Raw genomic sequence first — 55,796 nt, forward strand, 5'->3', positions numbered from 1 at the left:
GATTGGTATCGCGACCGGCTTGCGCACCGCAAGCAAGGCCGATGCGGCGGATTCATGGCGAACCGGGCCGTTCATGCAGATGCGATCGCGCTGGGCTTTGCCGGCCGCGCGAGCGATAATGCCCGCATGAACGCCTAACCCAGTCGCCGCCCTCGTGGCCGCGACGCGCCAACGGAAGTACCGCATGGCCGAAGCCGTCCGCCACGACAAGACCGCACGCCAGCTGCGACTGCTATCCGATGCGCTGGACAGCGGCCGCCTGGGTCCGGTCCGGCGCCTGGTCAACACCCTGTCCCCGGCCGAAATCGGCAACCTGCTCGAGTCGCTGCCCCCGGGCAAGCGCGTGGTGGTGTGGGGCCTGGTCGACCCTGAAGACGACGGCGAGGTGCTGGTCCACGTCGGCGACGAGGTGCGCGAGAGCCTGCTCGCGGACATGGACACCGACGAGATCGTCGCCGCGGTCGAAGACCTGGACATCGACGACCTGGCCGATCTGGTCGAGGATCTGCCCGACACGGTCATCGACGAAGTGCTCAAGTCGATGGACCGCGAGAACCGCGAGCGGCTGGAGCAGGTGCTGTCCTACCCCGAGGACACCGCCGGCCGCTTGATGAACCCCGACGTGGTGACGGTGCGCGCCGACACCACCATCGACGTGGTGCTGCGCTACCTGCGCCTGCGCGGCGAGCTGCCCGAGCACACCGACCACCTGTACGTGGTCAGCCGCCGCCACCAGTACCTGGGCCGGATCGCCCTGGCCGCGCTGCTCACCCACGAGCCCGGCACCGCGATCAACAAGCTCATGGACGACGAGCAGCCGGCGATCGACATGACCGAGACCGCGGCCGAGGTCGCGCGCCAGTTCTCCGACCACGACTGGATCAGCGCGCCGGTGGTGGACGACAACAACATCCTGCTCGGCCGCATCACCATCGACGACGTGGTCGACATCATCCGCGACCAGGCCGAGCACCAGGCCCTGAGCGCGGCCGGCCTGGACGAGGACGAGGATCTGTTCAGCCCGGTTCGGCGCGCGTTCCGCCGCCGCCTGATCTGGCTCAGCGTGAACCTGTGCACGGCGTTCCTGGCCGCCAGCGTGGTCGGCCAGTTCGAGGATTCCATCGCCAAGCTGGTGGCGCTGGCGGCGCTGATGCCGATCGTGGCCGGCATGGGCGGCAACGCCGGCACCCAGGTGCTGGCGCTGATGATCCGCGGCCTGGCCCTGGGCCAGATCGGCGCCTCCAACGTGGGCGTGCTGCTGCGCAAGGAGCTGTCGGTGGCGCTGATCAACGGCCTGGTGCTGGGCATCGGCCTGGGCCTGATCGTGCTGCTGTGGTTCCGTCAGCCGGGCCTGTCGCTGGTGATCGGCACCGCGCTGACCATCAACCTGCTCACCGCCGCGGCCGGCGGCGTGCTGGTGCCCATCACGCTCAAGCGCCTGGGCTTCGACCCGGCCCTGGCCGGCGGCGTGATCCTGACCACGCTCACCGACGTGATGGGCTTCCTGAGCTTCCTCGGCCTGGCCACGCTGATCCTGTTGCGTTGACCTGCTGGGTCGAGCGACAGCGGTCGTGCGCGCTGCGTGAACGCCGCACGGTTCCGCGACCGCCGACTTTTCCGGATGTGGCGACGACGCCATTTTGCCCAGTTACGCATGGACAGCGCCGAAATCGCGCGGAATGATGCGGAAACGACGATGCCTAGGATGGCGCCATGCTCCGCCCCCTTACCGCCCGCCTGTTGGCGATCTTCCTGCTGCTCGCGCTGATGGCGGTGGCCTGCACGCACACGCCCGCATCGCGCCAGCACGGCGCCTTCGTCGCCCGCAGCCTCAGCGTGGACGGGCGCGAGTATCGCTACCAGGTGTTCGTGCCCTCGCGCGCGGCCGGCGGCGCGCATCCGCCGGTGGTGCTGTTCCTGCACGGCTCGGGCGAACGCGGCGACGACAACCAGCGCCAGGTCGCGGTCGGGCTGGGGCCGTGGATCGGCCGTCACGTCGACGAATTCCCGGCCATCGCGGTATTTCCGCAGTCGCCGGCCGACCGATCCTGGACCGACAGCACCGCGCGCATGGCCCTGGCCGCGCTGGACGCGGCCATCGGCGAGTTCGGCGGCGACCCCGAGCGGGTGGCGCTGACCGGCCTGTCGCGCGGCGGCTACGGCGTGTACGAGCTGGCGATGATGCAGCCCGACCGCTTCGCCGCGCTGGTGCCGATCTGCGGCGGCATCACCGCCCCCGAGCAGATCGCCGACCTGTACGTGCACGAGGTCGCCACCGCCGAAGTCCCGTTCGCGATCGCCGCGCAGCGGCTGCAGCGCATTCCGGTGTGGATCTTCCACGGCGCGCTGGACGAGGCGGTGCCGGTGCAGCAGTCGCGGCTGATGGCGCAGGCCCTGCGGCAGGCGGGCGGCGACGTGCGTTACACCGAGTTCGCCGAGGCCGGGCATAACGCCTGGGACCCGGCGTATGCGACGGCGGAGCTGTGGCCTTGGTTGTGGCGACAGCGGCGGCGCTGAGTTGGTGCGGGAAAGCAAATCGCCCTAGGCCCCCTTTTTCAAAGGGGGAACAGAGTCATCGTCTTTGCTTTTCGCCTCCCCCTTTGGAAAAGGGGGATTGAGGGGGATTTGCTCTACCCCATGAAGAAGCGATCAAGCCTTCTTCACGAACTCCGTCCGCAATACCAGGCCCTTGACCTTGTCGACGTTGCACTCGATCAGCGCCTCGTCGTCGGTCAGGCGGATGTGCTTGCACAAGGTGCCGCGCTTGAGCGTCACCGAGGTGCCCTTCACCTTCAGGTCTTTAATGACCAGCACCGAATCGCCGTCGGCGAGCGCGGTGCCGTTGCTGTCTTTCACGATCATCTTGCGTAGTTCCTAAACGCCGCGCGCATCGGCGCGGCCGGGGATTCAGCCCTTGAGCAGGGCTTCGAGTACCGCCATGCGCGCGGCCACGCCATTGGCGACTTGGGTCAGGATCAGCGACTGCGGACCGTCGGCGACCTCGTCGGTGATCTCCACGCCGCGGTTGATCGGGCCCGGGTGCATGACCGCCGCATCGGCGGCGGCGCGGCGCAGGCGCGCGGCGGTCAGGCCGTAATCGCGGTGGTAGTCGTCCAGCGAGGCGACCAGCCCCTCCTCCATGCGCTCGCGCTGCAGGCGCAGCATCATCACCGCGTCCACGCCGTCCAGCGCCGCGTCCAGGTCCTGCGACACCGTGCAGCCGTGCAGGGTGCCGTCGTCGGGCAGCAGCGCGGCCGGGCCGCAGACGCGGATCTCGCCGGTGCCCAGGGTGCGCAGCGCCTGCAGGTCGGAGCGGGCCACGCGCGAATGGCGCACGTCGCCGACGATCAGCACGCGCAGGCCGGAGAAGTCGATGCCCTTGGCCTGGCGCAGGGTCAGCATGTCCAGCAGGCCCTGGGTGGGGTGCGCGCTGCGGCCGTCGCCGGCGTTGATCAGCACCGTGCCCGGCCGCGCGTGTTCGGCCAACGCGGCGACCGCGCCGTCCTCGCGGTGACGCACCACGAAACCGCGCACGCCCATCGCCTCCAGGTTCTTGAAGGTGTCCAGCGCGGTCTCGCCCTTGCTGGTCGAGGACGTGGAGGCGTCGAAATTCAGCGCCTGCGCGCCCAGGCGCTGGGTCGCGAGCTGGAAGCTCATGCGCGTGCGCGTGGACGGCTCGAAGAACAGGGTGCACACCGCCAGCCCGTCCAGCGCGCGGCGGTCGTAGTGGCCCTCGGCGAACGCCTGGGCGCGGATCAGCAGCGCTTCCAGCGCCTCGCGCGGCAGGCCGTCCAGGGTCAGCAGGTGGCGCGGCGCGGCGGCCGCGGCGGAATGCGGAGAAGTCATGCGGTGGGAATCGGATTGGGGGTCAGGCGGAAGACAAGCGGGAAAGATCGGTCGCGTCGTCGGGCGCGGCCAGGTAGCGTTCGACGATCACCGCAGCGGCCACCGCGTCCAAAGCCTCGGCGTCGCGGCGGCGCTTGCGGCCCTCGGCGCGGTCGGCGGCGAAACGCTGCGCGGCCTCGATCGAGCTGGCGCGCTCGTCCACCAGCACCACCGGCAGCTTGTAGCGCGCCTGCAGTTCGCGCGCGAACGCATGCGCGCGCACCCGCGCGGGCTGATCGCCGCCTTCCAGGGTCATGGGGTCGCCGACGATCAGGCCGTCCGGGCGCCATTCGTTGCGCAAGCGGTCGATCGCGTTCCAGTCCGGGCCGTGGCCGTGCACGTCCACCACCGCCAGCGCGCGCGCGCCGTGGCCGAAGGCGCTGCCTACGGCCACGCCGATGCGGCGCGCGCCCACGTCGAAGCCCAGCACGGTACCGTCGCGACGGATGCCTGCCTGCGGGGCGGCGTCGGCGCTCATGCGTGCCCGGCGTAGTCGGCCAGGTGGGCGAAGTCGACGCCGATGCGGCCCGCGGCGGCGTGCCAGCGCGCGTCCAGCGGCAGGTCGAACAGCAGCTCGGCGTCGGAGGGCGCGGTGAGCCAGTCGTTTTCGGTGAGTTCGTGCTCCAGCTGACCCGAACCCCAGCCGGCGCAGCCCAGGGCGACGATGGCGTTGTCGGGGCCTTCGCCGCGCGCCATCGCTTCCAGGATGTCGCGCGAGGTGGTCAGGAACAGCGCGTCGGCGATGGCCAGGGTCGAGTCCCACTGCATGCCGCCGTCGTGCAGCACGAAGCCGCGCTCGGGGTGCACCGGGCCGCCGGCCAGGACGATCTGCGAACGCAGGTCGTCGCCACCGCCGTCCACCCCCATCTGCCCGAACACTTCGCCCAGGGTGTACTCGGAGGCGCGGTTGACCACGATGCCCATCGCGCCGTCGCCGTCGTGCTGGCAGATCAGCGCGACGCTGCGCGAGAAGTTGGTGTCCGACAGCGCGGGCAGCGCGATCAGGAGCTGGCTGGCCAGGGGTGTGGGTGTGGCGGACATGGGCCCATTCTAGCGTGCGCGCCGCGCTCGCGGGTCCGGCCGGGGCGTCGTAGCATGGGGGTTGGCCTCCTCCGCAGCCGACCATGCCCGCTCCCGTTTTCCGACCGGCGCCCCGCCCGCAGGCGGCCTGAACCATGTCCGGTTACTGCGATATCGCCCCCGGCCATCCCCTGCACGGCCCCTACCACGACCGCGAGTACGGTTTTCCGCAGCGCGGCGAGGCCGAACTGTTCGAGCGCCTGATCCTGGAAATCAACCAGGCCGGCCTGAGCTGGGAGACCATCCTGCGCAAGCGCGAGGGCTTCCGCCGCGCCTACGACGGCTTCGACGTGGACACCGTGGCCGCTTACGGCGAGGCCGAACGCGAACGCCTGCTCGCCGATGCCGGCATCATCCGCAACCGGCTCAAGGTGGACGCGGCGATCCACAACGCCCAGGTGGTGCAGCGCCTGCGCGCCAGCCACGGCGGTTTCGCCCAATGGCTGGACGCGCATGTGCTGCTGGACGGCCGCGCGCGCGACAAGGCGGCCTGGATCAAGCTGTTCAAGCAGACCTTCCGCTTCACCGGCGGCGAGATCACCAACGAATTCCTGATGAGCCTGGGCTATCTGCCCGGCAGCCACCACGAAAGCTGCCCGGTGTACGCCAAGCTGGCCAAGCGGCGGCCGGCGCCGCCGTGGATGCGCGCCGCCGCCAAGTAAGGTGCCGCGCGCTTGAGGCAAATGCGGTGGCGTCGAATATGGCCGTCGCTCGCGCGGAGGCGGGAACCCAGGGCTTTGTCCAGGCATGACTCTGAAGTCTCTGGATCCCCGCTTTCGCGGGGATGACAGCCGGATAGCACTTCGCATCCGCCCCACCGTCGTTCCCGCGAAGGCGGGAACCCAGGGCTTATCGAGGCATGACTCTAAAGTTACTGCTCTGGGCCATCGGGCATAGCCCGATGGCGCTCAGCGCCGCGCGAGCCAATGGCTCGCAAGCAGCGGCGCTTCGCCCCCGCTTTCGCGGGGATGACGCGCAAAAAGCCTGCCATCGCACCATAACGTTATGGCGTGCCCCGTTGCGCGCTGGTCGCGTTCGGCAGCCATAGCTCGATCACGCGTTCGTTAGGCTTGAAGGCGCCGGGCAGTTTGCGCAGTTCGATCTCGGGCGTGGACGCGTACCAACCGGCCAGCTGCGGCGCCAACCAGTCCTTCAGCGCGCTCGCGCACAGGCCCTGGTCGTCCATGCGGTGCACGATCAGGGTGGGTGCGGCATAGCTTTGCGGCGCGTCGGCGTTGCGCGCGCGCGCCGAACGCACCACATTCTCGACGCCGGGCATGCTCGCGCCGGGCTGCAGCTGCGACCACGGCAGCGCTTGCACGCGGCGGCGGGTGTCGTCGTTGTAGACCTGCACGTAGACGGTCACAGGCTGGGCGGCGCAGTCCTCGCGCACGGCTTGCGCCGGCGTACGCAGCGCGAGCTTCTTCGCTTGCGGCGCGGTCACCTGCGGCAGACTCGGCGACGGCAGGCTTGCAGCCGGCAGCGACGAGGTCGACGTACGCAACAGGGTGCCGCTTCGCGCCGGTTCGGGCGATTCGAGCACCGCCGATACCAGCGGCGCCGCGTCGCTGCTGCGCTGCCAGTAAGGATTGGCCGCGGCCGGATCGCAGACCGCGCTGCACAAGTTGCGGTGCGCGCTCTGCACCGGCGGACAGGCCTGGGTCAGGCTCGCCGCGGGCGGCAGGCCGCAGCTGGCCTGCACGTGGCTCACCAGGCGGCCGGCGTCGCTGAGCGTGTCGCGCTCGTGGCGGACCTGGGCGTAGACCCGGCTCAGCAACGCCTGCAAGTCTTCGTCCAGGTCCCAGGTCGCTTGCGCGGCGGGTGCGGCTTGCCCGGCGCGCGCCCAGGCCGGCAACTGCTTGCGCAGCTCGCCCAGGCTGCGCCGGGTTTCGTTGCGCTGCTGCTGGCGCTGCTCGGAGAGTTTGTCGAACACCTGCCAAGCCGGCACCGCCAAGGTCGCGATCAGGCCCGCGCCCAGGCCGGCGCTGATCGCCGCGGCCTTGGTGTCGGGGCGCCAGAACGGCCGCGCCGCCACCTCATCGCCCTTGGCCTGGATGGGCCGCAGCCGGCGCAGCGAAGGCAGCGTGTCCTGCGCCTCCACCGGCGCGGCCCAGCCCGGCAACTGCTCCAGCCAGCCCGGCAGCAGCGCGCGGCCGAAGTCCTCGCCCAGGCGGTGGTAGCTCTCCCACTGCGCCTCGTCGAAGAACTGGTCGGAGGTCGGCTGCTGCGGGAACTTGGGATTGCGCCGCGCGTAGGCCAGCACGTCGCTGTCCAGGGCGAAGTGCAGGTTCGGCTTCACCACCAGCAAGGTGCCCTGCTTGCTGCGGCCGTGTTCGTCGGGCCGGTAGCGGATGCGCGCCAGCATGACCCCGCGCGCGGTGTAGTTGTCGTGCAGCTTCTCCGGCGCCAGCACGCAGATCTGCTCTTCCTGCAGCAGCGGCAGGTGGCAGACGCTGTCTTCGGTGTAGAACTCGATCTCGGCGCCGTAGTCGATGCGCGCCTTGCGGATCAGGTTCTCCAGATCGGCGAACTGGTAGTCGGGATCGGCACCGCAGTCGGCCAGGACGATGAAATCCAGTTGCCGCCGCAGCAACGGATGCACACCGGTGTTGTCGAAGTGCCCGCCGTCGGACAAGTACCAGGCGCGCGCGGAGGGCCCGTCGAACGAGGCGGTGGCCTCGCCGATCAGGCGGCCGAATTTGGAGTTGCGGTAGACGCGCGCGAGCGCGGCGAACCCGCGCCCCAGCAGCGTCGGCCGCGCGGGCCCGATGCCCAACGCCGGCTGGTCCATCTGCGCATCGGCGCGGCCGGCGTCGAACCAGTAGCCCAGGCGCGCGCCGACCAGGAACAGCAGCATGGCCCAGCCCGGCGTGGTGTTGGACCCGGCGCCCGGCGAAGCGGCCGCGCCCGACACCGCGATCCAGCGGCCGAGCTTGTCCAGGCGCTGCGCCGGCAACTGCGGCTGCTGGGCGTCGCGGCCGATCTCCAGGCCGAAGGCAGTGGCCACCAGCGGCAGGCCCTTGCGGTCGGCGTTGTAGAGCTTGCTGCTGGCGCCGCGGGTCTGGTTGAGGCAGGTGTTGATCAGATGCAGCGGGCCGCCCTGCAAGTCGGGGCGGTAAGCGGCCAGGTCGACGTCGTCGCCGTCGACGGTGTCGACCACGTTCGACACCTGCTCGGGGCTGGCGCGGCGCAGGCCGAGCATGCCTTCGCCGGCGAAGCGGCGGCGATTGCCCACACCCAGGTAGGCGCGGGTCAGGCGCGAGCGATAGAACCCGTGCAGCGAGGTGCTGTTGACGGTTTCGGTGTGCAGGCCGGTGCCCAGGAACCAGACCAGCAGGCCGATGGTCAGCCACAGCAGCCGCAGCAGCGTCGGCTGCGCCACGGTCCATTGCAGCCAGGCCCACAGCGGCAGGTCGGCCAGCCCGTTCCATATGGGCAGCGAGGCGCGCCCGATCCAATGGCTGAGCAGCTGGTTGGGGTCGGCGACATGGCGGCCGAACACCCACCACTGCACTACGGTCACCCACAGCACCAGCAGCACGGCGGCTGCGCCCAGGCCGAGCACGTTGATCAGCAGCGGCATCAGGCCGGGCCGCGGACCTTCTTCGTTCGAGAGCAGGCGTTGGATCGGCTCGCCGAAGGCGCGCACCACCACCACCAACAGGCCGCCCAAGCCAAGGCTGCCGTAGACCCAGGGCGCGCCGGACTCCAGCGTCTGCAGCAGCCACCAGCTGGCCAAGTCGATCGCGCCCAGAGCGGCCAGCGCCACGGCCAGCAGGTTGATCCGGCGCAGATGCGCGGTCAGGCGATCGCGTTCGCGCGCGTTGAACGTATCGCGGTCGTCACGCGCCTTGGCCACGCGCACCCACAGCCACAGGCCGTAGCCGACGGTGCTGAGCAGCATGAGCAGGGCGACGAACTGCGCGCTGAAACCGGGCAGCGGCACGCTGGCGTCGGACAAGCGCCGGGCCAGCGCGAACGCGATCGCCGCCGCGCCCAGCACCATGCCGATGTCCCAGGGCGAGAAGCGCGGCCGCGACGTGCTGGCCGCGCCGCCCAGCGGCGGCGCATCGCGCAGCGCCCAGTAGGCCATCAGGTTGCCCGGTGCCAGCAGCAGCCAGGTCAGCACCGCCAGCGGCCACCAGGCGCTGCGCCAGCCGCTCCAGTCCTGGGGCGACAGCACCGAGGTCACGCTCTGCAGCAGGTGCGGCAGCACCACCAGCACGCCCACGGCGATGGCCAGCAGGGCGAACTCCAGATGCACGGCCAAGCCCGCGCGCAGGTAGGTGGCGATGGCGATGCCGTAGTCGCGCGCGCCGCGCGGCGCCAGGTAGCGGCCATAGCGGCGCAGCCAGGCCAGCAGCAGGGTGTCGCTGCGCTTGAGCAGGTCCTGCGCGGGGGCGATGCCCAACGAGGCGATCAAGCGACCCAACGCGGCGCCGGCATAGCCGCCGCCGGATACGGTGGACAGGTAGTCGAAGCGCGGCAGCAGGCCGTTCTGCGCCAGCCCTCGGATCAGGCCCAGGCAGAAGGTCGCGCTGCGCACCCCGCCGCCGGACAGGGCCAGGCCGATGGTGCTGGGCGCCTGGCCTGCGCGCGGCTCGGTGCCGGCCAGACGCCGGCGTTCGGCGAGGGCGGCGCGTTCGGCCGCACCGATGGCGGGCGCAGCGGCGTCGCGCCCGACGGCGTCCGCAGGCTGCGCGTCGCGCGGGGATGGGTTATCGCTGGGCGGCATGCGACCGGCTCCGTGTCGTTGGGGCTTCCCTGTTGGCGGCTAACGATACGCAGGCGCGGTGCAGGCCATATGGCCGGCTGTCGGACAAGGGTGGGCGGTCGGGCGGAGGGGGGGCAGCGGCGCGAGTGGGGAGCTGCGTGCGCCCTCACCCCAACCCCTCTCCCGCAAGCGGGAGAGGGGCTAAAAGCAGCAGATAGGGATTAGCAGGTAAAGGGTAGCGGTCGGATGCGTACCCTCTCCCGCCTGCGGGAGAGGGCTAGGGTGAGGGGATGAGCGCAGCGAATGCCTTTGATCCTCGCTCGGGCCCCGAGCTCGCAGCACCAGTAGAAGACCCGGAGGGCGGCGCACAGGATGTGCGCCGTTTTTCGCTAGGCCAGGGATGGCCTATCGAAAAATCCCCGCGCACGCATCGCTCTCGCAAGGGAGCTCTGGCGAAGCGTTTTTCTTTGGTTACTTTCTTTTGACGCTTATCAAAAGAAAGTGACCCGGCCGCTTGCGGACGGAAGCTGTTGCTGTTGCTGCTGAGCAAGAGCCAAAGAGCAAATCCCCCTCAATCCCCCTTTTTCAAAGGGGGAAGACAAGCAAAGGTGGAAGCAGGGGAACGAGGCTTGCGGCGCAGGTGCAAATTCGCGGTCGCAGCTTGCGCAGCTCCTACAGGGGCAATCGCGGCTTTCGCGGAAGTTGCGGATTCGCGGTCGCGGCTTACGCCGCTCCTACCCCGGGGCCAGCACGGTTAGGGGCCAAAAGCGAAGGGCCCGCCGTGGCGGGCCCTTGCATGGGCGGATCGGAATGGGCGCAGTGGCGCCTTAGCGCACTTCCGCCACTTCCACGCCGTCCAGGCCTTGCGCCAGCGTGCGCGCGTCGCCGCCCTGGGCCAGCTTGATGCGCAGACGCACTTCGTTCTGCGAGTCGGCGTAGCGCAGCGCGTCCTCGTAGCTGATCTCGCCGGCCTGATAGAGCTCGAACAGGGCCTGATCGAAGGTCTTCATGCCCAGCTGCACGGATTCCTTCATCACTTCCTTCAGCTTGTGGATCTCGCCGTCGCGGATGTAGTCCTGCACCAGCGGCGTGCCGAGCAGGATTTCCATCGCCACCCGGCGCGCCTTGCCGTCCGGGGTCGGGATCAGCTGCTGCGCGACCACGCCCTTGAGGTTCAGCGACAGGTCCATCAGCAACTGTTGACGACGGTCCTCAGGGAAGAAGTTGATGATGCGGTCCATCGCCTGGTTGGCGTTGTTGGCGTGCAGGGTGCACAGCACCAGGTGACCGGTTTCGGCGAAGGCGATCGCGTGGTCCATGCCCTCGCGGGTGCGCACCTCGCCGATCATGATCACGTCCGGCGCCTGGCGCAGCGTGTTCTTCAGCGCCGCCTCCCAGCTGTCGGTGTCGATGCCGACCTCGCGCTGGGTGATGATGCAGCCCTCGTGCTTGTGCACGAATTCGATCGGATCCTCGATGGTGATGATGTGACCGGTCGAATTCTGGTTGCGGTAGCCGATCATCGCCGCCAGCGAGGTCGACTTACCGGTACCGGTGGCGCCGACGAAGATGATGATGCCGCGCTTGGTCATCGCCAGCGTCTTGATGATCGGCGGCAGGTTCAGCTCTTCCACCGTCGGGATCTTGGTCTCGATGCGGCGCAGCACCATGCCGACCTGGTTGCGCTGGTAGAAGCAGCTCACGCGGAAGCGGCCCACGCCGGTCACGCCGATGGCGAAGTTGCACTCGTGGGTCTTCTCGAACTCCTCGCGCTGCTGAGGGTTCATCACGTTGAGCACGAGGTCGCGGCTCTGCTGCGGGGTCAGCGGGTTCTGGGTGATCGGCGAGATCTTGCCGTGGACCTTCATCGACGGCGGCATGCCGGCGGTGATGAACAAGTCCGAGGCCTTCTGGTGCGCCATCAGCTTGAGGAACGAGGTGAAGTCGATGGTGCTCATGCGGGGCTCCTGCGGCGCCGGAATGGGGGATCGGGAATGCGGGGTCCGAAAACCCCGCTCCTTCGCCGAAATCCCGACTTGAACTGAATACTGCTTTTAACCAATCCCGAATTCCGAATCTCGAATCCCGGTCTCAATCGAACAGGCGCTTGTCTTTGGCGTATTCGCGGGCCTGCGGGCGCAGGATCATGCCGCGCTTCACCAGGTCCTGCAGGTGCTGGTCCAGCGTCATCATGCCGAAGTTCTGGCCGGTCTGGATGGCCGAGTACATCTGCGCGACCTTGTCCTCGCGGATCAGGTTACGGATCGCGGGGATGCCGACCATGATTTCCCAGGCCGCGGTACGGCCGCCGCCGACCTTTTTCAGCAGGGCCTGCGAGATCACCGCGCGCAGCGACTCGGACAGCATCGAGCGCACCATCGGCTTCTCGCCGGCGGGGAACACGTCGATGATGCGGTCCACGGTCTTGGCCGCCGAGGAGGTGTGCAGGGTGCCGAACACCAGGTGGCCGGTTTCCGCCGCGGTCAGCGCCAGGCGGATGGTTTCCAGGTCGCGCAACTCGCCGACCAGGATGTAGTCGGGGTCTTCGCGCAGCGCCGAACGCAGGGCCTCGTTGAAGCCGTGGGTGTCGCGGTGCACTTCGCGCTGGTTGATCAGGCACTTCTGCGAGGTGTGCACGAACTCGATCGGGTCTTCCACCGACAGGATGTGCGCGTACTCGTTCTTGTTGATGTGGTCGATCATCGCCGCCAGCGTGGTCGACTTGCCCGAACCGGTCGGGCCGGTCACCAGGATCAGGCCCTGCGGCTGCTCGATCAGCTCGCGGAAGATCGGCGGGCAACCCAGGTCTTCGAGGCTCAGCACCTCGGAGGGAATGGTACGGAACACGGCGCCGGCGCCGCGGTTCTGGTTGAAGGCGTTGACGCGGAAGCGCGCCAGGCCGGGAATCTCGAACGAGAAGTCGACTTCCAGGAATTCTTCGAAGTCGCGGCGCTGCTTGTCCGACATGATGTCGTACACCAGCGCGTGGACCTGCTTGTGGTCCAGGGCCGGGATGTTGATGCGGCGCACGTCGCCGTCGACGCGGATCATCGGCGGCAGGCCGGCCGACAGGTGCAGGTCGGATGCTTTGTTCTTGACCGAAAACGCCAACAGTTCGGCGATATCCATGCGTGCTCCCCCGCACTGCAACAGAACTTCAGAAGGAATGGACCACAACTACCGCGGCAACGCCACAACGCGATCGCGCGACGATACCGGCCAGTCGCGGGTAGGCAACGGCGTCCCCTGCGAGGCAGTATAGCCCCGTACCCGCATCGCCGAACCAGCCCTCTTTCACAGGATTCCCCACGTGCGCGCGCACGCCCTGCACGGCATCTTGCACCAGTTGGATAACGCCGCGCGCCATTCGCAGCGGCCAGTACCGCAGCTGCTGGCGGTGAGCAAGACCCAGGATGCGACCGCCGTCGCGGAACTGGCGGCGGCCGGGCAGCGGGCCTTCGGCGAGAACTATGTTCAGGAAGCCGCGGGCAAAACCGCGGCGCTGGCCGGCCTGGGACTGGAATGGCACCTGATCGGCCACCTGCAATCGAACAAGGCCGCGCAGGCCGCACAGCTGTTCGACTGGGTGCAGACCGTGGACCGGCCCAAGCTGGTCGCGGCGCTGGCCCGCCACCGCGATCCGCAGACCGCGCCGCTGCAGGTGCTGATCCAGGCCAATATCGACGACGAGGCCAGCAAGCACGGCTGCCGCCCCGAGGACGCGCCGGCGCTGGCCGCGGCCATCGCCGCGCAGCCGCGGCTGCGCCTGCGCGGGCTGATGGTGATACCGGCCCCGCACGCCGAACCCGAACGGCGGCGGCCGGCGTTCCGGCGCAGCCGCGAGCTGTTCGAAGCGCTGCGCGCGGCGCATCCGCAGGTCGATACCTTGTCGATGGGCATGAGCGACGACTACGCCATCGCCATCGAGGAAGGCGCGACCATGGTCCGCATCGGCACCGCCCTGTTCGGCGCGCGCCCGCCCAAAACCAGCCCCTGAGCCCCGCGCCATGAGCGATCCGGCCGACCGCATCGTCTTCCCCGGCAATCCCTGGCCCGAGGGCCATGCCATCGCCGAGTTCGAATGGACCGCGCGCGCCGAAGGCGACGAGCTGTGGTTCGACCTGCACCTGGTCAGCGCCGACTACTACGCGCAGCGCGACATCGAGGACGACGGACGCGACGACACCGGCGATTGGGAAGCGCCGATCGTGTGGGGCAACTACCACCGCTGCACCCTGTCGTCGACCTATTGGGGCGGGCACGAGCGCGGCGGCCTGCGCGTGGGGCCGCTGTCGGCGTTTTCGCCTCAGGCGCTGGATGGCGCCGAGCTCCTGGCCGACCCGCACGAAGGCGTCGACGACCTGGCCGGCGACGAGGAACCGGCGTTCGGCCTGTACCTGCTCGGTCACGACAGCGCCGCGGACCACCGCGTGCGCTTCGTCCGCCGCGGCGACAGCGACCGCTACGACCTGATCTGGACCGGCCGCATCGCCCTGAGCTATGCCGGCGACTACCAACCGCGCTACCGCTTCGAGGCGCGCCTGCACGACGTCGCCCTGCCCGCGCTGCCCACGCGCTAGCCAGGGCGCGGCAAGCGCGGCCGCGGCCGCCTGGGTATGCTGAGGGCCCCGCTTGCGCACCCGCCCCCATGTCCGATTCCAGCACCGACACCGCCGTTTCCGTGATCAGCCCGGTCGCCTTCATCGGCGGCGGCAACATGGCGCGCAGCCTGATCGGCGGCCTGATCGCGCGCGGCGGCGCCGCCGACGCGGTGCGCGTGGCCGAGCCGGTGGACACCTTGCGCGAGGCGCTGCAGAGCGACTTCGGCGTGCGCAGCTACGCCAGCGCGGCCGAGGCCGTGCCCGGCGCCAGCGTCTGGCTGCTGGCGGTCAAACCGCAGGTCATGCGCAGCGTGTGCGCGGCGTTGGCCGAACAGGCGCAGGCGCAGCGGCCGCTGGTGATCTCGATCGCCGCCGGCATCACCGCCGAGCAGTTGGACCGCTGGCTGGGCGGCGGCCTGGCCGTGGTGCGCGCCATGCCCAACACGCCGGCGCTGCTGGGCGTGGGCATCACCGGTCTGTACGCCAACGCGGCCGTCACCGCGCCGCTGCGCGAGCGCGCGTCGGCGTTGCTGGACGCCGTGGGCGCCACGGTGTGGATCGAACAGGAAGCGCAGATGGACGCGGTCACCGCGGTGTCCGGCAGCGGCCCGGCCTATGTGTTCCTGCTGGCCGAGGCCATGCAGGCCGCCGGCGAGGCCCAGGGCCTGGCGCCCGAGGCCGCGCGCGCGCTGGTCAACCAGACCCTGCTGGGTGCGGCGACCATGCTCGCGCGCTCGGACGACACCGCGGCCACGCTGCGCGCGCGGGTGACCTCGCCCGGCGGCACCACCCAGGCGGCGATCGAGATCTTCGAGGCCGGCGGCTTACGCGCCCTGGTCGACCGTGCCATCGCCGGCGCCACCCTGCGCGGCCGCGAGTTGTCGGCCGCCAACGATTGAGCCCCACCGCCATGCGCCCTTATGCCCTGCCCTGCGCCGTCCTGCTGCTGTTACTGCTCGGTGGCTGCGGCGGCAAGCCGGCCGCGCCGGCCACCGCCGGCGCCGCGCCGCAGGAAGCGGTGGCGCGCCGCGGCGACGTGACCGTGCGCGCGAGCGCGCTGCAGACCTCGGCCTTGTCGCCGGCGGTGGCCGCGCAGTACGGACTGAACCGCGACGACGGTACGGTGATGCTGCTGGTCGCGGTGCGGCGCGGACCGGACGGCCAGGAAGTGGCGATGCCCGCGCAAGTCAGCGCCACCGTCAGCGATCTGCGCGGCCAGCGCCACAACGTGGAGTTCCGCGAGCTGCGCACCGGCGATGCCGCCAGCGGCGGCGAGCTGCTGGACTACGTGGGCACGGTCGAGATCGATCCGCCCGACACCCTGCGCTTCGAGATCAGCGCGGTCGGCGAAGGCGGCGCCAGCGCGACGCTGGAATTCAGCCGCGAGTTCTATCCGCGCTGAGCCGCGCTCAAGGCGGCGCGGCGCGGCGGGTCTGGGCCAGCAAACGGCGGCGCTCCGCCTCGTCGAACGGCGCCAGCAACGCATCCAATCGCGCCTGCCGCTGCGCCGCATCCAACGCGGTGTCGGCGAGCACGCGCTGGCGCTGCGCGCGGTAGTCGGCCAGGCGCGCGTTCCAGCGCTCGCGCCGCGCATCCAGTTCGGCCAGGCGCTGCGCCGCGGCCGCGCCGAACGCGGCCTCGCGCTGTGCGTAGCGCTGCTGCGGCGCCACGCCCTGGGCTTCGAACTGCGCGCTTTGTTGCATCGCCAGTGCCACCGCCTGGCTTTCGTCGCGGGTGGGATCGGGCGGCAGGCCGGACGCGGCCTGCAACTCGGCCAGCCGCTGCTCGCGCTGCGCGGGCGTGAGGCCGGCTTCGCGCGCCAGCGCCTGCTTCGCCAGCGCCAGCTGCAGCCGGCGCTCGTCCTCGCCGTACCAGGCCTGGGCGATGGCCTCGCCCAGGCGCCGGCGGCGCAGTTCGCGGCGTTGTCGCAGGTCGGCGGCCAGGTCTTGGCTCACGCCTAGCGCCGCGCTCTCGCGCTCCAGCGCCACATAGGCGTCGAACCAGGCCAGCACCTGGGCCAGCGCGGCCGCGCTCAGTTGCGGCTGCAGGTGCAGGCGCAGCGCGTCGCGGATCTGCGCGGGCGTGCGTTCGCCCAGGCGGGTGAGGAAGTAGTCGAACAGGCGCCGCATGGCCCGGTCCGGACGCGGTTTGCCGGCGGCGTCCAGCGCGATGGCGCCGTCGACGGCGGTGTCGCGCAGCGAGTCGCGCGCGGCCGCTGCGGGCGCGGCGCGAGTGCCGGCCGCGGGCGGAACGGACGCCACGGGCACGTCCGCCGGTTCCGCCGCGACCGGCAGCGACAGCGCGCGCCGGCCGACCACGCCGCCGACCGTCAAGGCCAGCGCCGCGAGAACGGCCAGCGCGATCCAACCACGCCGCACCTCAGAGCCCGGCGTTCTTCAGCCGGTTCAGATGCGCGCGGTACACGCTGGGCGGGCTGGACGCGAACAGGCCGCGCAGGCCGGCGACCTGGTTCACTTCGTCCAGGTGGTTCCAGGCGTAGTCGTCGCGGATCACGCTTCCCAGGTGCGAGCTGCAACGCCCGACCAGGCCGTCGTTGGCCTCGAAGCCGAAGAACAGCGCGCCGGCGCCCATCAGCAGGTCGCTGGGGTCGAACACGTTGGTCAGCGGCGTGGTGCCGCCCATGGAGTAGTAGCGCACGCCGCGCACGCTGGACGCGCCCTGACCGCAGGCGCTGGCCGGCATGCCTTCGGGATAGCGCGCGTTGAACGCGGCCGCGCCGGCGCCGTTCAACGAGGTCAGCGCGGCCAAAGCGTCCTGCGGGTCGTCGTCGCCCGACAGGAACTCCAGGAACGAACCCAGCGCGTCGGCCAGGCCGGCGACCAGGGCGCGGCCCGGCGAACCCGGCGGGAACGCGGTGCCCAGGCCGTCGGCGACCCTGCTGCCGGTGTGCGGGCTGCCCATCGAGGTCACCGAGGCGACCAGGTCCGGACGCACCGAAGCCACGTAGCGCGCGGTGGGCCCGCCGTGGCTGTGGCCGACCAGGTTGAAGCGGCCGTAGCCGTAGGTGGCCTGCAGGGTTTCCAGGTAGTCGATCAGCTGCTCGCCGCGCAGTTCGCTGGAATTGGCCGAGGACACGTTGGCCACGTAGACCTTGGCCCCGCCCGCGCGCAGCTGCGAGGGAATGTCGTACCAGTAGTCGTAGATGCCGCCCAGTTCGTCGAAGCCGAACAGGCCGTGCACCAGCACCACCGGGTTCTTGGTCTTGGTGTAGTCGTCGGCGCTGGCCGGAACGGCCAGGCCCAGCAGCAGCAGGACCGCGAGCGCGCGCATTAAGAGGCCGCGGCCCCAAGCGCGCGGAAGCAGGATCGATCGCGACATGTTCCCTCCCAGAAACCGTGCCGTACCGTTGGCGAGGCCGGCGGCGCCGGCCCGTCGACTGTACGAATGCGTATGGCCGCTGCACGCCGCAGCGCACCATACGGGAGCGAACTGTGACCCCGATCCACAGCGGAATACCACCGCGGCGCCCGCGCCGCGCGCGTTTGCTGCACCGCGTCGATACACGCGGCGGCGCCCGCGTCCGCTAGCGCCGCGCCCAGGCCTGGATGATGCGCGCGATCTCGGCCACGCCGTCGCTGAGCGCGGCCGGGCCCGGCTGCAGGATCAACGGCGATTTGATCTCGTGCAGTTCGCCGTCGCGCACCGCCGGAATCGCGTCCCAGCCCGGGCGCGCGGCCACGCGTTCGGGGCGGAATTTCTTGCCGCACCAGGAGCCGAACACGATGTCCGGCGCCAGCGGGATCACCTGGGCCGGATCGGCCAGGATGCGGTGCTTGGCCAGCGGCTCGGCCGCCTGCCGCGGGAACACGTCGTCGCCGCCGGCGATGCGCACCAGCTCGGCGACCCAGCGGATGCCGGTGATCAGCGGCTCGTCCCACTCTTCGAAATAGACCTTGGGCCGCCGTTGCAGGCGCTGGCTGTCGCGCTCGATCGCGTCCAGGCCGCGGCGCAGGCCATCGGCGTAGTCGCGCGCGCGCTGCGCCGCGCCGACCAGCGCGCCCAGGCGCTGGATGTAGTCCAGGATGCCATCCACGCTGCGGTGGTTGCTGATCCACACCTCCACGCCGCGCTTGATCAGCTCGGCCGCGATCTCGGACTGGATGTCGGAGAAGCCGACCACGAAATCCGGCTGCAGCTTGAGGATATCGTCGATCTTGGCGCTGGTGAAGGCGCTGACCTTGGGCTTTTCCTTGCGCGCGATGGCCGGGCGCACGGTGAAGCCGCTGATGCCGACGATGCGGTGCTGCTCGCCCAGCGCGTACAGGGTCTCGGTGGGTTCTTCGGTGAGGCAGACGATGCGTTGCGGTCCCATGGCGCGCATTGTCGCATCCCCGCCGCCGAACGCGTTGCCAAGCGCGGCGGCCGGTGCGATCTTCGCCCGCATGAGCGCCGCTATCGTCTACGCCCGCGAACCGGCCCTGGCGGCCGGCGAATTCCGCCAGGTGCTGGTCGACTCCGGGCTGGGCGCGATCCGCCCGGTCGACGACGGGGAGCGTCTGCAGCGCATGCTCGACCAGGCCGACCTGATCGTGACCGCGCGCCGCGACGGCGAACTGCTGGGCGTGGCCCGCTGCGTGACCGATTTTTCCTGGTGCTGCTATCTGTCGGAACTGGCGGTGGCCAAATCCACCCAGGGTCTGGGCGTGGGCAAGGGCCTGCTGGACGAGACCCGGCGCCTGCTCGGGCCCACGGTCAGCCTGATCCTGGCCTCGGTGCCCGAAGCGGTGGGCTTCTACGAACGCGCCGGCATGGCGGCGATGCCCAATGCGTTTTGGTACAAGCGCGATTACTGAGCGCCGCTCGATAGCCAGGCGGCACACCACGGATCGCCGGCGTTCACTTGCGTCCCACGCTGGGAGCGGCTCAGCCTTTGCCGAAACTCCAACATCGTCATTCCCGCGAAGGCGGGAATCCATGGAGTGGAGCGACGAGGTATAGGATCGGGCGATGGTGCTGAAGCCGCTGGATTTTCGGCTACACCGAAGCAAAGCGGAGCCCGCCTGCGCGGGAATGACGGAACGATGGATGCACCGCGCCTTAGGCCTCGCGCAGCGCCTTGCGGAAATACACCACGCGTTCGGTTTCCTCGAAGCCGCAAGCCGTATGCGCATCGTGGCTGCCGGTGTTTTCCAGCAGCGCATCGGACGCCAGTTCGCTGCAGCCTTGCGCCCGGGTCCACTGCTCGACCTGCGCGATCAGCGCGCGGCCCACGCCGCGGCCGCGCCACTCCGGCGCCACGTACCAGCCTTCCAGAAAACCCACCGGCGAACTCTCGGTGCCGTTGACGTAATCGCGGCGCAGGCTGGCCTCGGCGAAGCCGCAGGCGCGGCCGTCGTCGGCGAAGGCCAACACGGTGTGCAGGCCCGGCGCGGCCAATTGCTCGCGTGCTTCGTCCTCGTGCTCGGCGACCTCGTCCACCGGCCACAGCGCGTTGCGCAGCTGCGCCCAGACGGCGATGTCCGCCGCCGACGCCACGCGCACGCTCCAGCCCTGACTCACGGATACAGCATCCGCTTGGACCAGTCGCCGGCGCGGTCGCATTCGTACAGCCAGCGCTCGTGCAGACGGAAATCGGCGCCGTACCAGAATTCGATTTTTTCCGGACGCACGCGCAAGCCGGTCCAGCGCTCGGGCCGCGGCACGTCGCGGCCGGCGAAGCGCTGCTCGGCCTGTTCCAGACGCTGCTCGAAAGTCTCGCGCGACTCCAGGGTCTCCGACTGCCGCGAGGCCCAGGCGCCGAGCTGGCTCACCCGTGCGCGGCTGGCGAAATAGGCATCGGCCTCGGCCTCGGCGACGATCTCCACCGAGCCTTCCACCCGCACCTGCACGCCGTTGCGCACGCGCGGCCAATGGAACAGCAGAGCCGCGTGCGGATTGGCCTGCAGTTCGCGGCCCTTGCGCCCGTCCAGATGGGTGTAAAACACGAAACCGCGCGCGTCGTGCGCCTTCAGCAACACGGTGCGCGCCGACGGCCGCGCGTCCAGGCTGGCGGTGGCCACCGTCATCGCGGTGGGATCGGGTTCGCCGGCCAGCCGCGCCTGTTCGAACAGGTCGGCGAAGGTGGCGATGGCTTCTGCGAGCAAGGGGTGCGGGTTCATTGCGCTATTGTGGCCCGATGCCGCCCCGCCTGCATCCGCCCGCCGCCGGCGCCTACCCCGCCGCCTTGGCGCAGCGCGTGCTCGACGACGCGCTGGCGCACGGCTGCCGCGTCTACGCCATCGCCGGCTTGCAGGGCAGCGGCAAGTCCACGCTGGCCGCGCAGGTGGCCGCTGCAGGCGCTGCGCGCGGCCTGCGCGTGGCGGTGCTGTCGATCGACGACTGCTATCTGGGCCGGCGCGAGCGCCTGCGCCTGGGCCGCCAGGTGCATCCGCTGCTGGCCACGCGCGGGCCGCCGGGCACGCACGAGGTCGCGCTGGCCTGCGACACGCTGGATGCCTTGCGCACGCACGGCGTCGCGCGGCTGCCGCGCTTCGACAAACTCGCCGACACCCGCCTGCCGCCCTCGCGCTGGCCGCAAGCGCGCGGCATCGACCTGACCCTGTTCGAAGGCTGGTTCCTGAAAACGCCGGCGCAGACCGCGGCCGAACTGGCCGCGCCGGTCAATGCGCTGGAGCGCGAAGAAGACCGCGACGGCCGCTGGCGCGGCTACTGCAATCAGGCGCTGGCCGAGCGCTACCCCACGCTATGGCAGCGCCTGGACCGGCTGTTGTTCCTGCAGCCGCCGGGCTTCGACACCGTGCCGGACTGGCGTTGGCAGCAGGAACGCCAGGCCCAGGCGCGCGCGCCCGGCCGCGGCGGCATGGACCGGGCCCAGGTCGAACGCTTCGTGCGCCTGTTCGAACGGGTGAGCCGGCAGGCGCTGGCGCGGCTGCCGGCCATCGCCGAGCTCAGCCTGCGCCTGGACGCGCAGCGCCGCGTGCTCGACTGAGCGCGCCGCGCGTCACTCCACTACGAAGGTCACGCGCAGGTTCACCCGCCACTCGTTGACGGTGCCGTCGTCGTCGGTCACCACCTTGATTTCGTTGACCCAGGCGCCCTTGATGTTCTTCACCGATTCGGCGCACTTTTTCAGCCCGGACTTGACCGCGTCCTCCATGCTGGTCTTGGACGAGGCATTGAGTTCGATGATCTTGGCGACCGCCATTGACCTGCTCCCATGAGGCCGGCGCACGGGCTTGCGCACCGGGGAGTCCGAGCCTAGGCGGGCTGGCGTTAAGGACGCGCAACAGCCGGCAGCGGCGCGACTGCCCGCGGCCCGGACTAGCTACAATCGGCGCATGAATCCCGCAAGCAACCTGATCCTGGTCGGGCCGATGGGCGCCGGCAAGAGCTGCATCGGCCGCCGCCTGGCCGAGCGCTACGGCCTGCGCCTGGCCGATGCCGACCGCGAGATCGAGCAGCGCACCGGCACCAGCGTGGCCACCATCTTCGAGTGCGAGGGCGAGGCCGGTTTCCGCGCGCGCGAACGCGCGACCCTGGCCGAGTTGCTGGCCGGCGAAGGCCTGCTGCTGGCCACCGGCGGCGGCGCGGTGCTCGACCCCGACAACCGCGCCCTGCTGCGCGAGCGCGGCTACGTGGTGCACCTGCACGTGAGCGTGGACCAGCAACTCGAACGCCTGGCCCGCGACCGTACCCGCCCCTTGCTGGCGCGCGGCGACCGCGAGCAGGTGCTGCGCGAGCTGTCCGAACAACGCGCGCCGCTGTACGCGCAGGTCGCCGACCTGCGCTTCGACACCGGCAGCATGACCGCCGCCGACGCCGCCGCACACCTGGCCGACGAACTCGACCGCAGCTGGCAGCGCACCGCGCCGACGCTGGGAGCCCCCGCATGAGCGACACCCATTCCGCCCTGCAACGCGTCAAGGTCTCCGGCGACGCGCCCTATGCCATCGACATCGGCCCCGGCCTGCTCGCCGACGGCGCGCGCCTGGCCGCCTCGCTGCGCGGCCGCCACGCCCTGATCGTCAGCGACGGCAACGTCGCGCCGCTGTACGCCGACGCGCTGGAACAGGCGCTGCGCGCCGCGCGCCCAGAACTGGCGCTGGCGCGTTACGTGCTGCCTCCGGGCGAACACGAAAAGACCCTGGCCCGCTTCGGCGAATGTCTGGATGCCCTGGCCCGGCTGGGCGCCACCCGCGACGCCAGCGTGCTCGCGCTGGGCGGCGGCGTGGTCGGCGATCTGGCCGGTTTCGCCGCCGCGTGCTGGATGCGCGGCATCGACGTGGTGCAGCTGCCGACCACGCTGCTGGCCATGGTCGATTCCTCGGTGGGCGGCAAGACCGCGGTGGACCTGCCCAGCGGCAAGAACCTGGTCGGCGCCTTCCACGTGCCGCGCGCGGTCTACGCCGACACCGCCACCCTGTGCACGCTGCCGCCGCGCGAGTTGCGCGCGGGGCTGGCCGAGGTGGTGAAGTACGGCGCGATCTTCGACGAGACCTTCCTGGACTGGCTGGAAGCGCACGCCGATGCGCTGCTGTCCGGCGACGATGCGGTGCTGGCGCAGGCGATCGCACGCAGTTGCGCGTACAAGGCCGACGTGGTCGCGCGCGATCCCTACGAACGCGGCGACCGCGCCCTGCTCAACTTCGGCCACACCTTCGGCCACGCGATCGAAACCGAACAGGGCTACGCCGGCGCCACCGGCGACGGCCTCAACCACGGCGAAGCGGTGGCGGTGGGCATGGTCCTGGCGGCACGGCTGTCGGCCGCGCTGGGCATGGCCGACGAGGCGCATACGCGGCGCCTGCGCACATTGCTGGAGCGTTTCGGTTTGCCGACCACGATTCCGGCGGGCTTGTCGCCCGAGGCGCTGTTGGCGCGGATGCGGCTGGACAAGAAGGCCGATGCGAGCGGGCTGCGCTTCATCCTGTGGGATCGCGCGGGTTTGGCGCGGATCGTGCCGGGGGTGGCGGATGCGGCGGTGCTGGAGGTTTTGGCGGAGGGGTGAGCAAGAGCAAATCCCCCTCAATCCCCCTTTTTCAAAGGGGGAAGACAAGCGGAACCTTGCATAAGGATTCCTCCCTTTGAAAAAGGGGGCTAAGGGGGGGGTTTTCTCTTAGGCGCTTAAGCCGCCGCGCGCCGCCGAGCCAGCGCCCGCTGATTCGACGCATATGGATTGTCTAAGTACGGCGCCGCCTCTTCGCCCAGCGCCGCGATCCACTCGTCCGTGCCCAGCACCGCCGCGAAGCGGCTCTGGAACACCACCGAGAACACGCGGTGGATCTCCTCGGCGCTGGCTGCGCCGGCGCTGTTTTCGTACGACAGCGAACCGCTGGCGTCGTGCAGGAATTCGACGTTGAGCTGCAGGTGCGCGGCTTCCAGCACCGTGGACGCATCGCAGTTGTGGGTCATGTAGCCGACGATGGTCAGGGTGTCGATGCCGTTGCGCGCGATCCAGTCCTTGAGGTCGGTTCCGGTGAACACGCTGGGCAGGTTCTTTTCGATGTAGTGCTCGCGCGGGCGGGCGCCGACGGTGGGCTCCAGCTCCCAACCCGGCGTGCCTTTGACGAACACCGGCGCGTCCGCCGGCGCGGTGTTCTGCACCACCACTACCGGCACCCCGGCGGCGCGCGCCGCGTCCATGGCGCGGCCGATGTTGGGCAGGGTCTGGCTCACCGGCGGGTGCTCGATGAGCAGGCCGCCGCTGAAGTACTCGTTCTGGACGTCGACGACGATCAAGGCGCGCTTGCGGGACATGGCGGAACTCCTGGCTGAGGGGGTGGAGGAACGGGGCTCATGCTCCGCTTCGGCCCCTGCCGCCGACAGTGGCCCGATTGCCAATATTCGATAGAATCGGGCCACACCCGCGAACGGCCCCCGCCATGCACCCCGACACCATCGCCGTGGTCGCCTTCGACCGCATCAGCCCCTTCCACCTGTCGGTGCCCTGCATCGTGTTCGAGGACCGCGGTTTCGGCGATCAGCCGCGCTTCGAGTTGCGCGTGTGCGCGGCCGAAGCCGGGCCGCTGCGCACCCAGGCCGGTTTCAGCATCCACGCGCCGTACGGGCTGGAGGGGCTGGACGAGGCCGGCGTGGTCATCGTGCCGTCCTGGCGCGACGGCGACGAACGCCCACCGGAGGCCCTGCTGCAGGCGCTGCGCGCGGCGCATGCGCGCGGCGCGGCGATCGTGGGCCTGTGCCTGGGCGCCTACGTGCTGGCCGAGGCCGGCCTGCTCGACGGCCGCCGCGCCACCACCCACTGGCATTGGAGCGAGCACTTCGCCGCGCGCTACCCGAACGTGCAGTTGCAGTGGGACGTGCTGTACGTGGACGACGGCGAGCTGACCACCTCGGCCGGCACCGCCGCCGGCATCGACTGCTGCCTGCACCTGCTGCGCCGGCGCTGCGGCGCCGAACTGGCGGCCAAGGTCGCGCGCCGGCTGGTGGTGGCGCCGCACCGCCAGGGCGGGCAGGCCCAGTACATCGACCGGCCGGTGCCGGACTCGGCCCAGGACCAGCGCCTGTCCGGGGTGCTGAGCTGGGCCCTGGCCCACCTGGACCGGCCGCACAGCCTGGACGCGCTGGCCGAGCGCGCGCTGATGAGCCGGCGCAGCTTCACCCGCCGCTTCCGCCAGACCACCGGCACCACCGTCGCGCAGTGGCTGCTGAACCAGCGCCTGGCGCGGGCCCAGCGGCTGCTGGAAACCACCGACCGGCCGATCGAGGCGATCGCCGCCGACACCGGCTTCGGCTCGGCGGTGTCGCTGCGCCAGCGCTTCGCCGCGCAGCTCAAGACCTCGCCCACGGCCTACCGGCGCGAGTTCCGCGGCGCCTGAGCCCCGCGCCCCGGCTGCCGCTACAATCCGGACGTGCGCCTGCTCCTACAACAACGCCCCGACGGCCGCGAAGCCCCGCGCTTCGTGCAACTGATGCTGCAGCCCGACCTGCTGGGCGGCTGGACCCTGGTGCGCGAAAGCGGCCAGATCGGCGGGCGCAGCACCCTGCGCCGCGAACAGTTCCTGGACCACGACAGCGCCCTGGCCGCGCTGGAACAGGCGCGCGACCAGCAGCTCAAGCGCGGCTTCCAGCTGATGTTCGCCCAGGGCAACGAAGCCCCGCGCTGAGCGCGCGCCCCGCGCCTAGCCCCGTCCGCGCAACGCTGCGGCCCCCTGCGCGACTCGCGCCGGCCGCGCCGCGCCGCGATAATGCCGCCCCCACACCGGCGCCCCACGCGCCCGAGGACGCCACCGTATGACCGCCGACGCCACCCCGACCGCCAACGACCGCTTCCTGCGCGCGCTGCGCCGCGAGCCGGTCGACCGCACCCCGGTGTGGCTGATGCGCCAGGCCGGCCGCTACCTGCCCGAGTACCGCGCCACCCGCGCCCAGGCCGGCAGCTTCCTCAACCTGGCCAAGAACCCGGAACTGGCCTGCGAGGTCACCCTGCAGCCGCTGCGCCGCTTCCCGCTGGACGCGGCGATCCTGTTCTCCGACATCCTCACCGTGCCCGACGCGATGGGCCTGGGCCTGTACTTCGCCGACGGCGAAGGCCCCAAGTTCGAGCGCCCGATCCGCAGCGCCGCCGATATCGACCGCCTGGGCGTGCCGGACATGGAAACCGACCTGCGCTACGTGATGGACGCGGTGCGCACCATCCGCCGCGAGCTCAACGGCGCGGTGCCGCTGATCGGCTTCTCCGGCAGCCCCTGGACCATCGCCTGCTACATGGTCGAAGGCGGCGGCAGCGACAACTACGCCAAGGTCAAATCGCTGGCGCTCAACGATCCGGCGGCGATGCACAAGCTGCTGGGCGTGGTCACCGACGCGGTGATCGCGTATCTGCAGGCCCAGCACGCGGCCGGCGCGCAGGCGCTGCAGGTGTTCGACACCTGGGGCGGCGTGCTGTCGCCGGCGATGTACCGCGAGTTCTCGCTGCGCTACCTGCAGCGCATCGCCGCCGAACTGCCGCGCGGCGACGGCGCGCAGCGCGCGCCGCTGATCCTGTTCGGCAAGGGCAACGATCCCTACCTGGAAGACCTGGCCGCCAGCGGCGCCGAGGCGGTGGGCGTGGACTGGACCATCGGCCTGGGCGACGCCGCGCGCCGCGTCGGCGGCCGCGTCGCCCTGCAGGGCAACCTGGACCCGGTCACGCTGTACGCCACGCCGCAGGCGATCCGCAGCGAAGTGGGCCGCGCGCTGGACGAGTACCGCGACGGCAACGGCGGCTCGCGCGAAGGCCACGTGTTCAACCTGGGCCACGGCCTGTCGCCGGACATGAGCCCCGACCACGTCGCGGCGATGGTGGCGGCGGTGCATGAGTTGAGCGCGCGCTGATTCGCGGCGGTTCGTCGCGTGCGCGCGGCTGGGATTCCGCAGACCTCGGAGTCATGCCTGGATGAAGCTCTGGATCCCCGCGTTCGCGGGGATGACGGATCGGAGTACCGCGCTTGCCGATGTTTGCGCGACGCAACCGCCCCAACTCGCCGCAACCGCTGTTGCTCGTCATCCCCGCGAACGCGGGGATCCAGTGACTTAAGCGTCATGCCCGGATAGGGCGGCTCGCGTTCCAGCCCGCCTCACCCCACATCGATCTTGCTGGACCGCAACAACCGCGACGGATCCGCCGGCGCATCGCTGGGCGCGGTGTACTCCAAGCGGATTTCGCGCATGTCCTGCGGCACGTTCTGTTCGATCTCCTCCGGCCGCTGACAGCCCGGACGCAGGCGCTGCGCCAGGCCCATGCCGATCGTCTGCAAAGCCTGCGCCTCGGTCGATTGCGGTTCGCGCGCGATCACCCGGTCGCTCATCAGGTAGGCGCTGTCCACGCCGTCCTTGGCCAGCGTGCTCAACGCGCCCTGCGGCGCGGGCGTGCCGGCCTGCAGCGTTTCGATCGGCAGCGGGTCCCAGCAGCGGCCGGTGCTGGCCAGGGTCAGCTTGCGCGACAGGTCGCCGACGAAATCCTCCAGCGTCGAGCGCGCCTGCGCGCGCGAGGACGACTTGGCCGCCACGCTGTAACGGCCCTTGATCAAGTACATGCGGTCCAGCTGCAGGGTCATGGCCGAATGCTTGCGCTCGCCCTGGTGGGTGTAGGCCAGGTCCACCGAACGGCCGTTCGAACCGTCGCCGCGGCCGCGCGCGGACGCGAAGGCCTGCAGCTCGCCCATGTCCATGGATTCGTAGCCGCCGGGCTGGCGCCCGATCTGCAGCAGCGCATCGCGCTCTTCCAGTGCGGCCTGCTCGAACTCGGTCTGCGACAGCAGGCCGGCGGGATAGAAGTACACGTCGATCCAGCGATCGCGGCGGCTGCCGTAGGTGTAGCGCACCGACACGCCGAATTCCTGGCGGTCGTAACGGCGCTCGTCCATGGCCTGCCACTTGCCCACGCGCAGCGGATACACCACGCGCGTTTCACGCAGGAAGCCGCCCAGCAGCGGCACGGTGGTGGGCTGCGCCTGGGCCGCGCCGCTGGTGGCGGTGGGCACCGAGGTCTGCGCGGTCGCGCGATCGCCGCCGTCGGCGGCGTAGGCGGCGCCGGCCGCGCACAGCGCCACCAGCGCGCACGACCACGCCTTGCTGCCGATCCCCGTCATCGCCGCCCCCTGCCTGCCGCCACTGCTGATACGGCCTGGATCATGCGCCGCTTCCGGGCCGCCTGCCAGTCCGCTTGCGCCGGTACGGTAACGGCACCCGTTCAGCCCGCCAGCGCGGCCTCGAGCTCGGCGGCCAGCATCGCGCCGGTCACCGGTTTGCGCAGGAAGCGGTCGAACCCGGCCGCCAGCGCCTGCGGTTCGGCCTCGGCGTCGGCGCGCGCGGTGATCGCGATCATCGGCCGCGCATAGCCCTGCGCGCGCAGCTGCCGCGCCAGGTCCAGGCCGCTGATGCCGGGCAGGTCCAGGTCCAGCAGCGCGGCGTCGAAGCCGGCCGTGGCGATCTCGGTCAGCGCGGCCAGGCCGTTGCCCACGTGGGTCACGCGGTGGCCCTGCGCGCGCAGCAAACCGGCGACCACTTCGGCTACGGTGGGATCGTCCTCCACCAGCAACAAGGCCAGCGGCGCGCGCGGCGAATCGCCGGCGCGGTCGGGCGCGATCGCGCCGGCGCTGGCGGCCGCGGCCGGCAGCGGCAGGTCGAACACGAAGCGCGCGCCCTGCCCCGGCGCGCTGTCCACCGCGATCTGTCCGTTCATCGCCGCTGCCAGTTCCTGGCAGATCGCCAGGCCCAGGCCGCTGCCGCCGTAGCGCGCGGCGGTGCGCACGCCCTCGGCCTGTTCGAAACGGCGGAACAAGCGCGACTTCTGCTCTTCGTCCAGGCCCGGACCGGTGTCGGCCACTTCGAAACGCGCGCCCTGCGGCGACAACGCCGACACCCGCAGCGACACCCGGCCCTGCTCGGTGAACTTGATCGCGTTGCCGAGCAGGTTGAGCAGGATCTGCCGCACCCGGTGCGGATCGCCGCGCAGGCCGCGCGGCGCGTCGGCGGCCACTTCCAACTCGAAGGCCAGGCCGCGCTTGCGCGCCAGCGGCGCCATCAGTTCGCTGGCATCGGCGACCAGCACATGCAGATCGAAGGCCTCGTCGGCCAGTTCCAGCTTGCCCGACTCGATCCGGGCCAGGTCCAGCGCGTCGTTGACCAGGCGCAGCAGATGTTTGCCCGCGCGCTGGATCGACTCGGTGTAGCCGCGCTGCCTGGGGTCCAGCGCGGTGTCCAGCAGCAGTTCGCTCATGCCCAGCACGCCGGTCATCGGCGTGCGCACCTCGTGACCCAGCGTGGCCAGGAAGCGGGTCTTGGCCAGCGAAGCCTGCTTGGTCAGTTCGCGCTCGCGCTCGGCGGCCTGCCATTCCAGTCGCCGTTTCAGGCGCAGGCGGTAACGCTCGGCCGCCCACCACGCGCCCAGGATCGCCAGGCCGATCAGCGCCGCCAGCGCCGGCGGCGTGCGCCACCATGGCGGCTGCACGCTCAGCGAGAACTGGCGCGAGGCCGACCAGATGCCGTCGGCGTTGGCCGCCTGCACTTCCAAACGATAGCTGCCCGGTTCCAGCTTGGAGAACACGCGCTCGCCGTTGCCCGACTGGATCACCCAGTCCGGATCGTAGCCGTGCAGGCGGAAGCGGTAGCGGTGCGTCTGCAGGTCGACGAAGGACAGCAGGCGCGCGGACACGCGCAGGTCGCGGTCCTGCGGGCCCAGCACCACCGGGCGGTCGGGGTCGAGCTTGAACTCGTCCTCGTCGCGGCGGTAGCTCAGGGTTTCGATCACCAGCCGCGGCGCCTTGACCTCATCGGGCGCGCGGCCGGCGTCGAACAGCACCACGCCGTCCATGGTGCTGGCCACGGCGATGCCGTTGTCGGTGAGCAGCGGATTGCGCTCGGTGAACTCCTGGCTGGGCAGGCCGTCGCGCATGCCGTAGATGCGCAGGCGCTCGCGCCGCTGGTTCCAGCAGATCAGGCCGCGGCGCGTGGTCAGCCAGACGTTGTCGCCCCAGGCCATGACGCCGCCGGATTCGGTCGCCGGCAGGCCTTCATCGCCGCTGACGCGCTTGAGCAGGCGCAGCGAACGGCCGTCCCAGGCGTATTGCTCCAGCGCTTCCAGGCGATGCAGCCAGACGCGGTCGCGGCCGACCACCGAGAAGCCGAACACGCGGTCCACCGGGCTGCCGGGCAGCGGTTCGAAACGCGAGGCCGCCGCGTCCCAACGCGCCAGCCCGGAAGGCCCGGCCAGCCACAGCGCGCCGTCGGGGCCGGCCTCGATCTGCTCGATATAGAGCGTGTCGATGCCGCGGTTCTCTTCCGGCCGCACTGACACGCGCACGCGGCCGTCGCGGTCGCGCATCTGCAGCGCCGGCGGCATGTAGGCGATCCAGAGGTTGCCGTCGGGCGTTTCGACCAGCTGATCGGGAATGTCGCTGAAGGTCGCATCCTGCGCCGAAGTCGCGGTCCAGCCGCGCACCGCGCCGCCGGGCGCGACCCGGGTCAGACCCAGGGTGCTGCCGAACCACATCGCGCCGTCGCGCGCTTGCAGCACCGAGTACAGCGGCGTGTCGGCCAGCGCCGGCACCGCGTGCTGGCGCGTGCGTCCGTCGCCCAGGTCCAGGCGATCGATCACGCCGCGCTCGCCCACCATCCACACGCCGTTGCCGGCGGCCGCGGCCAGGTCGCGCATGTAGGCCACGCGCGGCGCGCCGGGATGGCCGGCGCCGGGCTTGAGCACGGTGAACTGGCGCCAGTTCGGCGCCAGATAGGCCACGCCGCGTTCCTCGGTGGCGAACCACCAGCCGCCCTCGTGATCGCGCAGCAGGTCCAGGGTGTTGATCTGCGCGATCTCGGCCTCGTTGGCCAGCGGCACCAGCTTGCCGCCGAGCACGCGGCGCAGGCCGCGGTGGGTGGCGACCCAGTAGTTGCCGGGACCGTCGCCGACCACGCCGTAGACGCCGGTCTTGTCGGCCGGATCGAACCAGGGCTGCGGCTCGATCGCGCCGTCGGGCGTGCGCCGGAATGCGCGCAGGCCGGCGCCGATCCACAGCGATCCGTCCGCCGCCGGCGACAGCGCGGTGACCCAGCGGCCGCTGATCCCATCGACATCGACCGTGTGGAAGCGCTGCCCGTCCCAGTAGGCCAGGCCGGTGGTGGTGCCCACCCACAGCCGGCCGCGCGCATCGGTCTTCATCGTCCAGATGTACTCGCCGGGCAGCCCCTGGCCCTGCGCCTCGCCGGGCATGTAGCGGGTGATGTCTCCGTCGGGCGCCAGCCGGTGCACGCCGGCGCCGTCGGTGCCGAACCAGACCGCGCCGTCGGCGGTGGACGCGATCGCATAGATCTCGTCGCTGCCGATCAGCGGATGGGTCTGGCGGCCGTAGTGGACGAAGCTCTGGCGCTCGTGGTCGAGCATGTGCAGGCCGCCGCCGCTGAGCCCGACCCAGACACGGTCTCGCGCATCGACATGCAGCGCCTGCACCATGTTGCTGGGCAGCGAACCAGGATCGCCGGGTACGTGACGCCACACCCGGAAACTGACGCCGTCGTAGCGCGCCAGGCCGTCGTGGGTGGCCATCCAGATATAGCCTTCGCTGTCCTGCGCCAGCGCGGCCACGGTGCTGGACGGCACGCCCTCGGCCACGCCGTAGTAGCGGAACTGCGGCGTCTCCGGCAGCGCCGCGCGCGCCGGCAGCAGCAGCGCCCACAGCAGCGTCGCCCACAGCCAGCGCAGCGGCGCCTGGCTTCCATGCACGAACGCTGACCTGGGCATCCTGGGGGTCCGATGACGGGCGATACGGCCGCTAGGCTCCCCGATCCGGACCCGGCGAGGCAAGGCCCGCGACCGCGGCCGACGCGCCGGCGTTCCGCGGCGGGCCGCAACGGACCGTTGCGGACACGCGCCTGCGGGTTCATCGTGCGCTGCATAGAATCCCCGGACGATGCAGGCCGGGCCTGCTGCCAAGGAGCGCGTGTGCCGTATCCGTCCGTCCGTCCGCTGCTGCTTGCGTTGGCGCTGTGCGCGCTGGCGCCGTCGGCGCGCGCGGCCGGGCCGGAGAACTACGCCCTGGACCCGGTGCACACGCGGGTCATGTTTGCGATCTCGCATGCGGGCTTTTCCAAGGCCCTGGGCACGGTCTCGGGCAGCACCGGCACGCTGAGCTTCGACCGCGAGGACTGGCGCAGCGCGCGCCTGGACGTGCGCGTGCCCGTGGCCAAGCTCGACCTGGGCGATGCCAAGTGGAACGCGGCCGCGCTCGGCGCCGGCCTGCTCGACGGCCAGCGCCATCCCGAGGCGCGCTTCGTTTCCGACCGCGTCGAACCCGTCGCCGCCGATCGCGCCCGCGTCTGCGGCCAGCTCACCCTGCGCGGCCGCAGCCGCCCGCTGTGCATGGACGTCACCCTCAATGCGCTCAAGCGCCACCCGCTGCCGCCGTTCCGCCGCACCGCCGGCTTCTCGGCCACGGCCACCCTGAGCCGCGCGGACTTCGGCATCGACGCCTGGAAATCGGTGATCGGCGACAGCGTGGAGCTGCGCATCGAGGCCGAGGCCGTGCGCGACCGCAACGCCGGCGAGGCCGACGAGCCCGCGCCGCCCCCGTCCGAACCCGAGGCCGCGCCGAACGTACCGGCGCCCAAGCCCGACACCGATCCCTACGAACCCGTCCCGGTACCGCACGCATGACGATCAAGAACACCGCCGAGCGCTGGGGCGCTGTCAGCCAGTTGCTGCACTGGGCCATCGTGCTGCTGATCGCCGCCATCGCGGTGATCGGCCTGACCATGACCGACATGGCCAACGGTCCGCAGAAGATCAAAATCTACGCCCTGCACAAATCGCTGGGCCTGACCCTGCTGACCCTGGTGGTGCTGCGCCTGCTGTGGCGCCTCTACGCCGGCGCGCCCAAGGCGGTGGCGGGCACCCCGCACTGGCAGGAACGCGTGGCCTCGCTCACCCATTGGGCGCTGTACCTGCTGATGTTCGCCATGCCGATCACCGGCTGGCTGTTCAATTCCAGCTCCGGCTACCCGCTGCAGTACTTCGGCCTGTTCAACCTGCCCAAGATCGCCGCCACCAACCCCGGCCTGGCCGAACTGTCCGAATCGCTGCACGAGAACGGCTTCTGGCTGCTGCTGGCGCTGGTGCTCGCCCATGCCGGCGCCGCGTTCTATCACCACCTGTTCCAGAACGACGACACCCTGCGGCGCATGCTGCCCGGCTACCGGCGCGCTGCGCCGGCCGCTGCAGCCGAACCCGCACCCGCGGTCGTCGCCCCCGCCCCCGCCCCGGAGAACCCCGATGCCCCTTAAGCCCCTCGCCTACGCCCTGCTGCTGGCCGCCGCGCCGGCCTACGCCGCCGACTACGTGCAGGCGCCGGGTTCCAGCCTGACCTTCGCCACCAAGTACCAGGGCGAAGTGTTCAGCGGCCGCTTCCCCAACTTCGCCAGCAAGATCAGCTTCGACCCGGCCAACCTGGCCGCGTCCAAGTTCGACGTGCTCATCACCATGGCCGGCGCCGACACCAAGAACGCCGAGCGCGATGACACCCTCAAGGGCGCGGATTTCTTCAGCATCGCCAAATTCCCCACGGCGCGCTTCGCCGCGACCAAGGTGCGCAGCCTGGGCGGCAACAACTACGCCGCCGACGGCAGCCTGAGCCTGCGCGGCGTGACCAAGCCGGTGACCCTGACCTTCACCTGGACCCCGGGCGCCAAGCCGGTGCTCAGCGGCAAGGCCACGGTCAAGCGCCTGGACTTCGGCGTGGGCGGCGGCGACTGGGCCGACACCTCGATCATCCCCAACGAAGTCGCGGTCAGCACCAAGCTGACGCTGCTGCCGGCCAAGTAAGCGCGGGATTTGGCGATAGACGGGCCGGAGCCTGGGCTCCGGCCTTTCGTGCTGGCCCAACGGACCGGCCGGGAGGCGGGGATGGATATCCATAGCCGCGGTGTGGTGAGCTTCCTGAGCGACATCCAGGACCGCAGGGAGCAACTGCAGGCTCTGCGCGCGCACTACCTCGCGGCGGGTGCGAGCCGGGCGCGCATCGGCCTGAACCTGAGCGCGCGCCCGTTCAAGGCCCACCACGGCGGCACTGTCGCGCAATACCAGGGCTGCCTGCCGATGTGCCTGTACGTCTCGACCGCCGACGGACGCGAATACGAACTCAGCGCGAGCCTGCTGTGGCAGGAGCAGGCATGGCGGATCGAGACGGAGCTGCGCCGGGAAAACGACGACGGCGGCTGGGATCTCGTCCACGAACTGCCGCCGCGGACCGCCGTGGACCTGCCGTCGTGCCTGCAGCAGTTCCAGGCCGCGATCGCGGACTTGGCCGGCTTCCAGGATCGGGTGCTGCCGGGCTAGCGGCTCAAGGAAGCGAAGCCGCGACCGGAGCTCAAGCGGCCGCCAGCCACTGCGCCAAGCGGCCCGCATCGAACGGCCAGTCCAGTTCGCGCCCGCCCTCTTCGTCGCGCAACACCGGCACCCGCACGCCATAGCGCTGCTCCAGCGCCTCGTCCTCGTCGATGAAGACGCTCTCGAACTCCGGCGCCCGCGCCTGTGCCAGCACGGCCAGGGCCAGATCGCAGAGGTGGCAATCGTCGCGTTGGTACAGGGTCAAGTGCATGCGCTTGCGTACTGAGGTGGCGGGGCCCCGCTAGCGTCTAGAATAGCCGCGAGTCCGAACGGGACGGGAACCATGGTTTTGCGCGCGATCCACACCGCCGTGCTGGGCGCCCTGCTGCTGGCGCCGGCCGCCGCGTGGGCGGCGCCCGACTGCACGGTGACGCAGGCGCAACTGATCGCGGCCTGGCAGAGCGGCGGCGAAGGCGATTTCGAGCAGTTCGAGCTGAGCCGAAGCGACGGACGCAACGGCTTCGACTCGTGGCTGCACCAGCGCCCGGAACTGCTGGGCGGCAGTTGGACCTTCGACCCCAAGACCTGCCGGCTGCTCATCGACCATGCCGCCACCGGGCAGCACTGGGAATACGCGGTGAGCCTGGCCGACGCCAAGACCCTGCTGCTGCGCGCTCCAGACGAACGCCGCAGCGCCCGCTACCGCAAGATCGCCAACGGACGCTGACCGCGTCCCATCGCCCTCCAGCCGAGCATCCCCCGCACCATGGCCGTCAGCACCTTCGACCTTTTCAAGATCGGCATCGGGCCGAGTTCCTCGCACACCGTCGGTCCGATGCGCGCGGCCGCGCGCTTCGTCGAAAAATGGGTGATCGAACACGGCCGCCTGCAGGACGTGGCGCGCGTGCGCGCCGAAGTGTTCGGCTCGCTGGCGCTGACCGGCCGCGGCCACGGCACCGACAAGGCCGTGCTGATGGGCCTGGAAGGCCACCTGCCCAACCAGATCGACCCGGACGTCATTCCGCCGGCATTGGAGCGCATCCGCGCCAGCAAGCGCATCCTGCTCGGCGGCCAGCGCGAGATCGGCTTCGACGAGAAGCACGACCTCATCATGAACAAGCGTCAGAAGCTGCCGTTCCACACCAACGGCATGCGCTTCACCGCCTTCGACGCGGCCGGCGAGGTCATCGCCACGCGCGATTACTACTCCGTCGGCGGCGGCTTCGTGGTCAATCAGGACGAAGCGGCCGAAGACCGCATCGTCGCCGACACCACCGAACTGGCCTACCCCTTCCACTCCGGCGACGAACTGCTCGCGCAGTGCCAGCGCAGCGGCTTGAGCATCGCCGAGCTGATGATGGCCAACGAGCGCGTGTGGCGCAGCGACGAGGAGATCAACGCCGGCCTGGACGAGATCTGGCAGGCCATGCAGGCCTGCGTGAACCGCGGCGTGCGCGAAACCGGCACCCTGCCCGGCGGCCTGCACGTCTCGCGCCGCGCGCCGGCGCTGCACGCCGAACTGTCGACCAAGCCCGAGGCGGCCATGCGCGACCCGCTGACCGTGCTGGACTGGGTCAACCTGTACGCGCTGGCGGTCAACGAAGAGAACGCGGCCGGCGGCCGCGTGGTCACCGCGCCCACCAACGGCGCCGCCGGCATCATTCCGGCCGTGCTGCACTACTACGACCGCTTCTGCCCCGGCGCCAACCTGCAGGGCGTGCGCAACTTCCTGCTCACGGCCGCCGCGGTCGGCATCCTGTACAAGGAGAACGCCTCGATCAGCGGCGCCGAAGTCGGCTGCCAGGGCGAGGTCGGCGTGGCCTGCTCGATGGCCGCCGCCGGCCTGGTCGGCGCGCTGGGCGGCACGGCCAGCCAGATCGAGAACGCGGCCGAGATCGGCATGGAACACAACCTGGGGCTGACCTGCGACCCCATCGGCGGCCTGGTCCAGATTCCCTGCATCGAACGCAACGCCATGGGCGCGGTCAAGGCGATCAACGCCTACCGCATGGCCATGCGCGGCGACGGCAAGCACAAGGTCAGCCTGGACAAGGTGATCAAGACCATGCGCGACACCGGCCGCGATATGCAGGACAAGTACAAGGAAACCTCGCGCGGCGGTTTGGCCGTGAACGTGATCGAGTGCTGATTCCGCTTTGAACGCGCCCGCCCGCCACCGCGACGACGGCCGCTGGCTGGGCGCCTACGCCGAACGCGTGGAAGTGCGCTGCCCGCGCTGCGATGCTCCCGGCACGGTGCGCGCGCAATGGGCGAGCCACCGCTGGAACGCCGTCTATGTCTGCGCGCACTGCGGCCTGGACGCGCGCAGCGAACGCGAGGATTGGCTGGGTGCGGTCTACCGTTGGGGCCGCCGCCCTTGCGGCTATTGCGGCCATCAATGGCTGCACGCGCGGCAATGCCTGCCCAACCGCGGCGAGCGCATGTCGACGCTGCCCCAACAGCGCGTCGCCGCGCAGACCGACACCCTGCCCGCGCGCTGCAGCGTATGCGGCCATGAGAGCCAGGTGACGCTCAGCGCCATCCGCTGCGTCGAACAGCGCGACGGCTGGGACCCGCACTTCGGCCTGCCGCTGCGCCTGATCGAACCCACCCGCGCCGGCCTGCTGTGGGCCTATAACGCCGAGCACCTGGCCGAACTGCGCCGCTACGTCGCCGCCGACCAACGCGAACGCCGCGGCGCGACCCACGGCAAGAGCATGATCGCGCGCCTGCCGACCTGGATGAAACTGGCGCGACACCGGCCGCTGGTGCTGAAGGCGTTGGATCGGCTGCATCGGCAGTTGGATGGCGTTCGCCCCGCATAGCGCGAGCGGGACGCGCCCCGCGGCGAAGAAGCGCAAGGCGTACACCGATAGCCCCGGCCACCACGGAGCATTAGCATGGCGGCTGCACGATATGTCCGTCGTCAGGAGCGCACTCATGAAATCCCTCATCGCACTCTTGCTCCTCGCCTTTGCCGCTTCGGCGCATGCGGGCACATGGGACTACGGGCAGTTCGATAACGACCAGGCACTGGATACCGCCTCGGACTGGGCCGAGTCCGGCAGCGTCGACTCCGTCCGCAACGCCCTGACCTCCGCTCATTCCGCCCGCTACTTGGCGTCCCCGGAAGGGGTCGACGCGCTCGTAGCCGCAGAAGTCGTCGCCGCCGCTATGGGCCGACCCAGCAAAAAGCTGCCGGCCGATTTGGCCGCATGGCTGCGGCAGCAGCCCGCGGACCGGCTGCGTGCGCTCGCACCACAGGCCCAGGCGGCGATCGCACGCGTACGCGACGCCAAGGGCTCGGAACTTTACGAACTGTGGGCCGAAGCGGAGCTGGAGCGATGGCTGGCCCAATTGGATGAGCTGTCCAGCCGCCTGGGTGCCGCCGCTCGTGCACCGGCTCGCTGATACGCCTCCAAGCCTGCTCGCCGCGATGCTGGCATGAGCGCACCACTGCGCTGCCTGATCCTGCCCGGCATGGACGGCACCGGTGAACTGCTGATGGAGTTCGCCGCCGCGCTCGCGCCTCAACTGCAAGCGGAGGTTGTGACCTACCCGCGCGACGTCGCACTGGGCTTCGACGCACTGACGGATCGGGTACGCGATCGCCTGCCGACGCAGCAGCCTTTCCTGTTGATCGGCGAATCCTTCTCCGGCCCCATCGCGATCCGCCTGGCCGCGGAACGGCCTGCGGGCCTGCGCGGCCTGGTGCTGTGCGCGAGCTTTGCGCGCGCGCCGCAACCGCCGGGCTGGCTGCTGCCCGCGTCGTGGCTGGGTGGAATCGGCGCGCTATTGCCCTTGCAGCGGCTGCCCACGTCCTGGATCGCGGCGGCCATGCTCGGCCGCTGGGCGGACCCGCAGTGGCTGGCGCGCACGCGCGCGGCGTTGGACTCGCTGGACGCGGCGGTGCTGCGCACCCGCATGCGTGCGGGCAGCCGCGCCGACGAAACCGCCGCGCTGGCCCAGGTGGAGTGTCCGTTGCTGTACCTGCGCGGTCGCCACGACCGCCTGGTCTCGCGACGCAGCTGGACGCATATCCGCAGCGTGCAACCGCAGGCGCGCTGCATCGAACTGGACGCTCCTCACTTCCTGCTGCAAGTGCGGCCGGCCGAAGCCGCCGACGCGATCCGCCAGGCCTACGCCGGCTGAGCGGCCCTCACGCGCCGTACACGGCGCCCACGCCGACATGGCCCCCGCCGCCGCGGCGCGCACCGGGGGATTTACCCGCGCGCTGGCTGCGCTCACTATGGCCCGAGCCAGCTAGGACGCTCCTGCATGCCAGCCAGCCTCAGCCGTCGCGATTTCCTCAAGTCCAGCGTGGTGGCGGGCATCGCGGTGTATGTGGCCGCGCCCGGCAGCAGCGCGCTGGCCGCGTTGTTCGAACGCGAGCGGCTGCGGCCGCTGCCCTGGGACCCGGCCACCGGCAAGATCCGCTACCGCGTCGACGCGACCGCCAAGGTCACCGGCGAAAAACTCTTCAGCTTCGACGTGCGTTCGCGCGACCTGCCCGGCTGGCCGCGCGAGCAGGCGCACGCGATGCTGCTGCGGGTGACCCGCGCCGACCGCGCCTACGCCGGCCACGACCTGTCGGTGCTGGGACCGCAGCTGCAGCCCGACCGCATCGTGACCGCCGCCGACCTGCAGCGCGACGGCCTGGGGTTTCCGCCGTTCTACGGCCAGGACCTGCTGCTGCCCGAAGGCGCCACGCCGGCCTACCTGGGCCAGGCCGTGGCCTTCCTGATCTGGCACGACTACGCGCGCTTCCGCGCGGCCAAGACGCGGCTCAAGTTCCGCGACGACCTGATCCGTTGGGGCGCGCAGACCGGGCCGCTGCAGCGCGACCCCTGGGCCAGCTTCCGCTACGTGCGCGTGGGCGGCGCCACGCCGTTCGACGACGACGCCTATTCCAGCCTCAAGGACACACCGCTGTTCCCCTCGGGCTACCGCAAGAATCAGCCGCAATGGCCGGCCGCCGACGCGGCCGGCGGCCTGGACGCGCAAGGCATGGCCCACGCTGCGGCGATCACGGCCGCGTTGGACGCGCCCGGCGACGGCAAGCTGGTATTGCAGCGCGAATACTTCTCGCAATCCATCGACACCGCTGCGCTGGAGCCGGACAACGGCAACGGCTGGTACGACCGCGACAGCGCCACCCTGCACCTGGTGGTGACCACGCAGTCGCCGCAGGAGATCGCCGAGGACGGCGCGCGCGTGCTCGCCGCCAGCGGCCTGGGCGTGAAGCGGCTGGTGCTGCACCCCTGCTACACCGTCGGCTACGGCTCCAAGGACCACAACCCGTATCCGTTCTACGCCCTGATCGCCGGCCTGTACGGCGACGGCCGCGCGGTGCGCCTGGCCAACGACCGCTACGAGCAGTTCCAGGCCAGCCTCAAGCGCCACAGCTTCCGCATGCGTTACCGCATCGCGGTGGACAAGCGTAGCGGCAAGTTCGAACTGTTCCAGGGCGACATGACCGGGGACGGCGGCGGCCGGCGGAATTTCTCGCCCTCGGTGTGCCTGGTGGCTGCGACCGCGGCGCAGTCGATCTACTACTTCCCGCGCAGCGACCTGGCCAGCACCGTGATCGCCTCGCGCGCGCTCGACGCGGGTTCGGCGCGCGGCTACGGCACCTTGCAGAGCATGGGCGCCACCGAAATGCTGGTGGACGAAGTGGCCGCCGAGCTCGGCGTGGACGCGATCGAACTGCGCCAGCGCAACGTGTTCAAGACCGGCATGAAGAACACCCAGGGCGCGATCCCCGGCGGCGCCCAGCGCGCCGACGAAGTGCTGGCCAAGGCGCGCGCGCACCCGCTGTGGCAGCAGCGTGCGCAACGCAAGCGCGAGTACGAGGCCCAGCATCCGGGCAAGCGCTACGGCGTGGGCTTCGGCTGCGTGCAGAAGGATTTCGGCACCGGCGCCGAGTCGGCCTTCGCCGAAGTCTCGCTGTCGCGCGAGGGCCGCGTGGTGCTACGCCAGGTCGCGGTGGAAATGGGCACCGGCATGGCCACCAGCCAGGCCGCGCTGTGCATGCAATGGCTGGGCCGCCCCGCCGACGAAGTGCGCACCGGCGAAGTCGACTGGCCGGAGTTGCCGATGGTCGCCACCGGCGATCCCTGGCTGATGAGCCAGGCCGAACAGGACCGGCAGCAGGGCAATCCGCGCTGGACGCCGAACCGGGTGATCCCGAGCAGCGCCAGCAACTCCGCGTATTTCTACGGCCACGCCACCCGCGAGGCGGCGCGGCTGCTCTTCACACAGGGTCTGTGGCCGGCGGCGCTGGCCTTGTGGGGTCAGGGCTACGGCGGCGGCCAGTTGTCGCCGCTGGTGGTGCGGCGCGAGGACGCGCGCTGGATCGAAGGCCGCCTGACCGCCGCCAGCCTGGCGCCGCTGACGCTGGCGCAGCTGGCGGCCAAAGCCTACGAACTGGGCCTGCCCACCGGCGCGGTGGTGCACACCTTCAACCGCTGGCAATGGGCGCAGGCCGACTTCCCATTGGACGGCGACGACGCGCGCCTGCCGCTGGACGGCCTGGCCCTGCGCTGGGGCGACGGCCAGGCCAGCGGCCGCGGCACGCCCACCGCCAACGGCTACCGCATGCTCGAACGCAGCCGCGCCTATTACCCGCCGACCCAGCGCAACAACGCCGGGGTGGTCTATTACAGCGCCATCGGCACCCTGGCCGAAGTCGCGGTGGACAGCGCCAGCGGCGCGGTGGAACTGCTCAACCACCACTCGATCCTGGAATGCGGCAACCAGATCGTGCCCGAGCTGGTGTCCGGCCAATTGCAGGGCGGCCTGGCCATGGGCATCGGTCACGCGCTGCACGAATACCTGCCGCTGTACGAGGACGGCCCCGGCAACGGCAGCTGGAACTTCAACCGCTACCAGCTGCCGCGCGCGCGCGACGTGGCGGTGTGGGCGCAGACCGGCGAGGTGCTGCCGCCGCTGTCCGACACCGACCCGCCCAAGGGCATGGCCGAAGTGGTGATGATCGCGGTGGTGCCGGCCATCGCCAACGCCGTAGCCCACGCCACCGGCCACCGTTTCCGCGAACTGCCGATCACCGCCGACAAAGTGCGGGCCGCGCTGCGCGGCGCGCCGGCTACGCAGGAGGCCAGCGCATGAGCGACGGCATCGTCACCCTACCGCTGAGCCTGACCGTCAACGGCCGTGCCCACGGGCCCCTGCAGGTGCCCGAGGACATGATGCTGATCGACGTGCTGCACGAGTACCTGGGGCTCACCGGCACCCGCTTCGGCTGCGGCCAGGGCGTGTGCCGCGCCTGCACGGTGATCGTCGACGACGAGCACGGCCCGCGCGAGGTGCGCAGCTGCATCACCGGCGCGCACTACTTCGCCGGCAAGCGCATCCGCACCGTCGAAGGCCACGCGCAGCGCGACGACACCGGCGCGATCGTGCAGCTTTCGCCGGTGCAGCAGGCGTTCCTGGATCACTACAGCTTCCAGTGCGGCTACTGCACGCCCGGCTTCGTCAACGCCGCCACCGTGCTGCTGGAACGCCTGCGCAAGGCGCCGGTGGCCAAGTCCGAACTGGAAGCCACGATCACCGACGCGCTGGACCCGCACCTGTGCCGCTGCACCGGCTACGTGCGCTACTACCAGGCGGTGAAGGCGGTGGCGCTGGCCACGCCCGGCCTGGTCAGGGAGGACGCGCCGTGACCCGGGTGGGCTGGCGCCGCGTCGTGGCCTGGGCCCTGCTGCTGGCCGTGGTGTGGCTGCTGGGCAGCGCGCTGCTGCAATGGTGGTCCTCGCGCGGGCCGGTGCAGCGGGTCACGGCCACGCCCGAGCAGTTCGCGCGCGGCCGTTATCTCACCGACGCCGCCGACTGCGCCGCCTGCCATACCGCGCCCGGCGGCGCGCCGTTCGCTGGCGGCGTACCGCTGCCGTCGCCGTTCGGCACCATCCACGGCACCAACATCACGCCCGATCCCGAGCACGGCATCGGCCGCTACACCGCCGACGATTTCCACCACGCGCTGACCCGCGGAGAAGCGCGCGACGGCCACCAGCTGTACCCGGCCATGCCCTACGTGTCCTACCGCGGCATCGCGCGCGCGGACTCGGACGCGATCTACGCCTATCTGATGCAGCAGCCCGCGGTGTCGCAGCCCAACCGCAAGAACGGCGTGCGCTTTCCCTTCAACATCCGCAGCGGCATCGCCCTGTGGAACCTGGCCTTCGCCGGTGCCGGCGATGCGCCCGCACCTGCCTCGCAAGGCGACTCGCCGGCGTGGCAGCGCGGCCGCTATCTGGTCGACACCCTGGGCCATTGCGGCGAATGCCACAGCCCGCGCGGTTGGGCGGGGCAGCTCGACCGCAAGCGTCCGCTGGGCGGCAACAACGAACTGGGCCGCTTTGCCGCGCCCGACATCACGCCGCAAGGCCTGGCCGCGCGCGGCTGGGATGCGGCGCAACTGCGCGCCTACCTGGGCACCGGCCTCAACGCGCACGCGGTAGCCTCGGACGAAATGCTGACCGTGGTGCGCCTGTCCACGAGCCGCCTCAGCGCCGCCGATCTGGACGCCATGAACACCTATTTGCTCGGCGACCGGCCGCCCGCGCCGCGCGCGGCCGGCCCGCGCACCGGCAACGACCCCGGCGCACGCCGCCATTACCTGGACCTGTGCGCGGGCTGCCACGGCCGCGAACGCGAGGGCGTGCCGCACGTCGCACCGGCCTTGGCCGGCAACAGCAGCGTGCGCGACGCCGACCCGCACAACCTGATCGTCGCCCTCCTCGACGGCCTGCCCGAACACGACCTGCCCGGCCTGGAGCGCATGCAGCCCATGCCCGGCTTCGCCCAGGACCTGGACGACCGCGAGGTCGCCGCCCTGGCCAACTGGCTGCGCGGCGACAGCGCCGCCACGCCGCAGGCGGTGGCCGAACTGCGCAAGCGATCCGGCACGCACTGAGCCGCGCCGGAGCGCGGCCGCCCGCACTCGACGACTTCCTGTGGCAGCGGCGCACGCCGCGATGCGGCCGCTAGCGCTGGTCGGTCCCATCGCGGCTTGCGCCGCTCCTACAGACAGCAGGCTTGGCCGCGCATCCGCCGCCATTCGCAACCGCCACTTGCCGTCGCAACACACAGTGCGATTGTCTTCAAGACAATTGGATTGCGCTGCAACGCAACAAACGCGCACTTATCTGACCGTCGTTGTCACAGATATTTGTGAACTATTGCGCAAAGCCGTATTTCCACGTTTGACAACGTTGTCAGCAATGGCAGCCTCGGTGGCCGAAACCGGCGCCGACCGCGACCGCGCGCCGCCGAACCACGCTCCGGAGGGAACCGCAGCACCGTTCACCCGCCGCACCGCGGCGCATACGAGGAGGTCGTCGAACCTCCCGCGCAGTACCGAGGCGCCACCGCCTCCTTTCCAGCACACAGAGGGACCTTGCCCGGCCGGCGACGGCGCGGGTTTCGCATCGGACTTCGCACACGGGAGAGGACGCAATGAAGCACGCTCGATTGAAGCACGCTCGGTTGAAGCAGGCTTGGTCCACCAGATCGGCCAGCCTGGCGCTGGCCTGCCTGCTGGCCACGTCATGGACCGCCTCGGCATGGGCGCAAAGCGCCAGCTGCAGCGGCGTGGCCGCATGGAATTCGGCCACCATCTACAACCCCGGCGACAAGCTGGTCTATCAGAACCGCCTGTACCAGGCGAACATCCAGATCTGGAACGCGCCGCCGACGCACTGCCCCAGCTGCGGCTGGTACACCGACCTGGGCGCCTGCGGCACCGGCGGCAACCAATCGCCCAGCGTGAGCCTGACCGCGCCCAGCAACGGCGCCAGCTACAACACCGGCGCCAACATCGCCGTCAGCGCCAACGCGTCCGACAGCGACGGCAGCGTCGCCCAAGTCGAATTCTTCCGCGGCACGGTGTCGCTGGGCGTGGATACCAACTCGCCCTACAGCGTGACCTGGAACAACGCCACCGCCGGCAGCCACGCGTTCAAGGCCGTGGCCACCGACAACAACGGCGCCACCGCGACCTCGGCCACCGCCACGGTGACCGTGACCACGGTCAGCAACGACACCACGCCGCCCAGCGTGCCCGGCGGCCTGGCCTCGCCTTCGCAGACCTCCAGCAGCATCGCGCTGAGCTGGAACGCGTCCACCGACAACAGCGGCGGCAGCGGCGTGGCCGGCTACGACGTATACCGCGACGGCGCGCTGATCGCCTCGCCCACCGCCACCAGCTACACCGCCACCGGCCTGACCGCCAACACCAGCTACGCCTTCCGCGTGCGCGCCCGCGACAACGCCGGCAACGCCTCGGCGCAGAGTGCGCAGATCAGCGTCAGCACCACCCAGGGCGGCGGCGGCGGCAACAAGCGGGTGATCGGCTACTTCACCCAGTGGGGTATCTACGGCCGCAACTACCGGGTCAAGAACATCGACACCAGCGGCTCGGCGGCCAAGCTGACCCACATCAACTACGCCTTCGGCAACGTGCGCAACAACCGCTGCCAGGTGGGCGTGACCATCCCCAGTAACGAATCCACCGGCGAGGGCGGCGACGCGTTCGCCGACTACACCAAGGCCTTCGGCGCCGGTGAAAGCGTGAGCGGCGCCGCCGACACCTGGGACCAGCCGCTGCGCGGCAACTGGAACCAGCTCAAGCAGCTCAAGGCCAAGTACCCGGGCCTGAAGGTGCTGATCTCGCTGGGCGGCTGGACCTGGTCGCGCGGTTTCGCCAGCGCAGCGCGTCCGGAGAACCGCCAGGCCTTCGTCGCCTCGTGCATCGACGCCTACATCCGCGGCAACCTGCCGGTCACCGACGGCGCCGGCGGCGTGGGCGCGGCAGCGGGCGTGTTCGACGGCATCGACCTGGACTGGGAATATCCGGCCGCTTGCGGCCTGAGCTGCGGCACCGCGGAGGAAAGCGCCAACTTCACCGCCCTGCTGGCCGAATTCCGCAGCCAGCTCAACGCGGTGCGCCCCGGCCTGCTGCTGACCATCGCCGCCGGCGCCGGCATCGACAAGATCCGGGTCACCAATCCGGCGGCGTATCACCAGTACCTGGACTACATCAACGTGATGACCTACGACTTCCACGGCACGTGGGAGGCCAGGACCAACCATCACACCGCGTTGTTCGACTCGCCCAGCGATCCGTCCACCGGCGACGCCCTGCAGTACAACAGCAACGACGCGATGGAAGGCTTCCTCTCGCGCGGCGTGCCGGCGTCCAAGCTCAATCTGGGCATCGGTTTCTACGGCCGCGGCTGGACCAACGTGCCCAACGTCAACAACGGCCTGTACCAGAGCGGCAGCGCGGCGCCGGGCACCTACGAGGCGGGCAACGAGGACTACAAGGTGCTCAAGAACCGCCCGGGCACGGTCTACACCGACGCCACCGCGCGCGCCACCTGGAAGTACGACGGCACTACGTTCTGGAGCTACGACACGCCGGCGATGATCATCGAGAAGATGGGCTACGTGAAGGCGCAGGGCCTGGGCGGCGCGTTCTTCTGGGAGTTCAGCGGCGACGACGCCCAGGGCAGCCTGGCCACCGCCGTCAGCGACGGACTGAAGTGAGGCGCGCCGGCGACGGCACGCCCTGAGCTTGCGCAGCGCCACGGTCCCTGCCGCGGCGCTTGCCTCGGGGCGCCGGCCTCCCCTCGGGCCGGCGCCCCGGATTTATCCGACGAGCTCGCACGGCCGCCTGCACGCAGGCGGCCGTTTGGTTTATGCCGCAATCTTAGTTACCTACAGGCAGGAACGGCGCAAGCCGCGACCGCGCCACTTCGATCGCCGCGAAACACCGATGCGGGCGCAGAGACTGAAAAGCATCGCGGCTCACGCCGCTCCCACAGAAAGCGAAAGGCAACGCCGCTCTGCTTTGGGGTAGGAGCGGCGTGAGCCGCGACCACGCAGCTTCGGCTGAGGGACGGTCGCGGCTTACGCCGCTCCTACCCCAAGGCCAAGCGAATCGCGGTTAGTGCGCCAGCCGCAGCACGTCGTCCAGCAACCCCGCCGCAGTGACCGCAGCGCCCGCGCCCGGCCCCTGCACCACCAACGGCTGTTCGCTGTAACGGTCGGACCAGATCGCGACCTTGTTGTCGGTGCCGGCGCCGCCGGCCAGCGGATGATCGGCCGGCAGCGACTCCAGGCCCACGCGTGCCGCGCCGTCCTGCAGGCGCGCGATGAAGCGCAGCTTCTCGCCGTTCTTGTACGCGGCCGCGTAGCGGTCGCGCAGCGGCGCGTCCAGCGCGGGCAGCGCCGCATCCACGCTCTCGGCCGACAGGATCGCCAGTTCCGACGGCACCAGCGAGGAGACCTGGACCTCGCCCGCCTCCAGCGCCACGCCGGCCGCGCGCGCCAGGATCAGCAGCTTGCGCCGCACGTCCTCGCCCGACAGGTCGTCGCGCGGATCGGGCTCGGTGTAACCGGCGTCGCGCGCCTGACGCACCAGGGTCGAGAACGGGCGCATGCCGTCGTAATGATTGAACAGCCAGGCCAGCGAGCCCGAGAGCACGCCGGCGATGGCATGGATGCGGTCGCCGCCGGCCTGCAACTCGCGCAGGGAACGCAGCAGCGGCAGGCCCGCGCCGACGGTGGCGCTGTCGCCGTAGCCGACGCGGCCGGCCGCGCAGGCCTCGCGGATCGCGCGCCAGCGCGCCAGGCTGGTGCCCTGGCCGATCTTGCAGGCGGTGACCACGTGGATGCCCTGCGCCAGCCACTGCGCGTGGCGCTCGGCCACCGCCTCGCTGGCGGTGGCGTCGATGACCACGCGCGCGCCGTCGCCGCGCAGCGCGTCGGCGACGGTGTCCAGCGAGCTTCGCAGCTCGGAAGCGGCCAACGCGGTCGCCGCGTGCTCGGGCAGCAGGCCGCCCGCATCGGCCGCCGCGCGGCGCGAGTTGGCCACGTGCACCAGCTGCAGGCGCTCGCCGATCGCGCGGCCGCGCCAGGAAGCCAGCCGCGCCAGCACCGCGCCGCCGACCGTGCCGGTGCCGAGCAAAGCCACCCGCGCAGGCGCCACGCCGGACGTTGGGGAGGGAGGCGGCGCCGGCGCCTGCGCGATCGCTTGCCCGTGCAGGGCGCTGGCCGCGGCGTTCATCGTTTCGCGCGCGCCGCCGTGGCCACCGCGGCGCTGGCGCGTTCCAGCGCGGCCTCGAGATCGGCGATCAGGTCGTCGACGTGTTCGATGCCCACCGACAGACGCAGCAGCCCGTCGCCGATGCCGGCGGCCGCGCGCGCTTCCGGCGACATCGCCGCATGGGTCATGGTGGCCGGGTGCGCGACCAGGCTTTCCACGCCGCCCAGCGATTCGGCCAGGGTGAAACAGCTCAAGCCGTCGACGAAGGCGCGCACCGCGTCTTCGCCGCCGTCGATCTCGACGCTGAGCATGGCGCCGAAGCCCTGCTGCTGGCGCGCGGCCAGCGCATGGCCCGGGTGCGAGGCCAGGCCCGGGTAGTGCACCACGCGCACCGCCGGGTGCTTATCCAACAACTCGGCGATGGCCAGGGTGTTTTCCTGGTGCACGCGCAGGCGCGCGTCCAGCGTGCGCAGGCCGCGCAGGGTCAGGAAGGCGTCGAAGGGCGAGCCGGTCAGGCCCAGCGCATTGGCCCACCAGGTCAGCTGCTGATGGTGCTCGGCGCTCTTGGCCACGACCGCGCCGCCGACCACGTCGCTGTGGCCGTTGATGTACTTGGTGGTCGAATGCACGACCAGGTCGGCGCCGAACGCGATCGGACGCTGCAGCGCCGGCGACAGGAAGGTGTTGTCGACCACGGTCAGCGCGCCCTGGGCGTGCGCGGCCTCGATCACGAAGCGCAGGTCGGTGATGCGCAGCAGCGGGTTGGACGGGGTTTCGATCCAGACCACGGCCGGCTTGCCGGCCAGCGCCTCGGTCAGCGAGCGCGGGTCGGTGAGGTCGGCGGTGATGAGCTCGAACGCGCCCTTGGCCGCGAGCGCGTTGAACAGGCGCCAGCTGCCGCCGTAGCCGTCGTGCGGCACCACGACGCGGTCGCCGGGCTTGAGGAAGGCGTGCAGCACCAGGGTGATGGCCGACATGCCGGTGGAGGTGACGACGCCACCGGCGCCGCCTTCCAGCTCCGCCAGCGCCTCGCCTAGCAGGTCGCGGGTGGGGTTGCCGCTGCGGGTGTAGTCGTACTGGCGCTTGTCGTTGTAGCCGGCGAAGCTGAAGTTCGACGACAGCACGATCGGCGGCGTCACCGCGCCGTAGGCCGCGTCGCGGTCGATGCCGGCGCGCACCGCGGCGGTGCAGGCGTTGCGTGCGTTGCGCACGGGGTTGGAAGTCGATTCGATGCTCAAGGGGCCGCTCCGTAGGAATGAATGCTCAGGCGGCCGCCGACGTACAGTCGGCCAACGCTTCGCGAAGAATGGTGTCGATCTGGGACTGTTCCTTCAGGCAGGCGTCGTGCCCGTAGATCGAGCGCAGCACGCGCAGGCGGGTTTCGCCGCGCAGGCGCTCGACCAGGTCGTAGGACTCGCCCAGCGGAATCAGGCGGTCTTCGCTGACCGCGACCACGGTGACCGGAATGCGAATCGCCGTGGGGTCGACTTGCTGCAGGTCGATGGATTCGGACAGGCGCAGGAAGGCGGTGGCCGGCGTGCGCGCCACGTACTTGGCGCCGCAATGGTCCAGGTAGTCCTCGGCGTCCACGCGCACGCGGCCGTCGACCACCTGCGCCGCGCCGAAACGCTCGGCGAATTCCTCCGGCGTGCGGTAGCTCAGCACCGCCAGTTCGCGCGCCAGCGCCAGGCCCTGGGCCTCGTCGCATTGCAGCGCGCCCAGCGCGACCGCGCGGCGCTGCAGCGCGCGCCAGGCGGCGGCATACGGATGGGCGCGGTGAGTGCCGCTGATCGAAACCAGCGCATCCAGGCGCTGCGGATGGCGCGCGGCGAACTGCAGGCCGACCATGGCACCGTAGGAATAACCGACGAAGGCCTGCAGGCGTTCGATGCGCAGCGCGTCCAGCACCGCGGCCACCGCATCGGCCTGATCGGCCGGATCCAGCGCCGCGTCCAGGCTGCCGTCGGCGCCGATCCAGTCGAAGGACACCAGGCAGTAGCGCGACGGATCCAGGGCCAGGCCGCGGCCGACCTGGCTCTCCCACCAGCCCGCTTCCGGATAGCTGCGGCTGGGCGCGAGGTGACGGTGGGCGGAAATGCCGCCGGCGACGAACAGCGCCGGCAGCGCGCGGTCGCCCTGGACCTCGTAGCGCAGCGTCAGCGTGCGCAGTCCGGCATGGCGCAGCGCGAGTTCCACGCGCAGTTCGCCGCGCGCGGCATCGGCGCGTTCGAAGAGGGAGGTGGTGGCGGCATCGAAGCGCTCGTAGGCCAGCGGTTCGGCGTAAGCGGCGGCGGGGGCGAAGCTCATGGCGGGCATCCGAAGTGACGGGAGCCATCGAGCTGCAAGTCGCCGCTACGCCCGCAGGCGTACGCCGCAACCATCTTCCGACCGGCGCGCAGCCTGTCGCAGGAATTGGCACCTTCGCGCGGCTTGCGCCGCGTTGGGTTGCCCCGGCTTCTAAGGGCCTGTCCCTCAGCCGGTCTCGATGGATGGCGCCAGTCTGCCCAGGGCCGGACCGGGTGTCAATCGCTCCATCCGCATATAGCGATAAATCATAAGCGCCCGGCGGACGCGACCGGCATCACAAATCCACACGCCGCCCGCATACACTTGCCGCCCATGACTCTCCGCCTTCTTGCCGCGGCCAGCCTGGCCGCCCTGCTCGCCGCCTGCGCCACCACGCAGCCCGCCGCTCCGCCCGCCAAAGCCGCCGTCGACGGCGCCGCGCTCAAGACCGTGGACGAGCGCTATGTCTCGGTCGAGTCGCCGCAGGAGGAACTGGACTCGCTGGCGACCTGGCCCACCGAGGACGGCAAGACCTGGCTGATCGCCACCGGCAAGTCCACCCACCGCCTGAGCGTGTACGACGCCGACACCGGCGAAGCGCTGCGCACCTACGGCAGCGAGGGCAAGGAACTGGGCCAGTTCGACCGCCCCAACGGCATCGCCGTGTACGCCGACCACCTGTTCGTGGTCGAGCGCGACAACCACCGCGTGCAGGTGTTCGACCTGCCCGACTTCAAGCCGCTGGGCAGCTTCGGCGACGAGCAGCTGCGCAGCCCCTACGGCATCTGGCTGACCGAGACCGAGCCGGGCGAACTGGAGGTCTACGTGACCGACAGCTTCATGTACGGCAAGAAGTTCGACCAGGTGCCGCCGTGGAACGAGCTGGACCAGCGCGTGCGCCGCTACCGCGTGCAGTTCGACCAGGACGGCCGCCTGCGCGCCAACTACGGCGGCTCCTTCGGCGACACCCACGAGGCCACCGCGCTGCGCATGGTCGAATCGATCGGCGGCGACCCCGCCAACGACCGCCTGCTGATCGCCGACGAAGACCGCCGCCACGAGTCCACCCTGCGCGAATACACCTTCAGCGGCCGCTACACCGGCCGCAGCCTGCCCGACCGCGCCTTCGGCGCCGAGGCCGAGGGCGTGGCGCTGTGGACCTGCCCCGACGGCGGCGGCTACTGGATCGCGGTGGACCAGCTGGCGCCGCTGACCATCTTCCACCTGTTCGACCGCACCAGCCTGCAGGCGGTGGGCAGCTTCGAGGGCAAGGTCACCGCGCACACCGACGGCGTGACCCTGCACGCGGCGGCCACCGCGGCCTTCCCCAGCGGCGCGCTGTTCGCCGTGCACGACGACAAAGCCGTGACCGCCTTCGATCTCGCCGAGGTGGCGCGCGCGCTAAACTTGAAGCCGGGTTGCACCGAATAACAGGAACCGCATGATCCGGGGGCTGGGCGCCTTGGCCGTATCGCTGTGCGTGGCGGCTGTGGCCGCCGCGCCGCAGGCGCATGCCGGCAAGATCTACCGTTGGACCGACCGCAGCGGCATCACCCATTACGGCGACCACGTGCCCGACGCCGCGCCGCCGTCCGAGGTCAAGGTGATCCCGGTGCGCAGCGAACCCGGCGCGATCGCGCGGCTGCGCATCGAAAGCGACGGCAGCCGTTATCTGGCCTATGCCGACAACCACCTGTCCGGCCCGATCGAGGTCAAGGTCGACTACTCGCAGAACTTCGGCGGCGGCGCCTCCCTGCTGCCGGCGCGCGCGACCGTGGCCGCGCGCTCCAGCGCCCTGGTCGCGGTGCTCAGCCCGGAGGACTCCGGCCGCGGCGTGGAGCTGCAGATGGAAAGCCTGCCCGGCGATCCGCAGGCGCGCCCGCTCAACGTGGAATACCTGCTGCCGCTGCGCCAGCCCTCGTTCCGCATCGACCAGGGCTACGGCGGGCAGTTCAGCCACACCGACCCGGAGAACCGCTACGCGGTGGACTTCGCGGCGCAGATCGGCACCCCGGTGCTGGCCGCGCGCGAGGGCGTGGTCATGCAGGTGGAGTCGGACTTCGACAAGGCCGGGCTCAACCGCGAGAAGTACGGCGGCCGCGCCAACTTCGTCCGCATCGTCCACGACGACGGCAGCATGGCCCTGTACGCCCACCTCAAGGCCGACGGCGCCCTGGTCCGGGTCGGCCAGCGCGTGCGCGCGGGGCAGCAGATCGGGCTGTCGGGCAACACCGGCTTCACCACCGGGCCGCACCTGCACTTCGCGGTGCAGGTCAACCGGGGCATGCGGCTGGAATCGATCCCGTTCCGGATGACCGGGCCGGCGGGGCCGCTGCGGATTTCGGGCGGGCTTTGAGGGCGCAGGCAGAAGCCCCGTGGCCAAGCCCTGCCCCGCCACCGGCTATAATCCCCGCCCACCTCCCAGCCTCCTGGCGCGCCCGGTGCGCGCCGTCGCCATGTCCGACGTTTCCCTAGAAGCCCTCCGCCGCCGCACCTTCGCGATCATTTCGCACCCCGACGCCGGCAAGACCACGCTGACCGAAAAACTGCTGCTGTTCGGCGGCGCGATCCAGATGGCCGGCAGCGTCAAGGGCCGCAAGGCCGCGCGCCACGCCACCTCGGACTGGATGGCGCTGGAAAAAGAGCGCGGCATCTCGGTTACCTCCTCGGTGATGCAGTTCCCGTACGAGGGCCGCATCGTCAACCTGCTCGACACCCCCGGCCACGCCGACTTCGGCGAGGACACCTACCGCGTGCTGACCGCGGTGGACTCGGCGCTGATGGTGATCGACGTGGCCAAGGGCGTGGAGGAACGCACGATCAAGCTGATGGAGGTCTGCCGCCTGCGCGACACCCCCATCATGAGCTTCGTCAACAAGCTCGACCGCGAGGGCAAGAGCCCGATCGACCTGCTCGACGAAGTGGAATCGGTGCTGGGCATCCAGTGCGCGCCGATCACCTGGCCGATCGGCATGGGCCAGCGCCTGAAGGGCGTGGTCCATCTGGTCAGCGGCGAAGTGCATCTGTACGAGCCCGGCCGCAACTTCACCCGCCAGGACTCGACCATCTTCGCCTCCATCGACGATCCCGGCGTGGAGCAGCGCATCGGCGCGGCCATGCTGGCCGAGCTGCGCGAGGAACTGGAACTGATCGAGGGCGCCTCGCATCCGTTCGACAAAGCCAGGTACCTGGCCGGCGAGCAGACCCCGGTGTTCTTCGGCTCGGCGGTCAACAACTTCGGCGTGCAGCTGCTGCTGGACTTCTTCGTCGAGCACGCGCCCAGCCCCAAGCCGCGCGAGACCACCACGCGCGAAGTGCGGCCCGACGAGGACAAGCTCAGCGGCTTCGTCTTCAAGATCCAGGCCAACATGGACCCGCAGCACCGCGACCGGGTCGCGTTCATGCGCATCTGCTCGGGCAAGTTCAACGCCGGCATGAAGGCCTTCCACGCGCGCAGCGGCAAGGAAGTGAAGCTGGCCAATGCGCTGACCTTCATGGCCAGCGACCGCGAGATCGCCGAGACCGCCTACCCGGGCGACGTGATCGGCATCCACAACCACGGCACGATCTCCATCGGCGACAGCTTCAGCGAAGGCGAAGCGCTGTCGTTCACCGGCATTCCCAACTTCGCCCCGGAACTGTTCCGCCGCGCGCGCCTGCGCGATCCGCTCAAGCTCAAGCAGCTGCAGAAGGGCCTGGCCCAGTTGTCGGAGGAAGGCGCGACCCAGTTCTTCCGCCCGCTGATGAGCAACGACCTGATCCTGGGCGCGGTGGGCGTGCTGCAGTTCGACGTGGTCGCCTACCGGCTCAAGGACGAGTACGGCGTGGACGCCAGTTTCGAGCAGGTCTCGGTGGCCACCGCGCGCTGGATCCGCTGCGGCGACGCCAAGAAGCTGGAGGAGTTCCGCGACAAGAACGCGCTGAACCTGGCCGTGGACGCGGCCGGCGAGCTGGTCTACCTGGCGCCGACCCGGGTCAACCTGCAGCTGGCGCAGGAACGCGCGCCGGGCGTGGAGTTCCTGGCCACGCGCGAGCACGCGCACGCGGTGGCGCTGGACTGATGTCGCTGCTGCGCCAGTGGTGGTCCTACTTGCTGAGCAAGCGCAGCGAAGTCGCCGCGCTGGACTACAAGGACGCCTACATGGCCAAGGTGATCCTGGACATCCACCGCCTGCGCGGGGACAAGGCCCAGGCCCTGGTGCCGCTGCACGCGCTGGCGCCGATCCACCGCATCGACCGCGAGAACGCGCGGCAGGCCACCAGCGCACGCGCCCAGGCACTGGCCGCGCGGCGCGAGGAACTGCTGGCGCGCGGCCGCCTGGACCTGGCCGCGCTGGCCGAGATCATCCCCTCGGTGTCGCAGATCAAGGTGGTGCGCGACGGCGAACGCTGGCTGGCCTTCGAGGGCAACGGCCGCCTCTATGCCATGCTCGAAGCCTTCGGCGAGGGCTGCGCCCTGCTGGTGGAAGTGGAGGAATACCGCTTCGACCGCCCGCACAAGATCCTGCGCCGGCTGCGGCGCGTGCGCCGGCTCAACACCCTGGAATGAGCCGCGTGCGCGGCCGCCGTTAAACCGTCTAGCCGATCACATTTGCGCCGGGGAATCGGCTAGCATCGGTGCACCGCGGCCGGGGGGCCGCGGCCACCAATCAGCAAGGGGAATGCAATGTATCTATTGGGTTTGGCGCTCAGCGTCATCGGCGGGCTGTGGATCGTCGTCAACGCCTTCCGCGAGAGCGTGTTGTGGGGACTGGGGTCGCTGCTGATCCCGCTGGTCGCGCTGGTGTTCGCGATCATGAACTTCGGCCAGAACAAGATTCCGCTGCTGCTGTGCGTGATCGGCGCGGTGCTGATCTTCATGGGCATGCCGTCGATGGCCGACATGGCCGCCGCCGCGCAGGCGCCGGCCGCTTAAGGCATCAGGCAAGACCGGGTCCGCCCGTACGGCCGGTGCGGACCCGCGGCCCGTCCGGCGCGCTGCCGCCGGCGCGGCTCAGCCCTTGGGCAGCCAGTCCGGCTCGGGCTGGTCGCGGTCGTAATACTCGAAGATCAGGTGGATGCGGTCGCTGTCGCCGGCGTTCTCCACCGCATGCACGGCCATGTTGCTGACCTCGGCCGCCTGGCCCTCTTTGAAGTGGTAGCCCACCCCATCGACGAAGAAGGTGACCTGCTCGTTGGTGAGCAGCGGCACGTGGATCTTGTGCGGCCACTTGGCCGCCGGGTTGGCGTCGCGGTGCGGCTTGATCACGCCGCCCGGCGCCATCCGCGCCAGCATCACCCGCGGGAATTCGGCGTTGGCGTAGCCGTAAGGCCGCACCGCCTGCGCCAGTACGGGCTCCAGCAGCTCGCGCCACTGCGCCCACAGCGGGCGGTCGTAGGACTGGCGCCAATCCTGGAAGTTGCTGACGAAGCGGAACACGATGTGCCGGGTCTTGTCCAAGGCCTCGAAGCGGTTGGGCTTGTCGGCGTTCTCCGCGTCCCACTGCGCCTCGGGGATGGCCAGCACGGCCGCGCGCAGCGCGGCGATGTCGACCTGGCCCAGCTGACGCACCGAGGTGGTCTTGCGCGGGTTGGGCGTGAGCGGGCCGGCGAAGGCGGCGGGGCGGGGAGTCGCGTTCATCTGCGTGGCGTCCTCAGGGTCAGAACGAGTAGCCGAACAGTTCCAGATCGCGCTGGTACAGCTCGGTCACGCCGTCGATCAAAGCCTGGTCATAGTAGTCCCGGTAGGCGCCGCGGCGCGAACTGTTGACCTGGCCCAGCTGCGCGTGCGGCAGGCCCAGGCGGTCGCAGATCGCGTCGAACGAGGCCTGCATGTCCTCGACCCGGCCGACCGTGTCGGCCAGCACCCGGCCCTCGGCGTCGGTGACGAAGGTGTGCTGGGGCTGGAACAGCACGTGCTGCATCGGCCGCGCCTCGAACAGCATGTAGCGCATCACCGACTGCGGCCGCTGCAGGAAGGCGCCGTCGGCGCGGGTCATGAACGCGCAGTAGGAAACGAAGCGGTCGTAGGGATTGCGCACGAAGGCGAACTTGAAATAGTCGGCGAACGCCTGCTCGCCCAGGAACGGGCGGATCTGGTCCAGGGTGATGTGGCCGTGCTTGATCGCGGCCAGCTCCTCGAACGGGAAGCGCTTGTTGACGAACAGTCCGACCTGCTCCAGGTCCTGCTCGCTCATGTGCGCCCGCAGCGCCTGCCGCACCGAATGGGTGCCGGTTTTGGGAATTGCGGCGAAGACGAAGCGGTGCTGATGGGAGATGATCATGCGTTAAGGTCGAAGGATTCTTTAAGAACAGGCCCCGAAGATCGTCCTATCCTACGACAGCGCCGCAGGCCGGCGCCCCGGTTCCGAGCATTTGCTCCAACCCGCCCGAGGATGCTGCAAC

The 55,796-nt window shown here is 70.6% G+C and carries 53 protein-coding genes, 1 pseudogene and 1 riboswitch; of the genes and pseudogenes, 32 read left to right on the forward strand and 22 right to left on the reverse strand.

Annotated features, from left to right (window positions below; genetic code table 11):
• Positions 1–184 precede the first annotated feature (184 nt).
• Positions 185–1,546, forward strand: coding sequence for a magnesium transporter (gene mgtE / locus DX914_RS10030; protein ID WP_115858835.1), 1,362 nt, complete (start codon positions 185–187; stop codon positions 1,544–1,546).
• Between the two features lie 167 nt (positions 1,547–1,713).
• Entirely contained in the window at positions 1,714–2,517 is an 804-nt protein-coding gene (locus tag DX914_RS10035; protein ID WP_115858836.1) for a carboxylesterase family protein, read from the forward strand.
• Between the two features lie 132 nt (positions 2,518–2,649).
• Here the strand turns inward: DX914_RS10035 and DX914_RS10040 are convergent, their stop codons facing one another.
• Genes DX914_RS10040 through DX914_RS10055 form a run of 4 tightly spaced genes read right to left on the reverse strand, consistent with a single transcriptional unit; the run spans position 2,650 to position 4,926 of the window.
• Entirely contained in the window at positions 2,650–2,862 is a 213-nt protein-coding gene (locus DX914_RS10040; protein WP_115858837.1) for an alkylphosphonate utilization protein, read from the reverse strand.
• A 45-nt stretch (positions 2,863–2,907) separates the two neighbouring features.
• Positions 2,908–3,846 (reverse strand): aspartate carbamoyltransferase catalytic subunit, encoded by a 939-nt coding sequence (locus DX914_RS10045; protein ID WP_115858838.1) that lies wholly within the window; start codon positions 3,844–3,846, stop codon positions 2,908–2,910.
• Between the two features lie 22 nt (positions 3,847–3,868).
• Positions 3,869–4,363, reverse strand: a complete 495-nt coding sequence (gene ruvX, locus DX914_RS10050; RefSeq protein WP_115858839.1) for a Holliday junction resolvase RuvX — start codon at positions 4,361–4,363, stop codon at positions 3,869–3,871.
• Positions 4,360–4,926, reverse strand: a complete 567-nt coding sequence (locus DX914_RS10055) for a YqgE/AlgH family protein (protein ID WP_115858840.1) — start codon at positions 4,924–4,926, stop codon at positions 4,360–4,362. The genes ruvX and DX914_RS10055 overlap by 4 nt, the downstream gene beginning before the upstream one ends.
• A gap of 134 nt (positions 4,927–5,060) precedes the next feature.
• Between DX914_RS10055 and DX914_RS10060 the strand changes: the two genes are divergently transcribed.
• Positions 5,061–5,627 carry a DNA-3-methyladenine glycosylase I gene (locus DX914_RS10060; protein ID WP_115858841.1) on the forward strand — a complete coding sequence of 189 codons (567 nt, stop codon included), beginning with the start codon at positions 5,061–5,063 and terminating at the stop codon, positions 5,625–5,627.
• A 341-nt stretch (positions 5,628–5,968) separates the two neighbouring features.
• Here the strand turns inward: DX914_RS10060 and DX914_RS10065 are convergent, their stop codons facing one another.
• From DX914_RS10065 to DX914_RS10075, 3 genes are all read right to left on the reverse strand, one after another.
• Positions 5,969–9,700 carry a patatin-like phospholipase domain-containing protein gene (locus DX914_RS10065; RefSeq protein WP_115858842.1) on the reverse strand — a complete coding sequence of 1,244 codons (3,732 nt, stop codon included), beginning with the start codon at positions 9,698–9,700 and terminating at the stop codon, positions 5,969–5,971.
• Positions 9,701–10,506: 806 nt separating this feature from the next.
• The gene (locus DX914_RS10070) at positions 10,507–11,637 is read right to left on the reverse strand and encodes a PilT/PilU family type 4a pilus ATPase (RefSeq protein WP_115858843.1); all 1,131 of its coding nucleotides are present in this window, start codon (positions 11,635–11,637) and stop codon (positions 10,507–10,509) included.
• A gap of 133 nt (positions 11,638–11,770) precedes the next feature.
• Positions 11,771–12,808 carry a type IV pilus twitching motility protein PilT gene (locus DX914_RS10075; protein ID WP_115858844.1) on the reverse strand — a complete coding sequence of 346 codons (1,038 nt, stop codon included), beginning with the start codon at positions 12,806–12,808 and terminating at the stop codon, positions 11,771–11,773.
• Between the two features lie 181 nt (positions 12,809–12,989).
• Here DX914_RS10075 and DX914_RS10080 point away from each other — a divergent pair, with 181 nt between their 5' ends.
• The 4 genes from DX914_RS10080 (at position 12,990) to DX914_RS10095 (ending at position 15,682) form a co-directional block, all read left to right on the forward strand.
• On the forward strand, positions 12,990–13,676 hold the full coding sequence (locus tag DX914_RS10080; RefSeq protein WP_425480661.1) for a YggS family pyridoxal phosphate-dependent enzyme: 687 nt from the start codon (positions 12,990–12,992) through the stop codon (positions 13,674–13,676).
• A 10-nt stretch (positions 13,677–13,686) separates the two neighbouring features.
• A complete protein-coding gene (locus DX914_RS10085) occupies positions 13,687–14,259 on the forward strand; it encodes a hypothetical protein (RefSeq protein WP_115858845.1) in 573 nt (190 codons plus the stop codon).
• A gap of 68 nt (positions 14,260–14,327) precedes the next feature.
• A complete protein-coding gene (proC, locus tag DX914_RS10090) occupies positions 14,328–15,179 on the forward strand; it encodes a pyrroline-5-carboxylate reductase (protein ID WP_115858846.1) in 852 nt (283 codons plus the stop codon).
• Between the two features lie 11 nt (positions 15,180–15,190).
• Positions 15,191–15,682: a DUF4426 domain-containing protein gene (locus tag DX914_RS10095; RefSeq protein WP_115858847.1), complete on the forward strand. Its 492-nt coding sequence runs from the start codon at positions 15,191–15,193 to the stop codon at positions 15,680–15,682.
• Positions 15,683–15,689: 7 nt separating this feature from the next.
• On the opposite strand, the gene DX914_RS10100 is transcribed toward DX914_RS10095, so the two are convergent.
• From DX914_RS10100 to DX914_RS10110, 3 genes are all read right to left on the reverse strand, one after another.
• Entirely contained in the window at positions 15,690–16,658 is a 969-nt protein-coding gene (locus DX914_RS10100) for a lipase secretion chaperone (protein WP_115858848.1), read from the reverse strand.
• A gap of 1 nt (position 16,659) precedes the next feature.
• Positions 16,660–17,571: a lipase family alpha/beta hydrolase gene (locus tag DX914_RS10105; RefSeq protein WP_115858849.1), complete on the reverse strand. Its 912-nt coding sequence runs from the start codon at positions 17,569–17,571 to the stop codon at positions 16,660–16,662.
• 253 nt (positions 17,572–17,824) lie between these two features.
• Complete coding sequence (locus tag DX914_RS10110) at positions 17,825–18,613, reverse strand: ABC transporter substrate-binding protein (protein ID WP_115859215.1); 789 nt, start codon at positions 18,611–18,613, stop codon at positions 17,825–17,827.
• A gap of 70 nt (positions 18,614–18,683) precedes the next feature.
• Between DX914_RS10110 and DX914_RS10115 the strand changes: the two genes are divergently transcribed.
• Positions 18,684–19,094, forward strand: coding sequence for a GNAT family N-acetyltransferase (locus DX914_RS10115; protein ID WP_115858850.1), 411 nt, complete (start codon positions 18,684–18,686; stop codon positions 19,092–19,094).
• 244 nt (positions 19,095–19,338) lie between these two features.
• Here the strand turns inward: DX914_RS10115 and aac(6') are convergent, their stop codons facing one another.
• Together aac(6') and pdxH are read right to left on the reverse strand one after the other, a co-directional pair.
• The gene (gene aac(6') / locus DX914_RS10120; RefSeq protein WP_231118191.1) at positions 19,339–19,800 is read right to left on the reverse strand and encodes an aminoglycoside 6'-N-acetyltransferase; all 462 of its coding nucleotides are present in this window, start codon (positions 19,798–19,800) and stop codon (positions 19,339–19,341) included.
• Entirely contained in the window at positions 19,797–20,399 is a 603-nt protein-coding gene (gene pdxH / locus DX914_RS10125) for a pyridoxamine 5'-phosphate oxidase (RefSeq protein WP_115858852.1), read from the reverse strand. Before pdxH ends, aac(6') begins: the two co-directional genes overlap by 4 nt.
• A 17-nt stretch (positions 20,400–20,416) precedes the next feature.
• On the opposite strand from pdxH, the gene DX914_RS10130 reads away from it, so the two are divergent.
• Entirely contained in the window at positions 20,417–21,229 is an 813-nt protein-coding gene (locus tag DX914_RS10130) for a kinase (RefSeq protein ID WP_115858853.1), read from the forward strand.
• A gap of 12 nt (positions 21,230–21,241) precedes the next feature.
• Here DX914_RS10130 and DX914_RS10135 read toward each other — a convergent pair whose 3' ends face one another.
• Complete coding sequence (locus DX914_RS10135) at positions 21,242–21,445, reverse strand: dodecin family protein (RefSeq protein ID WP_115858854.1); 204 nt, start codon at positions 21,443–21,445, stop codon at positions 21,242–21,244.
• Between the two features lie 133 nt (positions 21,446–21,578).
• Between DX914_RS10135 and DX914_RS10140 the strand changes: the two genes are divergently transcribed.
• Positions 21,579–22,133 carry a shikimate kinase gene (locus DX914_RS10140; RefSeq protein ID WP_115858855.1) on the forward strand — a complete coding sequence of 185 codons (555 nt, stop codon included), beginning with the start codon at positions 21,579–21,581 and terminating at the stop codon, positions 22,131–22,133.
• Positions 22,130–23,248, forward strand: a complete 1,119-nt coding sequence (gene aroB / locus DX914_RS10145) for a 3-dehydroquinate synthase (protein ID WP_115858856.1) — start codon at positions 22,130–22,132, stop codon at positions 23,246–23,248. The genes DX914_RS10140 and aroB overlap by 4 nt, the downstream gene beginning before the upstream one ends.
• 116 nt (positions 23,249–23,364) lie before the next feature.
• Here the strand turns inward: aroB and DX914_RS10150 are convergent, their stop codons facing one another.
• Positions 23,365–23,997: a cysteine hydrolase family protein gene (locus tag DX914_RS10150; protein ID WP_115858857.1), complete on the reverse strand. Its 633-nt coding sequence runs from the start codon at positions 23,995–23,997 to the stop codon at positions 23,365–23,367.
• Positions 23,998–24,122: 125 nt separating this feature from the next.
• Between DX914_RS10150 and DX914_RS10155 the strand changes: the two genes are divergently transcribed.
• The 3 genes from DX914_RS10155 to hemE all read left to right on the forward strand — a co-directional run bounded on the left by DX914_RS10155 (position 24,123) and on the right by hemE (position 26,574).
• The gene (locus tag DX914_RS10155) at positions 24,123–25,076 is read left to right on the forward strand and encodes a helix-turn-helix domain-containing protein (protein ID WP_115858858.1); all 954 of its coding nucleotides are present in this window, start codon (positions 24,123–24,125) and stop codon (positions 25,074–25,076) included.
• Between the two features lie 33 nt (positions 25,077–25,109).
• On the forward strand, positions 25,110–25,364 hold the full coding sequence (locus DX914_RS10160; protein ID WP_115858859.1) for a WGR domain-containing protein: 255 nt from the start codon (positions 25,110–25,112) through the stop codon (positions 25,362–25,364).
• A gap of 127 nt (positions 25,365–25,491) precedes the next feature.
• Positions 25,492–26,574 carry a uroporphyrinogen decarboxylase gene (gene hemE / locus DX914_RS10165; protein WP_115858860.1) on the forward strand — a complete coding sequence of 361 codons (1,083 nt, stop codon included), beginning with the start codon at positions 25,492–25,494 and terminating at the stop codon, positions 26,572–26,574.
• Positions 26,575–26,816: 242 nt separating this feature from the next.
• Here the strand turns inward: hemE and DX914_RS10170 are convergent, their stop codons facing one another.
• Both DX914_RS10170 and DX914_RS10175 read right to left on the reverse strand, forming a co-directional pair.
• Positions 26,817–27,830 (reverse strand): hypothetical protein, encoded by a 1,014-nt coding sequence (locus DX914_RS10170; protein ID WP_115858861.1) that lies wholly within the window; start codon positions 27,828–27,830, stop codon positions 26,817–26,819.
• A 101-nt stretch (positions 27,831–27,931) separates the two neighbouring features.
• A complete protein-coding gene (locus DX914_RS10175) occupies positions 27,932–31,477 on the reverse strand; it encodes a hybrid sensor histidine kinase/response regulator (protein ID WP_147300646.1) in 3,546 nt (1,181 codons plus the stop codon).
• Between the two features lie 201 nt (positions 31,478–31,678).
• On the opposite strand from DX914_RS10175, the gene DX914_RS10180 reads away from it, so the two are divergent.
• The 4 genes and pseudogenes from DX914_RS10180 to DX914_RS10195 all read left to right on the forward strand — a co-directional run bounded on the left by DX914_RS10180 (position 31,679) and on the right by DX914_RS10195 (position 34,066).
• Positions 31,679–32,389, forward strand: coding sequence for a YceI family protein (locus DX914_RS10180; protein ID WP_425480662.1), 711 nt, complete (start codon positions 31,679–31,681; stop codon positions 32,387–32,389).
• A pseudogene (locus tag DX914_RS10185) lies at positions 32,386–32,922 on the forward strand (cytochrome b); the annotation flags it as partial. The gene DX914_RS10180 and the pseudogene DX914_RS10185, both read left to right, overlap by 4 nt.
• 82 nt (positions 32,923–33,004) lie before the next feature.
• Complete coding sequence (locus DX914_RS10190) at positions 33,005–33,553, forward strand: YceI family protein (protein ID WP_115858865.1); 549 nt, start codon at positions 33,005–33,007, stop codon at positions 33,551–33,553.
• A gap of 81 nt (positions 33,554–33,634) precedes the next feature.
• Positions 33,635–34,066, forward strand: coding sequence for a hypothetical protein (locus tag DX914_RS10195; RefSeq protein ID WP_115858866.1), 432 nt, complete (start codon positions 33,635–33,637; stop codon positions 34,064–34,066).
• 31 nt (positions 34,067–34,097) lie between these two features.
• Here DX914_RS10195 and DX914_RS10200 read toward each other — a convergent pair whose 3' ends face one another.
• Positions 34,098–34,328, reverse strand: coding sequence for a glutaredoxin family protein (locus DX914_RS10200; RefSeq protein WP_115858867.1), 231 nt, complete (start codon positions 34,326–34,328; stop codon positions 34,098–34,100).
• A 72-nt stretch (positions 34,329–34,400) separates the two neighbouring features.
• Between DX914_RS10200 and DX914_RS10205 the strand changes: the two genes are divergently transcribed.
• From DX914_RS10205 to DX914_RS20730, 9 genes are all read left to right on the forward strand, one after another.
• Positions 34,401–34,784, forward strand: coding sequence for a hypothetical protein (locus DX914_RS10205; RefSeq protein ID WP_115858868.1), 384 nt, complete (start codon positions 34,401–34,403; stop codon positions 34,782–34,784).
• A 39-nt stretch (positions 34,785–34,823) separates the two neighbouring features.
• Positions 34,824–36,206: an L-serine ammonia-lyase gene (locus DX914_RS10210; protein WP_115858869.1), complete on the forward strand. Its 1,383-nt coding sequence runs from the start codon at positions 34,824–34,826 to the stop codon at positions 36,204–36,206.
• Positions 36,207–36,213: 7 nt separating this feature from the next.
• Positions 36,214–36,882 (forward strand): hypothetical protein, encoded by a 669-nt coding sequence (locus DX914_RS10215; RefSeq protein ID WP_115858870.1) that lies wholly within the window; start codon positions 36,214–36,216, stop codon positions 36,880–36,882.
• A gap of 115 nt (positions 36,883–36,997) precedes the next feature.
• A complete protein-coding gene (locus DX914_RS10220; RefSeq protein ID WP_158549235.1) occupies positions 36,998–37,468 on the forward strand; it encodes a DUF4259 domain-containing protein in 471 nt (156 codons plus the stop codon).
• Between the two features lie 33 nt (positions 37,469–37,501).
• The gene (locus DX914_RS10225) at positions 37,502–38,209 is read left to right on the forward strand and encodes an alpha/beta fold hydrolase (RefSeq protein ID WP_115858872.1); all 708 of its coding nucleotides are present in this window, start codon (positions 37,502–37,504) and stop codon (positions 38,207–38,209) included.
• Between the two features lie 126 nt (positions 38,210–38,335).
• The gene (locus DX914_RS10230; RefSeq protein WP_115858873.1) at positions 38,336–41,185 is read left to right on the forward strand and encodes a xanthine dehydrogenase family protein molybdopterin-binding subunit; all 2,850 of its coding nucleotides are present in this window, start codon (positions 38,336–38,338) and stop codon (positions 41,183–41,185) included.
• Complete coding sequence (locus DX914_RS10235; RefSeq protein ID WP_115858874.1) at positions 41,182–41,739, forward strand: (2Fe-2S)-binding protein; 558 nt, start codon at positions 41,182–41,184, stop codon at positions 41,737–41,739. Before DX914_RS10230 ends, DX914_RS10235 begins: the two co-directional genes overlap by 4 nt.
• On the forward strand, positions 41,736–42,992 hold the full coding sequence (locus DX914_RS10240) for a cytochrome c (RefSeq protein WP_196778859.1): 1,257 nt from the start codon (positions 41,736–41,738) through the stop codon (positions 42,990–42,992). The genes DX914_RS10235 and DX914_RS10240 overlap by 4 nt, the downstream gene beginning before the upstream one ends.
• Before the next feature lie 542 nt (positions 42,993–43,534).
• Positions 43,535–45,625: a glycosyl hydrolase family 18 protein gene (locus tag DX914_RS20730; RefSeq protein WP_115858876.1), complete on the forward strand. Its 2,091-nt coding sequence runs from the start codon at positions 43,535–43,537 to the stop codon at positions 45,623–45,625.
• A 400-nt stretch (positions 45,626–46,025) separates the two neighbouring features.
• On the opposite strand, the gene DX914_RS10250 is transcribed toward DX914_RS20730, so the two are convergent.
• From DX914_RS10250 to metX, 3 genes are read right to left on the reverse strand one after another with little or no spacing between them, the layout of a single operon-like run.
• A complete protein-coding gene (locus DX914_RS10250) occupies positions 46,026–47,147 on the reverse strand; it encodes a homoserine dehydrogenase family protein (protein WP_115858877.1) in 1,122 nt (373 codons plus the stop codon).
• Complete coding sequence (locus DX914_RS10255; protein ID WP_115859216.1) at positions 47,144–48,337, reverse strand: O-succinylhomoserine (thiol)-lyase; 1,194 nt, start codon at positions 48,335–48,337, stop codon at positions 47,144–47,146. Before DX914_RS10255 ends, DX914_RS10250 begins: the two co-directional genes overlap by 4 nt.
• A 52-nt stretch (positions 48,338–48,389) precedes the next feature.
• The gene (metX, locus tag DX914_RS10260) at positions 48,390–49,433 is read right to left on the reverse strand and encodes a homoserine O-succinyltransferase MetX (protein ID WP_115858878.1); all 1,044 of its coding nucleotides are present in this window, start codon (positions 49,431–49,433) and stop codon (positions 48,390–48,392) included.
• Between the two features lie 67 nt (positions 49,434–49,500).
• Positions 49,501–49,618: riboswitch (SAM riboswitch) on the reverse strand.
• A 127-nt stretch (positions 49,619–49,745) separates the two neighbouring features.
• Between metX and DX914_RS10265 the strand changes: the two genes are divergently transcribed.
• From DX914_RS10265 to DX914_RS10285, 5 genes are all read left to right on the forward strand, one after another.
• A complete protein-coding gene (locus tag DX914_RS10265; RefSeq protein ID WP_115858879.1) occupies positions 49,746–50,843 on the forward strand; it encodes an NHL repeat-containing protein in 1,098 nt (365 codons plus the stop codon).
• A gap of 10 nt (positions 50,844–50,853) precedes the next feature.
• Positions 50,854–51,768 carry a peptidoglycan DD-metalloendopeptidase family protein gene (locus DX914_RS10270; protein WP_115858880.1) on the forward strand — a complete coding sequence of 305 codons (915 nt, stop codon included), beginning with the start codon at positions 50,854–50,856 and terminating at the stop codon, positions 51,766–51,768.
• 100 nt (positions 51,769–51,868) lie between these two features.
• Positions 51,869–53,473 (forward strand): peptide chain release factor 3, encoded by a 1,605-nt coding sequence (locus DX914_RS10275; RefSeq protein ID WP_115859217.1) that lies wholly within the window; start codon positions 51,869–51,871, stop codon positions 53,471–53,473.
• Positions 53,473–53,961: a hypothetical protein gene (locus DX914_RS10280; RefSeq protein WP_115858881.1), complete on the forward strand. Its 489-nt coding sequence runs from the start codon at positions 53,473–53,475 to the stop codon at positions 53,959–53,961. Before DX914_RS10275 ends, DX914_RS10280 begins: the two co-directional genes overlap by 1 nt.
• Before the next feature lie 117 nt (positions 53,962–54,078).
• Positions 54,079–54,327: a hypothetical protein gene (locus DX914_RS10285; protein WP_115858882.1), complete on the forward strand. Its 249-nt coding sequence runs from the start codon at positions 54,079–54,081 to the stop codon at positions 54,325–54,327.
• 78 nt (positions 54,328–54,405) lie between these two features.
• On the opposite strand, the gene DX914_RS10290 is transcribed toward DX914_RS10285, so the two are convergent.
• The gene (locus tag DX914_RS10290) at positions 54,406–55,032 is read right to left on the reverse strand and encodes an aspartyl/asparaginyl beta-hydroxylase domain-containing protein (protein ID WP_115858883.1); all 627 of its coding nucleotides are present in this window, start codon (positions 55,030–55,032) and stop codon (positions 54,406–54,408) included.
• Between the two features lie 19 nt (positions 55,033–55,051).
• Positions 55,052–55,675, reverse strand: coding sequence for a sulfotransferase family 2 domain-containing protein (locus DX914_RS10295; RefSeq protein WP_115858884.1), 624 nt, complete (start codon positions 55,673–55,675; stop codon positions 55,052–55,054).
• Between the last annotated feature and the right edge of the window lie 121 nt (positions 55,676–55,796).

Origin of the sequence: Lysobacter silvisoli, assembly GCF_003382365.1 — a bacterium.
GTDB classification, from domain to species: domain Bacteria; phylum Pseudomonadota; class Gammaproteobacteria; order Xanthomonadales; family Xanthomonadaceae; genus Lysobacter; species Lysobacter silvisoli.

Coding starts and splice junctions, on each gene's coding strand:
- DX914_RS10130 (WP_115858853.1), top strand. CDS start 20,417: ATGCCGCCCCGCCTGCATCCGCCCGCCGCCGGCGCCTACCCCGCCGCC.
- DX914_RS10085 (WP_115858845.1), top strand. CDS start 13,687: ATGAGCGATCCGGCCGACCGCATCGTCTTCCCCGGCAATCCCTGGCCC.
- DX914_RS10070 (WP_115858843.1), bottom strand. CDS start 11,637: ATGAGCACCATCGACTTCACCTCGTTCCTCAAGCTGATGGCGCACCAG.
- DX914_RS10200 (WP_115858867.1), bottom strand. CDS start 34,328: ATGCACTTGACCCTGTACCAACGCGACGATTGCCACCTCTGCGATCTG.
- DX914_RS10170 (WP_115858861.1), bottom strand. CDS start 27,830: ATGACGGGGATCGGCAGCAAGGCGTGGTCGTGCGCGCTGGTGGCGCTG.
- DX914_RS10035 (WP_115858836.1), top strand. CDS start 1,714: ATGCTCCGCCCCCTTACCGCCCGCCTGTTGGCGATCTTCCTGCTGCTC.
- DX914_RS10205 (WP_115858868.1), top strand. CDS start 34,401: ATGGTTTTGCGCGCGATCCACACCGCCGTGCTGGGCGCCCTGCTGCTG.
- DX914_RS10040 (WP_115858837.1), bottom strand. CDS start 2,862: ATGATCGTGAAAGACAGCAACGGCACCGCGCTCGCCGACGGCGATTCG.
- DX914_RS10250 (WP_115858877.1), bottom strand. CDS start 47,147: ATGAACGCCGCGGCCAGCGCCCTGCACGGGCAAGCGATCGCGCAGGCG.
- DX914_RS10060 (WP_115858841.1), top strand. CDS start 5,061: ATGTCCGGTTACTGCGATATCGCCCCCGGCCATCCCCTGCACGGCCCC.
- DX914_RS10225 (WP_115858872.1), top strand. CDS start 37,502: ATGAGCGCACCACTGCGCTGCCTGATCCTGCCCGGCATGGACGGCACC.
- mgtE (WP_115858835.1), top strand. CDS start 185: ATGGCCGAAGCCGTCCGCCACGACAAGACCGCACGCCAGCTGCGACTG.
- DX914_RS10150 (WP_115858857.1), bottom strand. CDS start 23,997: ATGTCCCGCAAGCGCGCCTTGATCGTCGTCGACGTCCAGAACGAGTAC.
- metX (WP_115858878.1), bottom strand. CDS start 49,433: ATGAGCTTCGCCCCCGCCGCCGCTTACGCCGAACCGCTGGCCTACGAG.
- DX914_RS10175 (WP_147300646.1), bottom strand. CDS start 31,477: ATGCCCAGGTCAGCGTTCGTGCATGGAAGCCAGGCGCCGCTGCGCTGG.
- ruvX (WP_115858839.1), bottom strand. CDS start 4,363: ATGAGCGCCGACGCCGCCCCGCAGGCAGGCATCCGTCGCGACGGTACC.
- DX914_RS10235 (WP_115858874.1), top strand. CDS start 41,182: ATGAGCGACGGCATCGTCACCCTACCGCTGAGCCTGACCGTCAACGGC.
- DX914_RS10110 (WP_115859215.1), bottom strand. CDS start 18,613: ATGGGACCGCAACGCATCGTCTGCCTCACCGAAGAACCCACCGAGACC.
- DX914_RS10140 (WP_115858855.1), top strand. CDS start 21,579: ATGAATCCCGCAAGCAACCTGATCCTGGTCGGGCCGATGGGCGCCGGC.
- DX914_RS10195 (WP_115858866.1), top strand. CDS start 33,635: ATGGATATCCATAGCCGCGGTGTGGTGAGCTTCCTGAGCGACATCCAG.
- DX914_RS10280 (WP_115858881.1), top strand. CDS start 53,473: ATGTCGCTGCTGCGCCAGTGGTGGTCCTACTTGCTGAGCAAGCGCAGC.
- DX914_RS10095 (WP_115858847.1), top strand. CDS start 15,191: ATGCGCCCTTATGCCCTGCCCTGCGCCGTCCTGCTGCTGTTACTGCTC.
- DX914_RS10265 (WP_115858879.1), top strand. CDS start 49,746: ATGACTCTCCGCCTTCTTGCCGCGGCCAGCCTGGCCGCCCTGCTCGCC.
- DX914_RS10055 (WP_115858840.1), bottom strand. CDS start 4,926: ATGTCCGCCACACCCACACCCCTGGCCAGCCAGCTCCTGATCGCGCTG.
- DX914_RS10290 (WP_115858883.1), bottom strand. CDS start 55,032: ATGAACGCGACTCCCCGCCCCGCCGCCTTCGCCGGCCCGCTCACGCCC.
- DX914_RS10065 (WP_115858842.1), bottom strand. CDS start 9,700: ATGCCGCCCAGCGATAACCCATCCCCGCGCGACGCGCAGCCTGCGGAC.
- DX914_RS20730 (WP_115858876.1), top strand. CDS start 43,535: ATGAAGCACGCTCGATTGAAGCACGCTCGGTTGAAGCAGGCTTGGTCC.
- DX914_RS10190 (WP_115858865.1), top strand. CDS start 33,005: ATGCCCCTTAAGCCCCTCGCCTACGCCCTGCTGCTGGCCGCCGCGCCG.
- DX914_RS10115 (WP_115858850.1), top strand. CDS start 18,684: ATGAGCGCCGCTATCGTCTACGCCCGCGAACCGGCCCTGGCGGCCGGC.
- hemE (WP_115858860.1), top strand. CDS start 25,492: ATGACCGCCGACGCCACCCCGACCGCCAACGACCGCTTCCTGCGCGCG.
- DX914_RS10045 (WP_115858838.1), bottom strand. CDS start 3,846: ATGACTTCTCCGCATTCCGCCGCGGCCGCCGCGCCGCGCCACCTGCTG.
- aroB (WP_115858856.1), top strand. CDS start 22,130: ATGAGCGACACCCATTCCGCCCTGCAACGCGTCAAGGTCTCCGGCGAC.
- DX914_RS10230 (WP_115858873.1), top strand. CDS start 38,336: ATGCCAGCCAGCCTCAGCCGTCGCGATTTCCTCAAGTCCAGCGTGGTG.
- DX914_RS10105 (WP_115858849.1), bottom strand. CDS start 17,571: ATGCGCGCGCTCGCGGTCCTGCTGCTGCTGGGCCTGGCCGTTCCGGCC.
- DX914_RS10220 (WP_158549235.1), top strand. CDS start 36,998: ATGAAATCCCTCATCGCACTCTTGCTCCTCGCCTTTGCCGCTTCGGCG.
- proC (WP_115858846.1), top strand. CDS start 14,328: ATGTCCGATTCCAGCACCGACACCGCCGTTTCCGTGATCAGCCCGGTC.
- DX914_RS10275 (WP_115859217.1), top strand. CDS start 51,869: ATGTCCGACGTTTCCCTAGAAGCCCTCCGCCGCCGCACCTTCGCGATC.
- DX914_RS10270 (WP_115858880.1), top strand. CDS start 50,854: ATGATCCGGGGGCTGGGCGCCTTGGCCGTATCGCTGTGCGTGGCGGCT.
- DX914_RS10075 (WP_115858844.1), bottom strand. CDS start 12,808: ATGGATATCGCCGAACTGTTGGCGTTTTCGGTCAAGAACAAAGCATCC.
- DX914_RS10285 (WP_115858882.1), top strand. CDS start 54,079: ATGTATCTATTGGGTTTGGCGCTCAGCGTCATCGGCGGGCTGTGGATC.
- DX914_RS10210 (WP_115858869.1), top strand. CDS start 34,824: ATGGCCGTCAGCACCTTCGACCTTTTCAAGATCGGCATCGGGCCGAGT.
- pdxH (WP_115858852.1), bottom strand. CDS start 20,399: ATGAACCCGCACCCCTTGCTCGCAGAAGCCATCGCCACCTTCGCCGAC.
- DX914_RS10295 (WP_115858884.1), bottom strand. CDS start 55,675: ATGATCATCTCCCATCAGCACCGCTTCGTCTTCGCCGCAATTCCCAAA.
- DX914_RS10155 (WP_115858858.1), top strand. CDS start 24,123: ATGCACCCCGACACCATCGCCGTGGTCGCCTTCGACCGCATCAGCCCC.
- DX914_RS10135 (WP_115858854.1), bottom strand. CDS start 21,445: ATGGCGGTCGCCAAGATCATCGAACTCAATGCCTCGTCCAAGACCAGC.